Annotated in this window: 58 protein-coding genes and 1 pseudogene (1 of these 59 only partly in view); 42 read left to right on the plus strand and 17 right to left on the minus strand. The window is 66.6% G+C overall.

Annotated features, from left to right (window positions below):
* From E3O32_RS03180 to E3O32_RS03200, 5 genes are all read right to left on the minus strand, one after another.
* Positions 1 to 355, minus strand: a 355-nt coding sequence (locus E3O32_RS03180; RefSeq protein WP_134506958.1) for a DUF222 domain-containing protein, incomplete at its 3' end; no start/stop codon positions are given.
* 110 nt (positions 356 to 465) lie between these two features.
* The gene (locus E3O32_RS03185) at positions 466 to 1,605 is read right to left on the minus strand and encodes a glutamate--cysteine ligase (RefSeq protein ID WP_134506960.1); all 1,140 of its coding nucleotides are present in this window, start codon (positions 1,603 to 1,605) and stop codon (positions 466 to 468) included.
* A 203-nt stretch (positions 1,606 to 1,808) separates the two neighbouring features.
* Positions 1,809 to 2,225 carry a WD40 repeat domain-containing protein gene (locus E3O32_RS03190; protein WP_134506962.1) on the minus strand — a complete coding sequence of 139 codons (417 nt, stop codon included), beginning with the start codon at positions 2,223 to 2,225 and terminating at the stop codon, positions 1,809 to 1,811.
* Between the two features lie 148 nt (positions 2,226 to 2,373).
* On the minus strand, positions 2,374 to 2,634 hold the full coding sequence (locus tag E3O32_RS03195) for a Txe/YoeB family addiction module toxin (protein WP_134506963.1): 261 nt from the start codon (positions 2,632 to 2,634) through the stop codon (positions 2,374 to 2,376).
* Positions 2,631 to 2,882, minus strand: a complete 252-nt coding sequence (locus E3O32_RS03200; protein WP_134506965.1) for a type II toxin-antitoxin system Phd/YefM family antitoxin — start codon at positions 2,880 to 2,882, stop codon at positions 2,631 to 2,633. The genes E3O32_RS03195 and E3O32_RS03200 overlap by 4 nt, the downstream gene beginning before the upstream one ends.
* 272 nt (positions 2,883 to 3,154) lie before the next feature.
* Between E3O32_RS03200 and rpsP the strand changes: the two genes are divergently transcribed.
* The 11 genes from rpsP to E3O32_RS03255 all read left to right on the plus strand — a co-directional run bounded on the left by rpsP (position 3,155) and on the right by E3O32_RS03255 (position 10,709).
* Complete coding sequence (gene rpsP / locus E3O32_RS03205) at positions 3,155 to 3,580, plus strand: 30S ribosomal protein S16 (RefSeq protein WP_134506967.1); 426 nt, start codon at positions 3,155 to 3,157, stop codon at positions 3,578 to 3,580.
* A gap of 2 nt (positions 3,581 to 3,582) precedes the next feature.
* The gene (locus E3O32_RS03210) at positions 3,583 to 3,819 is read left to right on the plus strand and encodes an RNA-binding protein (RefSeq protein ID WP_134506969.1); all 237 of its coding nucleotides are present in this window, start codon (positions 3,583 to 3,585) and stop codon (positions 3,817 to 3,819) included.
* A 25-nt stretch (positions 3,820 to 3,844) separates the two neighbouring features.
* A complete protein-coding gene (gene rimM, locus E3O32_RS03215; protein ID WP_174774799.1) occupies positions 3,845 to 4,510 on the plus strand; it encodes a ribosome maturation factor RimM in 666 nt (221 codons plus the stop codon).
* Between the two features lie 93 nt (positions 4,511 to 4,603).
* Entirely contained in the window at positions 4,604 to 5,443 is an 840-nt protein-coding gene (locus E3O32_RS03220; RefSeq protein ID WP_134506970.1) for a formate/nitrite transporter family protein, read from the plus strand.
* Positions 5,444 to 5,452: 9 nt separating this feature from the next.
* Positions 5,453 to 6,190 (plus strand): tRNA (guanosine(37)-N1)-methyltransferase TrmD, encoded by a 738-nt coding sequence (trmD, locus tag E3O32_RS03225; RefSeq protein WP_134506972.1) that lies wholly within the window; start codon positions 5,453 to 5,455, stop codon positions 6,188 to 6,190.
* Between the two features lie 28 nt (positions 6,191 to 6,218).
* Entirely contained in the window at positions 6,219 to 6,758 is a 540-nt protein-coding gene (locus tag E3O32_RS03230; protein ID WP_134506974.1) for an MFS transporter, read from the plus strand.
* 194 nt (positions 6,759 to 6,952) lie between these two features.
* Positions 6,953 to 7,297, plus strand: coding sequence for a 50S ribosomal protein L19 (rplS, locus tag E3O32_RS03235; RefSeq protein ID WP_134368536.1), 345 nt, complete (start codon positions 6,953 to 6,955; stop codon positions 7,295 to 7,297).
* Between the two features lie 77 nt (positions 7,298 to 7,374).
* On the plus strand, positions 7,375 to 8,121 hold the full coding sequence (gene lepB, locus E3O32_RS03240; RefSeq protein ID WP_134506976.1) for a signal peptidase I: 747 nt from the start codon (positions 7,375 to 7,377) through the stop codon (positions 8,119 to 8,121).
* Entirely contained in the window at positions 8,122 to 8,766 is a 645-nt protein-coding gene (locus tag E3O32_RS03245) for a ribonuclease HII (RefSeq protein ID WP_134506978.1), read from the plus strand.
* Between the two features lie 12 nt (positions 8,767 to 8,778).
* Positions 8,779 to 9,102 carry a DUF2469 family protein gene (locus tag E3O32_RS03250; protein ID WP_130176401.1) on the plus strand — a complete coding sequence of 108 codons (324 nt, stop codon included), beginning with the start codon at positions 8,779 to 8,781 and terminating at the stop codon, positions 9,100 to 9,102.
* 122 nt (positions 9,103 to 9,224) lie between these two features.
* The gene (locus E3O32_RS03255) at positions 9,225 to 10,709 is read left to right on the plus strand and encodes a glyceraldehyde-3-phosphate dehydrogenase (RefSeq protein WP_174776477.1); all 1,485 of its coding nucleotides are present in this window, start codon (positions 9,225 to 9,227) and stop codon (positions 10,707 to 10,709) included.
* 25 nt (positions 10,710 to 10,734) lie between these two features.
* On the opposite strand, the gene E3O32_RS03260 is transcribed toward E3O32_RS03255, so the two are convergent.
* Entirely contained in the window at positions 10,735 to 11,178 is a 444-nt protein-coding gene (locus tag E3O32_RS03260; protein ID WP_134506980.1) for a nitroreductase family deazaflavin-dependent oxidoreductase, read from the minus strand.
* A 48-nt stretch (positions 11,179 to 11,226) separates the two neighbouring features.
* On the opposite strand from E3O32_RS03260, the gene E3O32_RS03265 reads away from it, so the two are divergent.
* The 13 genes and pseudogenes from E3O32_RS03265 (at position 11,227) to E3O32_RS03325 (ending at position 23,070) form a co-directional block, all read left to right on the plus strand.
* Complete coding sequence (locus E3O32_RS03265) at positions 11,227 to 12,327, plus strand: dipeptidase (RefSeq protein ID WP_134506982.1); 1,101 nt, start codon at positions 11,227 to 11,229, stop codon at positions 12,325 to 12,327.
* A gap of 73 nt (positions 12,328 to 12,400) precedes the next feature.
* Positions 12,401 to 13,126, plus strand: coding sequence for an SGNH/GDSL hydrolase family protein (locus tag E3O32_RS03270; protein ID WP_241974523.1), 726 nt, complete (start codon positions 12,401 to 12,403; stop codon positions 13,124 to 13,126).
* Positions 13,127 to 13,286: 160 nt separating this feature from the next.
* Positions 13,287 to 13,643 carry a YraN family protein gene (locus E3O32_RS03275; protein ID WP_134506986.1) on the plus strand — a complete coding sequence of 119 codons (357 nt, stop codon included), beginning with the start codon at positions 13,287 to 13,289 and terminating at the stop codon, positions 13,641 to 13,643.
* Positions 13,643 to 14,569, plus strand: a pseudogene (locus tag E3O32_RS03280) (ATP-binding protein); the annotation flags it as partial. The gene E3O32_RS03275 and the pseudogene E3O32_RS03280, both read left to right, overlap by 1 nt.
* Positions 14,570 to 14,760: 191 nt before the next feature.
* Positions 14,761 to 15,882 carry a hypothetical protein gene (locus E3O32_RS03285; RefSeq protein ID WP_134506990.1) on the plus strand — a complete coding sequence of 374 codons (1,122 nt, stop codon included), beginning with the start codon at positions 14,761 to 14,763 and terminating at the stop codon, positions 15,880 to 15,882.
* A gap of 129 nt (positions 15,883 to 16,011) precedes the next feature.
* A complete protein-coding gene (locus E3O32_RS03290; RefSeq protein ID WP_134506992.1) occupies positions 16,012 to 16,440 on the plus strand; it encodes a hypothetical protein in 429 nt (142 codons plus the stop codon).
* A 4-nt stretch (positions 16,441 to 16,444) separates the two neighbouring features.
* Positions 16,445 to 17,137, plus strand: a complete 693-nt coding sequence (locus tag E3O32_RS03295; RefSeq protein ID WP_134506994.1) for a hypothetical protein — start codon at positions 16,445 to 16,447, stop codon at positions 17,135 to 17,137.
* Positions 17,138 to 17,885: 748 nt separating this feature from the next.
* Positions 17,886 to 18,077 (plus strand): hypothetical protein, encoded by a 192-nt coding sequence (locus E3O32_RS03300; RefSeq protein ID WP_134506996.1) that lies wholly within the window; start codon positions 17,886 to 17,888, stop codon positions 18,075 to 18,077.
* 96 nt (positions 18,078 to 18,173) lie between these two features.
* On the plus strand, positions 18,174 to 20,189 hold the full coding sequence (locus E3O32_RS03305; protein WP_134506998.1) for a bifunctional DNA primase/polymerase: 2,016 nt from the start codon (positions 18,174 to 18,176) through the stop codon (positions 20,187 to 20,189).
* 593 nt (positions 20,190 to 20,782) lie between these two features.
* Complete coding sequence (locus E3O32_RS03310) at positions 20,783 to 21,103, plus strand: hypothetical protein (protein ID WP_134507000.1); 321 nt, start codon at positions 20,783 to 20,785, stop codon at positions 21,101 to 21,103.
* On the plus strand, positions 21,096 to 21,389 hold the full coding sequence (locus tag E3O32_RS03315) for a hypothetical protein (RefSeq protein ID WP_134507002.1): 294 nt from the start codon (positions 21,096 to 21,098) through the stop codon (positions 21,387 to 21,389). Before E3O32_RS03310 ends, E3O32_RS03315 begins: the two co-directional genes overlap by 8 nt.
* The gene (locus tag E3O32_RS03320; RefSeq protein WP_134507004.1) at positions 21,386 to 22,012 is read left to right on the plus strand and encodes a recombinase family protein; all 627 of its coding nucleotides are present in this window, start codon (positions 21,386 to 21,388) and stop codon (positions 22,010 to 22,012) included. Before E3O32_RS03315 ends, E3O32_RS03320 begins: the two co-directional genes overlap by 4 nt.
* A 227-nt stretch (positions 22,013 to 22,239) precedes the next feature.
* Positions 22,240 to 23,070 (plus strand): hypothetical protein, encoded by an 831-nt coding sequence (locus E3O32_RS03325; protein ID WP_134507006.1) that lies wholly within the window; start codon positions 22,240 to 22,242, stop codon positions 23,068 to 23,070.
* A gap of 98 nt (positions 23,071 to 23,168) precedes the next feature.
* Here E3O32_RS03325 and E3O32_RS03330 read toward each other — a convergent pair whose 3' ends face one another.
* From E3O32_RS03330 to E3O32_RS03345, 4 genes are all read right to left on the minus strand, one after another.
* Positions 23,169 to 23,822, minus strand: a complete 654-nt coding sequence (locus tag E3O32_RS03330) for an HNH endonuclease (protein WP_166790755.1) — start codon at positions 23,820 to 23,822, stop codon at positions 23,169 to 23,171.
* A 518-nt stretch (positions 23,823 to 24,340) separates the two neighbouring features.
* The gene (locus E3O32_RS03335) at positions 24,341 to 25,186 is read right to left on the minus strand and encodes a hypothetical protein (RefSeq protein ID WP_134507010.1); all 846 of its coding nucleotides are present in this window, start codon (positions 25,184 to 25,186) and stop codon (positions 24,341 to 24,343) included.
* Positions 25,187 to 25,312: 126 nt separating this feature from the next.
* Positions 25,313 to 25,531, minus strand: a complete 219-nt coding sequence (locus E3O32_RS03340; protein WP_134507012.1) for a hypothetical protein — start codon at positions 25,529 to 25,531, stop codon at positions 25,313 to 25,315.
* Positions 25,532 to 25,679: 148 nt separating this feature from the next.
* On the minus strand, positions 25,680 to 27,284 hold the full coding sequence (locus tag E3O32_RS03345; protein WP_166790756.1) for a recombinase family protein: 1,605 nt from the start codon (positions 27,282 to 27,284) through the stop codon (positions 25,680 to 25,682).
* A gap of 12 nt (positions 27,285 to 27,296) precedes the next feature.
* Here E3O32_RS03345 and E3O32_RS03350 point away from each other — a divergent pair, with 12 nt between their 5' ends.
* From E3O32_RS03350 to E3O32_RS03370, 5 genes are all read left to right on the plus strand, one after another.
* Entirely contained in the window at positions 27,297 to 27,929 is a 633-nt protein-coding gene (locus E3O32_RS03350) for an ATP-binding protein (RefSeq protein WP_255455478.1), read from the plus strand.
* Positions 27,926 to 29,200 carry a DNA-processing protein DprA gene (gene dprA / locus E3O32_RS03355; protein WP_134507018.1) on the plus strand — a complete coding sequence of 425 codons (1,275 nt, stop codon included), beginning with the start codon at positions 27,926 to 27,928 and terminating at the stop codon, positions 29,198 to 29,200. Before E3O32_RS03350 ends, dprA begins: the two co-directional genes overlap by 4 nt.
* Before the next feature lie 37 nt (positions 29,201 to 29,237).
* Positions 29,238 to 30,356, plus strand: coding sequence for an alcohol dehydrogenase catalytic domain-containing protein (locus tag E3O32_RS03360; protein ID WP_134507199.1), 1,119 nt, complete (start codon positions 29,238 to 29,240; stop codon positions 30,354 to 30,356).
* Positions 30,357 to 30,434: 78 nt separating this feature from the next.
* Positions 30,435 to 31,406: a phosphodiesterase gene (locus E3O32_RS03365; protein ID WP_174776478.1), complete on the plus strand. Its 972-nt coding sequence runs from the start codon at positions 30,435 to 30,437 to the stop codon at positions 31,404 to 31,406.
* Between the two features lie 26 nt (positions 31,407 to 31,432).
* A complete protein-coding gene (locus E3O32_RS03370; protein ID WP_420898088.1) occupies positions 31,433 to 32,407 on the plus strand; it encodes a tyrosine recombinase XerC in 975 nt (324 codons plus the stop codon).
* Here E3O32_RS03370 and E3O32_RS03375 read toward each other — a convergent pair.
* A complete protein-coding gene (locus E3O32_RS03375) occupies positions 32,385 to 32,897 on the minus strand; it encodes a M23 family metallopeptidase (protein ID WP_134507020.1) in 513 nt (170 codons plus the stop codon). The genes E3O32_RS03370 and E3O32_RS03375 overlap by 23 nt on opposite strands.
* Before the next feature lie 320 nt (positions 32,898 to 33,217).
* Between E3O32_RS03375 and rpsB the strand changes: the two genes are divergently transcribed.
* The 9 genes from rpsB to E3O32_RS03420 all read left to right on the plus strand — a co-directional run bounded on the left by rpsB (position 33,218) and on the right by E3O32_RS03420 (position 39,893).
* Positions 33,218 to 34,150 (plus strand): 30S ribosomal protein S2, encoded by a 933-nt coding sequence (gene rpsB, locus E3O32_RS03380; RefSeq protein ID WP_134507022.1) that lies wholly within the window; start codon positions 33,218 to 33,220, stop codon positions 34,148 to 34,150.
* Positions 34,151 to 34,160: 10 nt separating this feature from the next.
* Complete coding sequence (gene tsf, locus E3O32_RS03385; RefSeq protein WP_134507024.1) at positions 34,161 to 34,988, plus strand: translation elongation factor Ts; 828 nt, start codon at positions 34,161 to 34,163, stop codon at positions 34,986 to 34,988.
* Between the two features lie 119 nt (positions 34,989 to 35,107).
* The gene (pyrH, locus tag E3O32_RS03390) at positions 35,108 to 35,836 is read left to right on the plus strand and encodes a UMP kinase (RefSeq protein WP_134507026.1); all 729 of its coding nucleotides are present in this window, start codon (positions 35,108 to 35,110) and stop codon (positions 35,834 to 35,836) included.
* A 31-nt stretch (positions 35,837 to 35,867) separates the two neighbouring features.
* On the plus strand, positions 35,868 to 36,422 hold the full coding sequence (gene frr / locus E3O32_RS03395) for a ribosome recycling factor (protein ID WP_134507028.1): 555 nt from the start codon (positions 35,868 to 35,870) through the stop codon (positions 36,420 to 36,422).
* Positions 36,423 to 36,437: 15 nt separating this feature from the next.
* Positions 36,438 to 37,451 (plus strand): phosphatidate cytidylyltransferase, encoded by a 1,014-nt coding sequence (locus E3O32_RS03400; protein ID WP_370249938.1) that lies wholly within the window; start codon positions 36,438 to 36,440, stop codon positions 37,449 to 37,451.
* Between the two features lie 46 nt (positions 37,452 to 37,497).
* Complete coding sequence (locus E3O32_RS03405) at positions 37,498 to 38,046, plus strand: DivIVA domain-containing protein (RefSeq protein ID WP_241974526.1); 549 nt, start codon at positions 37,498 to 37,500, stop codon at positions 38,044 to 38,046.
* A gap of 54 nt (positions 38,047 to 38,100) precedes the next feature.
* Positions 38,101 to 38,772: an aggregation-promoting factor C-terminal-like domain-containing protein gene (locus tag E3O32_RS03410; protein ID WP_241974528.1), complete on the plus strand. Its 672-nt coding sequence runs from the start codon at positions 38,101 to 38,103 to the stop codon at positions 38,770 to 38,772.
* Between the two features lie 51 nt (positions 38,773 to 38,823).
* Positions 38,824 to 39,120 carry a hypothetical protein gene (locus E3O32_RS03415; RefSeq protein WP_134507030.1) on the plus strand — a complete coding sequence of 99 codons (297 nt, stop codon included), beginning with the start codon at positions 38,824 to 38,826 and terminating at the stop codon, positions 39,118 to 39,120.
* Positions 39,121 to 39,152: 32 nt separating this feature from the next.
* The gene (locus E3O32_RS03420; protein WP_241974530.1) at positions 39,153 to 39,893 is read left to right on the plus strand and encodes an alpha/beta hydrolase; all 741 of its coding nucleotides are present in this window, start codon (positions 39,153 to 39,155) and stop codon (positions 39,891 to 39,893) included.
* Here the strand turns inward: E3O32_RS03420 and E3O32_RS03425 are convergent.
* Positions 39,890 to 40,939 carry an AI-2E family transporter gene (locus E3O32_RS03425; RefSeq protein WP_134507034.1) on the minus strand — a complete coding sequence of 350 codons (1,050 nt, stop codon included), beginning with the start codon at positions 40,937 to 40,939 and terminating at the stop codon, positions 39,890 to 39,892. The genes E3O32_RS03420 and E3O32_RS03425 overlap by 4 nt on opposite strands.
* Before the next feature lie 23 nt (positions 40,940 to 40,962).
* A complete protein-coding gene (locus tag E3O32_RS03430; RefSeq protein WP_134507036.1) occupies positions 40,963 to 42,576 on the minus strand; it encodes a DivIVA domain-containing protein in 1,614 nt (537 codons plus the stop codon).
* Positions 42,577 to 42,830: 254 nt separating this feature from the next.
* Between E3O32_RS03430 and E3O32_RS03435 the strand changes: the two genes are divergently transcribed.
* Together E3O32_RS03435 and E3O32_RS03440 are read left to right on the plus strand one after the other, a co-directional pair.
* Positions 42,831 to 44,627 (plus strand): DUF8094 domain-containing protein, encoded by a 1,797-nt coding sequence (locus tag E3O32_RS03435; protein ID WP_241974531.1) that lies wholly within the window; start codon positions 42,831 to 42,833, stop codon positions 44,625 to 44,627.
* A complete protein-coding gene (locus E3O32_RS03440) occupies positions 44,624 to 45,598 on the plus strand; it encodes a tetratricopeptide repeat protein (protein WP_134507040.1) in 975 nt (324 codons plus the stop codon). Before E3O32_RS03435 ends, E3O32_RS03440 begins: the two co-directional genes overlap by 4 nt.
* Positions 45,599 to 45,694: 96 nt before the next feature.
* Here E3O32_RS03440 and glgB read toward each other — a convergent pair whose 3' ends face one another.
* Together glgB and E3O32_RS03450 are read right to left on the minus strand one after the other, a co-directional pair.
* Positions 45,695 to 48,088 carry a 1,4-alpha-glucan branching protein GlgB gene (gene glgB, locus E3O32_RS03445; RefSeq protein ID WP_134507042.1) on the minus strand — a complete coding sequence of 798 codons (2,394 nt, stop codon included), beginning with the start codon at positions 48,086 to 48,088 and terminating at the stop codon, positions 45,695 to 45,697.
* On the minus strand, positions 48,085 to 50,055 hold the full coding sequence (locus tag E3O32_RS03450) for a maltotransferase domain-containing protein (RefSeq protein ID WP_420898089.1): 1,971 nt from the start codon (positions 50,053 to 50,055) through the stop codon (positions 48,085 to 48,087). Before E3O32_RS03450 ends, glgB begins: the two co-directional genes overlap by 4 nt.
* A gap of 243 nt (positions 50,056 to 50,298) precedes the next feature.
* Between E3O32_RS03450 and glgP the strand changes: the two genes are divergently transcribed.
* Positions 50,299 to 52,884 carry an alpha-glucan family phosphorylase gene (gene glgP, locus E3O32_RS03455; protein WP_134507044.1) on the plus strand — a complete coding sequence of 862 codons (2,586 nt, stop codon included), beginning with the start codon at positions 50,299 to 50,301 and terminating at the stop codon, positions 52,882 to 52,884.
* Between the two features lie 15 nt (positions 52,885 to 52,899).
* Here glgP and ybaK read toward each other — a convergent pair whose 3' ends face one another.
* Entirely contained in the window at positions 52,900 to 53,394 is a 495-nt protein-coding gene (ybaK, locus tag E3O32_RS03460) for a Cys-tRNA(Pro) deacylase (protein ID WP_134507046.1), read from the minus strand.
* Positions 53,395 to 53,417: 23 nt separating this feature from the next.
* Positions 53,418 to 55,460, minus strand: coding sequence for a glycogen debranching protein GlgX (glgX, locus tag E3O32_RS03465; RefSeq protein WP_134507048.1), 2,043 nt, complete (start codon positions 55,458 to 55,460; stop codon positions 53,418 to 53,420).
* An 82-nt stretch (positions 55,461 to 55,542) separates the two neighbouring features.
* Here glgX and E3O32_RS03470 point away from each other — a divergent pair, with 82 nt between their 5' ends.
* Positions 55,543 to 56,511, plus strand: partial view of a cysteine desulfurase family protein gene (locus E3O32_RS03470; RefSeq protein ID WP_134507050.1) — the 5' portion only. Its footprint extends 219 nt past the window's final position; only the first 969 of its 1,188 coding nucleotides appear in the window; the start codon lies at positions 55,543 to 55,545; its stop codon lies off the right edge, out of view.

The raw sequence follows: 56,511 nt of genomic DNA on the forward strand, positions 1-56,511 counted from the left end.
CTATCGCCTGCGCATGCCGGTAACTGATCACCCCGTCATGCAGGGCCGCCCGGGTTGCGGGGAGGTCCTGGACCAGGGCCTTACTCTCCGCGAGCAGGGACTCCGCGCTGCGCTCCGGGATCCGCAGCGTCACGGCCAGCTCACTGGAGAGCTCCCGGTGCGCGATCTCCTCCCGGCTCCACAACGCTTGCGGTCCCCGCGGGATCTCCGCCGCGTGCGCCTCGCTGAACCGGCGGGTCTGATCGATCAGCTCCGCCCGGAACGCGAAGCACTGCGCGATCACCCGGTCCGCGACCGCGACCGCGTCAAAGAGCAGTCCGAGCTGCTGCTGGGTGGTGCTCACCAGGGTGACCATACCCGCACACTACGACCAGCCACCGACATCCCCCGGCCCCCAACCGACCCTCGCCCCAGGGTGTGGATAACCTGATCAAACCTATATTGTGGTGGGGAACCGCAACGCGTTCAGCGCGCGATGAGTCCCGTGCGCAGCTCGTCGGCGAGTGCGCGAACAACCGCCGGCAGGCTCCCGTCGGCGGCGTCCGCCACCCGCAATTGGCGCTGGTAGCTGGCCCCGGCGTCGAGGATCAGGTTCAGCTGGAGCAGTTCCGCCAGGCAGCCGAGGCGCTCGGCCACGGGGGAGAGCACTTCGATCAGGCGCCGCACGTCGTCGACGACGTGGCATTCGGCCCCGGCGGCGTCGAGGATGATCTCCGCGTCGAGCCCGTACCGCGAGGCGCGCCACTTGTTCTCGCGCACGAACCAGGGCTGCAGTTGCGGCACGGTCTCGCCCGCGTCCAGCCGCGTCGACATCCACTCGACCAGGCACTGGATGAACGCGGCGATCGCCGCCAGTTCCTCGGCCGTCGACACCCCGTCGCAGGCGCGGATCTCGATCGTGCCCCAACGTGGCGACGGGCGGATGTCCCAGCGCACCTCGGTGACATCGTCGACGATCCCGGTGACGGTCATGTCCTCGACGTAGCGTTCCCACGCGGCCCAGTCGTCCAGGATCCACGGCAGGCCCGCCGTCGGGAGCTGCTGGAACATCTGGGCGCGATTCGAGGCGTAACCGGTGTTCACGCCCGCCCAGAACGGGCTCGACGCGGACAGCGCCTGCAGGTGCGGCAGATAGGTGAGCAGCCCGTTCAGGAGGGGGATCACCTTGGCGCGGTCCTCGATGCCCACGTGCACGTGGATGCCCCAGATCATCATGTTGCGCCCCCACCACTGGGTGCGGTCGATCAGGCGGTGGTACCTGGCCTTGTCCGTGACCTCCTGGTCGAACCACTGGCCGAACGGATGCGACCCGCTGCAGATTAGATCGACGCCCCGCGGATCGGTGATCGCCCGCACCTCGTCGACCTGGCCGACAACATCCGCGACCGCCCCGGCCACCGTGTGATGGACCCCCGAAACCAGCTCGACCGTGTTGAGCAGCAGTTCGCCGGTGATCTTCGGATGCGGCGAGCCGCCTGGCCCGCAGAGCCCCGCCAGCACCTCGTCGGCGATGCACACGAGGTCGCCGGTCTGGCGGTCGACCAGGGCGAGTTCCCACTCAATGCCGATGGTCGACCGCTCAGAGCGGGCGAATTCGATTCCCATGGGTGGCCTTTCGAGGATCGCCTCACCCGAGTGGGTGTTGTCCGCCACAATCCTGACACCGATCGGGCCGCACTGCGTGTCAGGGTGAGTTCTCCGACCCGACCCGACCCGACCCGTGACTCGTCGACTATCGAAGCGATCTTCGCCGCAGGTCCGCGGAAATGCGGGCACTCGTGCTCAGCGTGCGCAAGCTGCGGCCGCGGTCAACCACGGCATGCCGGAGCGTACGGCCGAGCACCCAAAAGCTTCCCCCACTCCTCCTCGGTCAGTGCTCGTCCGGCAACCTGGCACGCGCGCTCGGTCCACGCCGCCGGGTCGGCGACGATCACCTGCGTCATCCCGTAGGAGTGTTCGAGCCCGACGGTGCGCTCATCGAGCTCCACGGACGCAGTCTGCCGAGCGAACATGCAGGTGCGGAAACCCGCCGACCAGTCGCCGAGGTCCCACGTGATGATCGCGCCGTCCGCGTCGGCGGTCGCGATCCGACGGCCATCCGGACTGACCGCCAGAATCCCGTTTCCGGGGATCCGAGGCAGCTCATCGCCGGATGCCGTGTCGATCACGATGGTCGGGCCGAACCCGCTGGCGTAGAGTCGCGAGCCGTCCGGCGAGAACTTCACCGCACCGAACTCCGCGCCGGGCTGCACAGCCGGTGAAAGCGAGACTCAATTTCTTCTGCGGCGCCCGTGAGAGGTCGTCAACCCACAGGGCACGAGTATTGCCGTCCCGGCGTTCATCAATGGCCTCCTGCTGGTGGCCGGCGGATCCCTAGTTTCCGTAGTGGTACCGGCACCCCGCGATGCGAACCTCGTCGCCGTCAACCTTGTAGATGAGGCGGTGCTCATCCGTGATGCGACGCGACCAGTAGCCGTGGAAGCCGTGCTTCAGCGGCTCGGGCTTTCCAATGCCCTCGTTTCCGTTTCGTGCCACATCACGGAGAAGCTTATTGATCCGCTTGAGGACTTTGCGGTCCTGGGCCTGCCACCATTCGTAGTCCATCCAGGCATCCTCATCCCAGACGAATTTCACTCCGTCAGGTCATTCACGGTGCCGAGCCCGGACTCGAGCCGTTCGATTGATCTGAGAAGGCGCCGCGCATTGGCCGGATTGCGGAGCAGATAGGCGGTTTCCTTGAGCGACTCGTACTCATCGAGCGAGACGATCACGACGGGCTCGTGCCCGGCGCGGGTGACGATGACTTCCTCGCGGTCATTGACGACCGCCGACAGGGTTTCGGCGTAGTGTGCGCGTGATTCTGAGTAGGTCATGGTTCTCATCGGAAGCCTCCTTGTACGGATTATTGTACGCGAGGGGAGCGAGGAGGGCAAGAGTGACTCGCCGCCTGCACGGTGCGCCGCCTGACACTGCTCACACGGGCGACCGTCGATTATCCGAAACGGGGCATCGTCTGGCAGAATGATTAGTCGAGTTCTCTTGCGTTCGACCCTCTACTCAGACGCAGGAAAAAACCACCTTATTGAGCTTGTGCCGAGTGTGCCCCCACGCTCACGGCCGTCAGTTCGCCAAAAATCAAATACACAGGAGAATTGTGGCTGTCAAAATTCGTTTGAAGCGCATGGGTAAGATCCGTGCACCGTACTACCGCATCGTTGTCGCCGACTCGCGCACCAAGCGCGACGGCCGTGTCATCGAAGAGATCGGCATCTACCACCCCACGCAGGAGCCCTCCGTCATCGAGGTCAAGTCCGAGCGCGCGCAGTACTGGCTCGGCGTCGGCGCACAGCCGACCGAGCAGGTTGCCGCTCTCCTCAAGCTGACCGGCGACTGGGGCATCTTCAAGGGTGACAAGAACGCCGTCAGCACCGTGAGGGTCAAGGAAGCCAAGGTTGCTTTCGTCGCCGACGAGAAGAAGAAGCCCGTTCTCAAGCCGAAGGCCGACAAGCCCGTGGCGAAGGAAGAGGCCCCCAAGGAGGCCGTGGCTGACGCCGCTGCTCCCGAAGAGGACAAGGCGTAGTCTTGCTCGCTCCCGCGCTTGAGCACCTCGTCAAGGGGATCGTCGATCACCCGGATGACGTGCACGTTTCGACACAGAACTCCCCACGTGGCGAGGTCCTCGAGGTTCGCGTGAACCCTGAAGACCTCGGCCGCGTGATCGGTCGTTCCGGTCGTACCGCCAAGGCCTTGCGCACCCTCGTGGCCGCGCTGGCCGACGGCAGGCGCGTGCGGGTCGACGTCGTCGACACCGATTTCTGAAGAAACTGTTAGCGAGTAGTTGGTAATGAGTTTGGTGAACGACAGCACGCCGCCCCGAAGTCAACTCCGGGTGGGGCGTCTGACGAAGGCGCACGGTCTCAAAGGCGCCATCAAGCTCGAACTGTTCACGGATGACCCGGGACGTCGTTTCGTCCCGGGCGCCGTGTTCACCCTCCAGGTCCCCACGGGGTCACCTTGGCACGGCAAGACCCTCGAACTCGTCGAGCTGCGCTGGTACAACCAGCACGCCGTCGGGTTCTTCAAGGATGTGCCCGACCGCGAAGCGGCCGAGGCCCTCGCCAAGGCGATCCTCTGGATCGACCAGGACGACGAGGAACAGCCCGACGAGGAAGACGCCTGGTACGACCACCAGCTCGTCGGACTCGCCGTCGTACGCGACGGCGAGAAGATCGGCACCATCACCCGGCTCGAGCACCTCCCGGCCCAGGACCTGCTCATCGTGAAGACCCCGGCCGGTGAGGTGATGATCCCCTTCGTGAAGGCGATCGTGCCCTCGGTGGACATCACGACCGGCATCGTCACCATCACCCCTCCACCCGGGCTGCTCGAAGAGCTGCCGGAGGAACCCGATGACGACCTGCCGGAGGATCCGGACACCGAGCCGGAACCAGACTCCGAACCCGAGACGCAGGCGTCTCCGGTGGAGACCCCCGACAGCGAAGGCGCATAGACGCGACCCGAAACACCCGGGGAGTGGCGCGCCGCGCCCGTCCGACTTCCCAGCTCGTCATGACGCGGCACACCCTCCAAGGAGAACCGCAGCATGTCGTACGTCAAACCGGATCAACTCATCGATGACATCATCCACTCCGGTGTCCTTAAATCGAACCTGACCATTAAGCAGATGTTCGTGCGCGGCACCCTCGCCGGCGCCATTCTCGGCGCGGCGACCACCGTCGCGCTGACGGCCGCAGCCCAGACGGGGCTCCCGATCGTGGGCGCTGTGCTGTTCCCGGTCGGCTTCGCGATGATCCTCCTGCTCGGCCTGGAGCTCGTCACCGGCAGCTTCGCCCTTATCCCGCTCGCCATCATGGAGGGCCGCACAACCCTCCAGAAGGGGCTCACCAACTTCGCCGTCGTCATCTGCGCGCACCTCTTCGGCGCCGTGCTCTACGCGGCACTGTACGTCGCATCGATCACCTACCTCGGCACCGAGACGAGCGACCCGATGATCCAGGCGATCATCCACATGGCCGAGCACAAGGTGCTGCCCTACGAGGCGGTCGGTGCCGGCGGCATCCTGGTCGCCATCATCAAGGCGATGCTCTGCAACTGGATGGTCGCGATCGGCACGATCATGTTCTACACCTCGAAGTCCACGGCCGGGAAGATCCTCGCCATGTGGCTGCCGGTGACCACCTTCTTCAGCCTCGGACTCGAACACGCCATCGTGAACATGTTCGTCATCCCGGCCGGGATGATGCTCGGCGCGAACATCAGCTTCGGCGAATGGTGGGTCTGGAACCAGGGCCCGGTCCTGATCGGCAACCTCCTCGGCGCCGTGCTCTTCACCGCCCTGCCGATCTACTTCTCCCACCGCACCCGGGTGAACCGGGCCGCCGCACTCGAGGGTGCGAACGAGCCGGTGCTGATCCGCTCCTAGACTTCTCTGGTGCGCATCGACATCCTCACCATCTTTCCGGAGTTCTTCTCCGTCCTCGACGTCTCGCTCGTCGGCAAGGCACGCCAGTCGGGGCTGATCGACCTGCGCGTGCACAACCTGCGCGATCACACCCACGACCGGCACAACACCGTCGACGACACTCCCTATGGCGGCGGCGCCGGCATGGTGATGAAGCCGGAGCCGTGGGGTGAAGCGCTCGATGAGATCATCGGCGAGGTGGCCGGCGGCGCAGCCGGGGATCAGGCCGGGACGGATGCCGGACCTGTCCTGATCTTCCCGTCCCCGGCCGGCGAACTGTTCACCCAGAAAATGGCCAGGTCCCTCGCGGAGGAACCGAACCTGGTCTTCGGCTGCGGCCGTTACGAGGGCATCGACCAGCGCGTCTTCGACCACTACGCCGCCACCGGCCGGGTGCGCCTGATCAGCCTCGGCGACTACGTGCTCAACGGGGGAGAGGTCGCCGTGATGGCCATGATCGAGGCCATCGGGCGGCTGATCCCCGGCGTCGTCGGCAACCCGGAGAGCCTCGTCGAGGAATCGCACGAGGACGGTCTGCTGGAATACCCGAGCTACACCAAGCCGTCCAGCTGGCGCGGGCACGACGTGCCGCCCGTGCTGCTCAGCGGAAACCACGGGGCCATCGCCGCCTGGCGCCGCGAGCAGCAGCTCGCGCGCACCAGGCAGGTGCGGCCCGACCTTCTGCCCCCAGCGAACTCCGAGGAGTAAGTCAGAATCACGCGAGTAGTCTGATCTCGTGTTCGTACGCAGACTCTTCTACTACTGGCAGTTCATCGCCGTCGTCGTGCTGCCCGCCTGGCTGCTGGTCGGCGCGTCGGTCTTCGGTGTGAGCGGCTGGATGGTGCTCGGCAGCTTCTTCGGCGGCGTCCTCCTCGGCATCGGCCTGCTCATGGTCGCCCTGCTGATCTACGCCCGCAAGGACGTGCGCGCCGCCCGGGCGGTGTCCTGGGCGGATGTCGGCGTGCTCACCCTCTGGCACGCCCTGATCGTCGCCCTCGGCTTCACAGCCTCGTCCTCCGGGCTTCCCGTGCTCGTGGTGGTCGTCGGTCTGGCCGCGTTCTGGTTCGTCATCTGGGAGTTCTACAGCGCTGCCCGGGCGAGGATGCGCGAGATGCTCGTCGTGATCGAGGAGACCGCGCGGTTCGGCACGGTGCCGGCCGGCGGCGTCCAGGGTTCACCCCAGGGTTCCGCCCCGGGTGCACCCAAGCCGCCCCGCTTCGACAGCACCGCCGATCCCGCCGTGATCGTGATCCACGAGAAGTCCGCCGAGCAGTAACGGGGGGTCTCTTTTGCGGCACCGACCGCTTTCATGACATAATCAGCGTTTGTGCCGTAGCAAGCCTCTGCCACAGGGGAGCTGCAACGTATCGGCATGAACATACTCAGTCGGTTGCCGACGCGGGTCGCTGACAGCGGGTCGCGCGGCACAAATCGTAGTCGTCCTGTGGCGGATACAGAGAGCGAAACACTATGCATATTCTCGACCAGGTGGATGCACCATCACTCCGGAAGGACATCCCGGCCTTCCGCGCCGGCGATACCGTCAAGGTCCACGTCAACATCGTTGAGGGCGCCCGCTCTCGTGTCCAGGTCTTCCAGGGAGTCGTCATCGGCCGCTCCGGCGAAGGCGTGCGCGAGACGTTCTGCGTTCGCAAGGTCAGCTTCCAGGTCGGCGTCGAGCGTACCTTCCCGGTGCACTCCCCGGTGATCGACCACATCGAGGTCATCACCCGCGGTGACGTGCGTCGCGCGAAGCTGTACTACCTGCGCAACCTGCGAGGCAAGAAGGCCAAGATCAAAGAGAAGCGCGACTAACAGTCGACTCCCAGCATCCGCTGGATTTCTCCCTGAGCTCCTCACCCTTACACTGGGTCAGGAGCTCAGGCGGTTTAATGACAGACAATTCTCTGCCCACGCGATCAGATCGCCTGGAATCAGAAACGAAGCGCAAGAAGCGCGGCGTTGCACTCTTCCTTCGCGACCTCCTGGTCATTTTCGTGGTGGCCCTGCTCATCTCGTTCCTGATCAAGACGTTCCTGATCCGCTCGTTCTACATCCCCTCCGGGTCGATGGAGACGACGCTGCTGGTCAACGACCGGATCATCGTGAACCAACTCGAACCCGGGCTCATTCCGATCACCCGGGGCGACGTCGTCGTCTTCCGCGATCCGGGCGGCTGGCTCCTGCCGCAGGCTCCGGTGCAGCAGAACCCGATCGTGGCCGGCGTCGACTGGGTGCTCTCCGTGGTCGGCCTCTCCGCCCCGGACAGCAACGACCACCTGATCAAACGGGTCATCGGGCTGCCGGGAGACCACGTCGTCTGCTGCAACGCGCTCGGCCAGATGAGCGTCAACGACATCCCGCTCTCCGAACCGTACGTGAACCTCCCGACCGGCCAAACGCAGGTCTCCAAGGATGCCTTCGACGTGGACGTGCCCGCGAAATCACTGTGGGTGATGGGCGACAACCGCTACAACTCGAAGGACTCCCGGTACAACGGCGACACGCCGGGCAAGGGCTTCGTGCCGATCGAGAACGTCGTCGGCCGTGCCCTGGTGATCAGCTGGCCGCTGGCCCGCTGGAGCTGGCTGGACGACTACCCGGAGGTCTTCCGCGGGGTCTCCGCGGAGACCGACTAGGTGGGCGTCGTCGACCCGACCCTCGACGTCGAGCAGGCGATGATCGCCGCCGGCGCGACCTGCGTGATCGGCTGCGACGAGGTCGGGCGCGGTGCGCTGGCCGGACCCGTCGGCGTCGGCGTGGCCGTTGTCGGCCCCGCCGCTGCGGCCATCCCCGACGGACTGCGTGATTCCAAGATGCTCAGCGAGCCCCGCCGAGAGGCCCTGGCGCCCCTCGCGGCCGCCTGGGCGCTGCACTCGGCCGTCGGGCTCGCCTCGGCCGCCGAGGTCGACGAGCTGGGCATCATCGCCTGCCTCGGGCTCGCCGGCAAACGTGCTCTGGCCCAGTTGCACGCCGCCGGGGTCGACATCGCCGGGAGCGTGGTGCTGCTCGACGGCAACGACGACTGGCTGAACAAGGCCCTGCACACTCCGCTGAACGTGGTCACCCGGGTGCGGGCCGACCAGGACTGCGGTTCGGTGGCCGCGGCATCCGTGATCGCCAAGGTGCACCGCGACCGGCTCATGATCGAAGCGGATGCCCGGCACCCCGGCTACGGCTGGGCGGGGAACAAAGGCTACGGGAGTGCGGCCCATCTGGACGCGATCGCCCTGCTCGGCCCCACCGGGCTGCACCGCAAATCGTGGCTCAAGATCACAGCGTAGGATTGAAACACCATGGAAGAAGAAGAATTCGAGGACTACGACCGCGAGGTCGAGTTGGCCCTGTACCGCGAGTACCGAGACGTTGTCGGGCAATTCCAGTACGTCGTAGAGACCGAGCGACGCTTCTACCTCGCCAACGAAGTGGAGTTGGTGCGCCGGGACACTGAGCACGACTTCTACTTCGAACTGACCATGAAGGACGTCTGGGTCTGGGACGTCTACCGCTCCGACCGGTTCGTGAAGTCGGTTCGCGTGCTGACGTTCAAGGACGTCAACGTGGAGGAACTCGCCTCCAAGGAGTTCGAGCTGCCCAAGGAACTCGCGCTCGACGAGTAGCTCGACCCGCGGCCGCCCCGGCGGCCGCGCCCCCCGATTCCGGGCCGACCACCGCCGGTCTGCCCGGCCCAGGCTGCCAGCCTGCACAACCCGGCGCAACGATGCGGCCGGGAGAGAAAGGTATGTCCTTGCTTCAGGATGCTGATCGCTGCCGAGACACGTGGATCAACCGGGAAGCACTGGCGGAGGCGATGATCCCGCTGATCGGCCGGCTGTACCGGGACAACAACGTCGTCACCAGCGTGCACGGGCGCAGCCTGATCAACCAGTCGGTGGTGGGGCTGCTCAAGGCGCACCGCTTCGCCCGGCAGATCGACGACGTCGAACTTCCCCTCGAGGAGACCCTGCCGATGCTGCAGGCGCTCGCCCGGCTGCGGCTCGGCGCCGCGTCGATCGACCTGGCCCGGCTGAACCTGGCCTACCGCGGTGACGAAGCCGGCCGGAGCCTCGACGACTTCCTGAGCGAGGAACTGGCCGACGTCATCGGTCTGCAGGGCGCCGACCCGCGCACGAGCACCGATGTCGTGCTCTACGGGTTCGGCCGGATCGGACGTCTCCTCGCCCGCATCCTGATCGAGCACGCCGGCGGCGGCCAGGGCCTGCGACTGCGCGCCATCGTCGTGCGCCGCGGGTCCGCCAACGACATCGTCAAGCGGGCCAGCCTGTTGCGACGGGACTCCGTGCACGGGCCGTTCGAGGGCACCATCACCGTCGACGAGGAGAACGACACGATCCTGGCCAACGGCACGCTGATCCAGGTCATCTACTCCTCCGACCCGGCCGGCGTCGACTACACCCGGTACGGCATCCACGACGCGGTCGTGGTCGACAACACCGGCCGCTGGCGCGACGCCGAGGGGCTCTCCCAGCACCTCGCCTGCCCCGGGGTCGCCCGGGTGCTGCTCACCGCGCCCGGCAAGGGCGACCTGAAGAACATCGTGCACGGCATCAACCACAGCGAGATCACCGCCGACGACACCATCGTGACGGCGGCCTCGTGCACCACCAACGCGATCACCCCCGTGCTCAAGGCCGTCAACGACCGTTTCGGCATCGTCGACGGGCACGTCGAGACGGTCCATTCGTTCACGAACGACCAGAACCTGATCGACAACTTCCACTCCGGTGACCGCCGGGGCCGCTCGGCCGCCCTCAACATGGTGCTCACCGAGACGGGCGCGGCGAAGGCGGTGGCGAAGGCCCTGCCGGAGCTGGCCGGGAAACTGACCGGCAACGCCATCCGCGTTCCGACGCCTGATGTGTCGATGGCGATCCTCAACCTGAATCTCGAACGGGAGACCGGCAAGGACGAGCTCAACGCCTACCTCCGGTCGATGAGCCTGAACTCCGAGCTGCACAAGCAGATTGACTACATCGACTCGCCCGAGGTCGTGTCGAGCGATTTCCTCGGCTCACGCCGGGCCGGGATCGTCGACGGGCTGGCCACCATCACCACCGGCCGCAAGGCCGTGCTCTACGTCTGGTATGACAACGAATACGGCTACAGCTGCCAGGTCATCCGGGTGCTCGAGGAGATGGCCGGGGCGCATCCGCCGGTCTTCCCGAAGGCGGAGGCAGACCTGCCGGACGCGGTGCTGCAGGCCTGAGCGCGAGCGGGGCGGGTGTGAGCGTTTACTGGCGGGGTTCGCAGATGACCACAGGGATGTCCCGGCTCGTCTTCTGCTGGTAGCCGTCGTAGCCCTTGTAGGCGGCAACGATCTGGGGCCACAGCTCGGCCTTCTCCTCCGGGCTCGCCGTGCGGGCGTGCATCGGCATGGTGGTTCCGTACACGGTGAGCTCGACGTCGGGATTCGCGACCAGGTTGAGGTACCACTGCGGGTTGCGGTCGTCGCCGCCCTTCGACGCGATCAGCACGTAACGATGCCGGTCGTGCACGGGCGCGGTCAGCATCGTCGCCCGCCGTTTGCCGCTCGACCGGCCGATCGTGTGCAGCTCGACCGCGGGCATCGAGCCGAAGTTGGCGAGGACGCGCCCGCCGGAGAGCGTGAACACGGCCCGGTGCAGCACGTTCATCGTCTTCATCTGCAGGTCGACCAGTTCGTTGCGCAATCCCATGGATCCAGACTACGAGAGGAGCCTGCCGTCGAGCGCTAGCGTGGAGGCATGAATCCCGCCGCTGCTTCCCCTGCCCCCGCTGCCGCGGCCGTCGTCGCCCAGGCGCTGCGGATCGCGCCGCTCATCGACGGCCACAACGACTGGGCCTGGGTCTGCCGCGAGGAACACGACTATTCGGTGGAGGGCCTCGAGCAGGGGCTCGCGACCGACACGGACATCGCCCGGCTCCGGGCCGGCCAGGTCGGCGGCCAGTTCTGGTCGGTCTACGTCAGCGACGACCACGCCGGCGCCGACGCCGTGCAGGGCACACTCGAACAGATCGACTGGGTCTACCGGCTCGCCGCCCGGTATCCGGGGGAGTTCGTCATCGCGCGGAGCGCCGCCGACGTCGAGGCAGCCAGGGCCGACGGGCGGGTGGCATCCCTCCTCGGCGCGGAGGGGGCGCACAGCCTCAATGACTCGCCGGCCGTGCTGCGGATGTTCGCCCGGCTGGGCGTGCGCTATCTCACCCTGACCCACGTGCACAACACCAGCTGGGCCGATTCGGGCACCGACGATCCCGCCCACGGGGGCCTCACCGCCCGCGGGGCCGAGTACATCCGGGAGCTGAACCGGCTGGGGATGCTGGTCGACCTGTCGCACGTGTCGCCCGCCACGGCGCACGCGGCCCTCGACCTGACCGATTCGCCGGTGATTTTCAGCCACAGTTGCGTCTCCGCGGTCGCCGACCATCCCCGGAACGTGCCCGACGACCTGCTCGGCCGGCTCGCCGCGAACAACGGCGTGATCATGCTCACCTTCGTGCCGCAATTCCTCACCCCCGAGTACTCGGCCTGGTTCGACGGGGCGAGGGACACCCCGGCGCCCGCCGTGACGATCGCGCAGGTCGCGGATCACATCGAGCATGCCCGCCAGGTGGCCGGCATCCGTCACATCGGCCTGGGCGGTGACTTCGACGGCACGGACGAGTTCCCCTCCGGCCTCGAGGGCGTCGACGGCTACCCGGCGCTGCTGGCCGAGCTCGCGGGGCGGGACTGGTCGGCGGAGGATCTCGCCGCCCTGGCCGGCGGCAACATCCTGCGCGTGCTGCGCGCCACGGATGCGGCCTTCGCCGCGGCCGGCGGCGGGATACCCCTGCTCGTGCGCTGAGCCGTGGCCCCGGGGGTAGCCTCGAGCGAGGGCGCGACCAATCCGGACGGGCCGCCGCTGCCGAATGAGAGTCATGACCCTGCGCCGACGTATCGCCCTCCTGACCGTGATCGGCGTGCTGTGCGCGGGGACCATCGCCGTTGTCGCCGGGGTGCTCGGCGGGGCGACCGGAACGGGCAGCGCGGGCGTCGCCGACTCGACGGCGGGATCGGCGGCCACGGGATCGCCGGCCGACGGCTCGGCCGTCGTCGCGTTCTACGGCGACTCCTACACGCGCGGCACCGGCGCATCAAGCCGGGCCGCCCGCTGGTCGACCATCGTGTGCGCCGAGCGCGGCTGGACCGAGGTCAACCCGAGCACCAACGGGCTCGGCTTCGTGAACAACCGGGCGAACCTGCCGGGGCCCGACCTCGTCGACCAGGTGATCAAGGCCCAACCCGACATCGTGATCAGCACCATGGGCTTGAACGACAACTTCGTGATGCCCGGCCGCGCCGACGACGTTCGGGCCGCGATCGACACGGACTTCACCGAGCTCAAGAAGGCACTGCCCCACACCCGCTTCATCATCGTCGAACCGTTCTGGTACACCGACGAGCGGCCCGAATCCGTGGAACGCATCATCGGCTGGGTGCGGGACGCGGCCGTGGCCATCGATGCCGACTACATCCCGGGGGCCTCGCACTGGATGGACGGGCATCCGGAGTGGAAGGCCGCAGACAACCTCCACCCCAATGACGTCGGCTACCGCGAGATCGCGGTGCGGATGGACGCCGAGCTGGCGAAACTGGGCCTCTGACCGGTTCCGGCGAATTCCCCGCCTCACCCTCGAGCCGCCGCGGAACCCGGCCGGCTGCCGGCTCACCCTCCACAGGGCGGGGACGGCCCCGGGCCACACCGATCCGGGGCCGTGCCGGGGACACGGCCGGCCTCCGGGCACGCTGGACCCGGAGGCACTCGTGGCAGACAAAGACGACCTGGGCAGGCGCGGCGAAGAGTGCGCGGCCGGGTTCCTGGCCGCGGCCGGCTACCGGGTCATCGCCCGCAACTGGCGGTGCGACCAGGGCGAGATCGACCTCATCGTCGAGCAGGGCGGCGAAGTCGCCTTCGTCGAGGTGAAGACGCGGTCGGGTACGGGCTTCGGGCATCCGTTCGAGGCGATCACGGTGCACAAACTCGCCCGCCTGCGCCGGCTCGCCGCGGCCTGGTGCGACCAGTCGGAGCCCCGGCCCGCGCGCATCCGGATCGACGCGGTCGCGGTCATCCTCCGGCCGGGGGCCGACCCGGTGATCGAGCACCTGGTGGGGGTGTTCTGATGGCGCTCGCGCGAACGCACGCCGTGGCGCTGCTCGGCCTCACCGGGGCGCTGGTCGAGGTGGAGGCCGACATCTCGGGCCAGCTGCCCGGCATCGTGCTGATCGGCCTGCCGGATGCCGCCCTGTCGGAGGCGACCGAACGGGTGCGGGCCGCCGCGAAGAACTCGGGGTGCCCGCTCACCCGCAACAAGCTGACCATCAACCTGTCACCGGCGGCCCTGCCCAAGCACGGATCCGGCTTCGACCTGGCGATCGCGCTGGCCTGCCTCGCCGCCGACGAGGCCGTCTCCGCGCAGTCGGTGGGTGCGGTGGTGCACATCGGCGAACTGGCCCTGGACGGGCGCCTGCGCCCGACGTCCGGAATGCTCCCTGCGGTGATCGCCGCATCCAGGCTCGGCCACAGCACCGTCATGGTCCCGGCCGGCAATGCCGCGGAGGCTGCCCTCGTGCCGGGGATGCGGGTCATCGGCGTCGCCTCCCTCCGGGACGCCGCCATCTGGCATGGTTCCCGGCTCGAACCTGTCCAGGTCGACGTGATCGCGGCGCCCGGCGAGGGCAGCGTCGAGCCTGTCGAACCGGAGCTGGCCGACGTGATCGGCAATGAGGACGCGGTCCTGGCGCTGCAGATCGCGGCGGCCGGCGGCCACCATCTGTTCATGGTCGGTCCGCCGGGGGCGGGCAAGACCATGCTGGCGGCCCGGCTGCCCGGCCTCCTGCCCGACCTCGACCCGGAGGCGTCCCTCGAGGTCAGCTCGATGCGTTCTCTCAGCGGCCGCGGGGTCGGCCCCGCCCTGGCGACCCGGCCACCGCTCGAGGCGCCGCACCACACCGCCACCGCGGCGGCGATGGTGGGTGGGGGCAGTGGCCGGATCCGCCCCGGCGCGGCGGCCCGCGCCTCCCATGGCGTCCTGTTCCTCGACGAGGCGCAACACATCAAAATTTGACATATACATCGAGTGGTGTAATATTGCTTGTAACGGCAATATCAGTGATGTTCCGCAGTTTGTTGAGTGGCAGTGATTGAGCGTTCTAGCTCTCCTCCGCAAGTCAGGCAGCATCTAGCGTCGACCAGCGGTCACGTGCCATCCTATTTTTTCACTGACCGTAAGGAGCTGCCATGGACATTCAGTTCCGTGACATTCGAGGAGCCGATCGAGGCTTCAACGTCGGGAGCGACATCCTCTCGACAACGGCTGACGGCGTTTCGCTTCAGTCGATCTGGGACGAATTCCAGGCTGCCATGTCCGCGTGGAACGCGGGCCGCAGTGCATTCACCGCACTGTTCACTTTCAACACGACCGACTCCTCCGACCTTGTGCCGCTCGACGGTGGCCGCATAGACCTTGAGCTGGCATCGGAGTTCGGCGTGCCGGTCTCGAGTCGTGTTGCCCCTAACTACGGTCGCGTCGGTTACTACCTGGAGTGGTACGACACAGCGGGCCGGTTCACCTACAAGTTCCTTCGCGATGCCAGTGCCTCGCAGGTAACAGCCGTTCAGGTCGCCGCACAGGAGGCTGACAACCGCCTCATCTTTAAGTCGATCATGTCGGCAATCACGACGCCGACTGGTGGCTCGTTCGGTTCTCGTGCAGAGAATGAGTCAGGCCAAACGATTTACTCGCTCTATGCCGGTGCCGCTGACGACAAGCCGCCGATGGCACCTGATGGAACAACCTTCTCTGCCAATCACACGCACTTCCTTGTGTCAGGTGCAGCCTCCGTCGATTCAGGGGACCTAGATGAGCTGAGAGCGAAGTTGACCGAGCACGGTCGGGGTCTGAAATCTGCGGGCGAGCGAATCGTGATCCTTGTCAACAAGCAGGAGGGCGCAGTCATTCGCACCTTCCGTGCTGCGACTGGTTCCAGCTTCGACTTCATCGCGACGGCCGACGAGCCTGCGTACCTCACCGCCCTCACGCTGGTTGGTTCGCGCCCGCCGTCGACTTTCAACGGTCTAGACGTCCTCGGCTCCTACGGAGACTCGCTGATCGTCCAGGACTCGCTTGCGAAAGCGGGCTACATGATCGCCGTCGCAGTTGGTGGGGCCAACGTACTTGGCTTCCGTGAGCACCCGGTTGCTGTCAACCGTGGTTTTCGCCTCGTGCAGGACAAGAACATGCGCTACCCACTGATCGACTCCGTATACATGCGCGGCTTCGGTCTCGGCGTCCGCAACCGCGAAGCTGCGGCCGTCACCCAAATCAAGGCCAGCGGAACCTACACGGCACCGATCTGGTAACAAGCCGGGCGCTGAAGGGTTTTTTCACCCCTTTCACCTTTCAGCGCCCAACAGCGGGGGCGTCGTCGCCTGGCCCTGGCGGCGACGCCTCTTCAACCTTCACCGAGGGCCGATTGGAAGGGCCACACCATGCATGACAGCACCGACACTTTGGCAAACGCGATGACAGACCAACTTGAGGCCGAGATCGCCGAAGCGCGGCGACTCGCTCCGCACAACCGCTTTATGCGAGCGCATCCGGTCATCGGGCCGATGATCATTGACGCGGTGACGCACCTCGACGGTGGGCGAGTGGCCAATGGCGACAACCCTGTGCCGATCATCCGGGCACGGGATGCCCTCAGCGCACATACGAGTGAACTGACCCGCACAGGCACCGTCCCCATCGCATCCAGAGCGTGCGTCCGATACTGCGATGTCTGCAACAACGCTCAGGCGATTCTGGTGCCGTTCTGGGTTGCCTTCGGACAGTACATTGTGCAAATCGAGCTGTGCGGCGAATGCGCGGACTCCCACATCTGCGATTACGGTGCGTCCCCACAGGCCGCGTCGGAGTGAAATCATGGCGGCGAAGCGACAATGCAAAGGCACAGTCGGCGGGGCAAAGAATCCCAACAAGGGAAAGCCATGCCGCAAGTGGGCGATTTCGGGCAGCGACTTCTGTGCCGTGCACGGAGGGTCAATCAAGATTGCTACTGCGACGGCGGCTGATCTTCAGAACCGCTGCAAGGCTCACTCGTCTCGTACCGGCGAGCAGTGCAAGAAGTCGGCCATTCGCGGCGGCACAGTTTGCAAGACGCATGGCGGCTCGTCTGGGCATGTCGCAAACAAGGCGCGCCAGCGGCTGTTAGAACTTGCAGAGCCTGCTGTCGTGCAGCTGAATAGCATTCTGACTGCGCAGGGCACTTCGGACAGCGACCGACTGCGTGCCATCCAGATGGTGCTCGACCGCACAGGCTCAGGCCCAGGGGTGAACGTGGAAGTCGAAGTGAAGCCGTGGGAGGTCACCATGCAGCACGTCTTCTCCCAAGGCGTACAGATCAACCGTGCCGTGCCCGAGGCGCTTCTCGCGCAGATGGGTGAACTTCCTGCCTACGCCACGACAGATGCTGCCTTCCTGAACGTCGAGGATGCTGAGGTTATCGAAGACGAAAATAACATTCCTCGCATCATTCCGGGGAAGCTTCTTGGCGAGAGGGCACACGTTCGAGGCTCAGCAGAACCTCCCCGACGCAGGCAGAAAGATACACCGTGAACGAACCGCGCTCACCCGCTGGCCGACAGACAGGCGAATTCTCGCCAGAGCCGACCCCAAAGCCAGTGCCAAATCCCAAAGACCTTGTGCCGCCAAACGAATCCAGACGTGGCATGTCAGGCCACTGGCCGGATGTCAAAGAATGAGCGATGACGCCTCTAACCTCAGTACATGGCGGCATCGAACGATTGAGTCGCGGCACGTCGCCACTGCACCTGGCTGTCCGAACAGTCCACACGGAATGGCACGCTGCGAATGCCGAACGTTTCCGTTGCATCGAGACTGCATTCGTTTCCTCGAAGAACAACAGGGCGAAGACTCGTAGTGCGCTCGGAGCGATCCCAGGATGCCCGCTGAGGCTCTAGCTTCGCGAGGTCGATAAACACCATTCACTGCGCTTGTCAGCGCCTCAGATGTCAATTCCGTGAGTGGGTCGCATAAAGATCGTGCGGGTATTATTATCGAAATATATCGAGGCCCGTTGGCACCACATCCCGCTCGATCAGCGTTGCAAGGACCGCGTCCGGAGGGAAAGCGCACCGGAAGTCCGAAGCGAATGTGGACCCTGGCCGACTGATCCGCTGAAGCGCTCGCACTGTCGCAGACAAATCCGGCATTCACCTAGCCGGAAGTCCTCTGCGAGTGCGGATCGGTCACCATCGTGGCGCTCCCTCATCGGCGACAGCAGTTCGCCAAGTTCATTAACTTCCATGACCTCACTTACGCCGATGTAGCCAATGCTCTCGGTATGACCCGCAACGAGGTCTCGAATCTTGCCAAAGGCGCTCGTTACCCCAACCCTCGCGAGATCGACGGCATTGTCAAACTGTTTGGCGGCCTCCCAATCGAGGCCATGTTCGAGGCGGAGATGCTCAAGTACCGCGATGCCGAGTCGTGGCCTCCGAAGGGTGCCGGTTTTCGTCCTCCGAGGGCGTGGTGAGCGTGGGCGGCGTCACCGAGGACTGGGATATCGAGCCTGTGCCGGACGACATCGTGGACTGGTTCGCCGCCTTCTTGCGCGGAGCGGAGGCCGACGATGCCCGTTGACGCCGTTGACGCCGTTGTCACTCTTGACAACCTCGAGGCGTGGGTGGCAGCCGGGTGGTCGATCTTCCCATGTCACAGCATCCGAGACGGTGCGTGTTCCTGCGGTAAAAGTGACTGTGGCAGTCCTGGAAAGCACCCGCGGACATTCAACGGCGTGAAGGGCGCCAGCAAAGATATCGAGGTAGTCCTCGGATGGACGCGAAAGTTCCCTGCCTGCAACTGGGGCATGGCAACGGGCGAACCGTCCGGCGTCGTTGTGTTCGACATCGATGTGAAGAAAACCAATGGCTTCGAGTCCTTCGACGCGCTGCTTGTTGAGGCAGGCATCACAGCGCCGGAAAGCTTCACTGTTGCCACTGGTGGTGGAGGAAGGCACATATTCTTCAAGGCTCCAGATCGCCATATAAGAAACCGGGTGAACTTCCGCCCCGGGATCGATGTGCGCGGCGACGGAGGGTATGTCCTCTTGCCGGGATCAAACCACATCAGCGGAAGGACATACGTTCTCGAACAATCGACTGTTCTAGCCAATCTTCCGGACAAGCTTCTGTCGCTACTCGACTCGGGGACGAGCACATCAAATGCCAGCACTATTGCTGATTTGACGGTGGATCAGTTCATCGAAGGCGTCGAGGAAGGTGAGCGTGATGACAAACTGTTCAAGATGGCATGCAAGTTGCGTCGTCAAATGGGCGATCAGCGTGCCGCAATCACCTTGCTGGTGTTGACCGCTGCGGCCAACTCGAATCCGCCGTTTCTGGAGAAGGATGCCCTCAGGAAAATTGACCAGGCGTTCGCTCAGGATCACAGCGACTTGATCGACCTGGACAACATGCCGTTCGCGGCAATCAACGGTGAGTTGCCCGACTTCCTTGAAGATGCTGACCCGGCGTTTATCCGAGACGTGGCGAAAGGTGTTCGTGCTGCCGAGGTTCGCGATTCCGTGGCCCGAGTCCGCCGGGAAAAGCGCATAGCGAAGTATGGTGACGCCGCCGCCGTGGACGGCTTTGAGTTCATGTTCGGTGAGATTGCTGAGGATGTTCCAGTGTGGGGCGACGGCGACGACCTTCTATGGACCGAGGGCGGTGGTCTGATGATTCCGTCAGACCAGGGTCTTGGTAAGTCATTCACAGCCCAGCAGATCACCCTTGGTCGGCTCGGCCTTGGGCCTGGAAATCTACTGGGTCTCACGCTGCACCGCCTCGCCGAAGACAAGATCATCGTCTATCTGGCGCTGGACCGTCCGCGACAGATCGCGCGAAGTATGGCGCGGCTGTTCAAGACCGAGGCGGAACGGGCGATCGCCCGCCAGAGGCTGAGAATCTGGACGAAACCAGTCCCTGTGGATGTCCTCGGTGACACGCACGCCTTCGCGGACTGGCTGCAAGACACCTTTGGCTCGAACATCGGGGACGTCATTGTGGACAGCGTGAAGGACCTCACACCCGCCAATCTCTCGAACGGTGAGGTCGGTCAGGCGCTGGACATGGCGTGGAAGGAGTGCCGTGCCCGCGGCATGAGCACCTTGCTCCTCCACCACGAGCGCAAGACCGGAAACGATGACTCCCGGGCTAATCGCCTACCGTCGCTTGACAACATCTACGGATCGGTGTGGCTGACCTCCGGCATGGATTCAGTGCTGCACATCCAAGGCAAGCAAGGTGCCAATATCGTGACCTACACGCACCTCAAGCCGATCATTGAGCTGGTCGACCCAATCGACGCCATGCATGACCAGGACAAAGGCCGCACGCATGTGATCGAGCTGACCAAGAAGCAGGGCGGTCCATCAGCCGACAAGGTTGAACAAGTGTTCGCGTTCGTGGCGAACCGCAGTGCCGGGGGAGAGGTTGTGACGGCTGCGGATGTCGAAGCGGCTACAGGACACGCGCCGGCATCAGTGCGTAGGTACATCAATACGCTGCTTGTGAAGGAACGGATCGAGGAAGCGTCGCCCTACGTGAAGGCAACGGCGACACCCGCCACCTACCGTGCAAAGCCGTAGGGTTCGAGAATCATGACCCGAGAATCACGGTTGTTTCACCACTTCGAGAATCATTCGGAGGATGGCCGTGATTCTCGGGTTCGCTCCTGTCTCGGAATGGCCCTCGATGCGCGACGTATCAACCAATTTCGAGAATCACAACCCGAGAATCATTCGAGAATCATCGGCTGAATCTCGAGAATCATCGCTGCGATTTACTTGTAAATCGCGCGTGATGATTCTCGGGTTGATTCTCGCCCTGAGTGGAGGCGCGTAGCTAACCGATGGATGGTCAAAGCCATGGTCGGCTGATTCGGGTGCATTTCGACAATCTCGCCCATTTCTAAGCACCTCGCGCGATGTCCATTCCGCACCAGCGCCGCTTTGGCTTGCTGTAGGCCACACGATGCCTACCGAGGCGACGTTGGTGCGAGGTCGAGGAAATATATCACCCTGCCTGTCGGTGCCTCAGATGCGCCCACGTCGCATGAAGTAAAACCCCAGATCAAACCCTATGTACAACAAACCGAGGGGTTAGTTGACACGAGGTCCCAGGTTGATATTGTCAACTTTGTAATCGAACACATCTTCGAGACTCAAAGGATGAAAAGACAATGATCGTTCAAGACCTCATCGAGGCGCTTCAGGGCCTCAACCCCAGTGCCGAAGTACGCATCGCGTATCAGCCGAACTACCCACTGTGGTCACTTGCCCGAGGAGTTGCCGAAGGCGACGAAGACGGCACGGCTGTTCACGCCTCGCCCGAGTGCAGTGAGTGCGGCGAAGACTCCGAGCACCTTGCCGGCTGTCCTGCCGAAGGCGAGCCCATCTCCGAGGCGGTGCCGGAAGGCGAAGCCGGGTTCGTCTACCTCACAGCGAGCGACGCTCGCAACGGCTACGCTTCGCCGTCGCTGTGGGAGGCCGCGAATGTCTAACCTCGATGCCTACTGGCACGCATACGCCGACACGCTCGCTCGCATCCGTACCGAGAAGCCCGATACCTTTTCCGCGCTGAAAGGCATACTCGATGCCTTCGAGCCGCCAAGTAGCGGTGACGCCTTCTTTCCAGACGCTGCCGACGACACGCTTGCCGATGCCCTCGAAGCCGCAGGCTGGCGCATCGAATTCCGCGAGGCGTCCTATGTCTACTACGCAAAGCACTCCAAGACCGGTGCCCGTCTGTCCTACTACGAGGGCGATCTGTTCGAGGGCATCCGATGAGGGTGATCGGATATCTCCGAGTCAGCACCATCACTCAGGAGCATGGCCTCGACGCACAGCGGGCAAGCATCACCGCTGAGGCGAAGCGGCGAGGTTGGCAGGTGGAGTGGATCGAGGACGCTGGCAAGTCGGGCAAGGACATCGACCGTCCCGGCATCACGGCTGCGCTCGCCATGCTGAAAGCGCGTGAGGCCGATGCCCTGGTCGTCGCGAAGCTGGATCGGCTGTCGCGTTCGCTGGCCGACTTCGCTCGATTGCTGGAGTCCGCAGCGAAGCAAGGCTGGAGCGTAGTGGCGCTTGACCTCGGCATCGACACGACAACGCCGACAGGCAAGCTGGTGGCGAATGTCATGGCGGCCGTTGCTCAGTGGGAACGCGAGACTATCGGCCTTCGCACCAAGGAAGCGCTCGCAGCCGCGAAAGCCAAAGGCGTGCATGTCGGCCGGCCTCAAGGTCAAGACCCTGCCGTTGTTCGGCGCATTCGCCGCTGGCGCAAGGCCGGCATGACCTACCGCACGATCGCGGATCGCCTCAACGCTGATGCCGTGGTGCTGCCAGGCGGGGGAGCGAAGTGGCATCCGAACAGCGTTCGCACGATATGTGCACGGATGGCTCGAATTTGATAGAATAGGTGGACCGGACGGGAGTTGAACCCGCGGAGGACACTGTCTAAGGGAGTCCCGCATACCAATGCCCGGCCCGAGCTTGAGAAAAGTCCCTAGGTTGCCCTAGGGGCTTTTCTTTTGCTACCTCCAATGTAGCACAAAAATGTCGGCCATGTGTCGCAATGTTCCCATTGCAACACTTGACAATGTAGTCACATGGCATATGCTCTTACTTGGAGGTCAACATGAGTGAACTAAAACCCACTGCGGCTGGCAAGCGTTCGAGGGGTAGAAGTCCGGCATACCCGGCTATCGGACTCGAAAAGGCGGTCCAGCGCGTTCGCCTGTTGTGGCTCAAAGACAAGCAGTACTCCGTGCCGGTATCCACAGTCGCCCCAATATGGGGCTATGCCAGTCTGAATGGCCCCGCCGCGCTGACTGTTTCGGCCTTGGTTAAGTTCGGCCTCGTGGATTCGGAAGGGTCGAAAGACGATCGCACGATCGCCGTTACGGACCTCGCGGTGCAGATCCTCAATCACCCAAGTTCCGACGCGCGACGCGAGTACTTGAAGGAAGCTGCGCTTCTTCCACCTATCCACGTAGAAATGTGGGACTTGTATGGCGTGCACTTGCCGTCGGACGCCAACCTCTTGTGGAAACTGGTTCGCGAGCGCGGTTTCACTGACACTGGTGCTAAGGAGTTCATCCGCGAGTACAGGGAGACCATCGCGTTCGCTGAGCTCGGTGTCGATGATGCCTCCGAGGCCGACCTGGAAGAGCCGCTGGACGACGTCGTCGAGATGGTAGACGTCGCAGTCCCCGAGGCTTTGCTTTCCCCGACGCGGCCTGGGTTGGGCGTCATTGCCGGATTCACCACTCCGGTGACCCTGGTAGACCCGAACTCTGCCACGCCGCTGATCCAGAACTATCCCATTCCGATCGCTCTTCAAGGGAGACCTCCAGTCATAGTGAGCGGGGCATTCCCATTGTCCGATGCTGAGTGGGCGCAGTTCACGGCGGTACTGGAGGCCATGCGCCCGGTTCTGGTTCAGACCGCCGGGAACCGTTCTGCGTAGTAGCGGCAGGCGAGGAATAGTCTGGCACGGGCGTGGAGACCCGTTGGGCAAGCCTTGATCTACTACCGACTCGATGCTGAGCACCGTGGCTGGCAGGATCAGTTAGCAGACTTCTTGAGGTTGCAGTAGAGGTGCGCTAGGGCCGAGTTCTCGCGTGTGTGGTTGCCTCCGCGCGACAGCGGCACGATATGGTCTAGCGTGGCGCTCCACGAGTCAGGATAGAGTACCTCGCGATTGACTTCGGCCCCGCAGATTTGGCACATCCATTCGTCCCGTTCGTAGACCTCTAGTGGGTCGAATCGGTCGATCTTTGCTTCCGCGCGTGCTCTCCTCTCATGTCTAGAAGTGTTGCTAGACACTCGCTTGCGCCGGTCCATTTCAGTGCGGTAGCGCGGAGACTGCATCGGTTCGCGGTACTTCGGCGCATCGACCGGTACGGCTGCGTAGCATTCCCAGAAGAAATAGTCGATCGCATCTGGCTGCAGGTCAGTTATGCGTTCCCGACGCCACTCGCAGAGCACGCTTTGGACCATGAACTTGTGTCCTAAAAAGTCTTCATGGCGTTGACCGGCTGGACTATGCGCGCCAATGACCAGCGAAGAACACCAGCCCTCTTCGGTCGCGCCCGCGATGAATGCCTCGCCGGTCTCCACAAAGGAAACGATTATGCGAGAGGTGTAGTACTCGGAGGGCATTTCGGTCACTTGGAACATGGTCACAACGCCGTACCGCTCAACAATATCGCCGGGCATCGGGCCGTAACCTTCCCATTCAATTGGGAGAGGCTCGTCGGGTGCAGTCCGGAACACCCTCGGCCCGCTTGTTCGAGGGTTTGGTCGTGGACCGACCGTATCAAGCGCTGCCTCGATGCGGGCGGAGCTGATGGTTGCGCTTCCTCGCCCATAGCGCCGACGCAGGAGGCTATTGCAATGCGACGAACAGACATGTCGATCGCGCTGTGCCCAATGCGCCTGGGGTGAGACTGGATTGCTGCATACGACGCAGGGTTCGCCTCCCTTGGCGCGCCCGTCCGGATGTTTCAGTGCCTCGTCCATGATGCGAAAATGTGCATCCTGATCTGCCATCGCAATACCCCCTGACAGCACACTACTCACCGGGTCGGACGGTTTCCTTGCAGGACTCGCACCACCATGCCCCGACGACAGGTTCCATCGGTTCCAAGCACTTCGGGCAGTTGGGTGTGCTTAGGCCGTCGTCTTCCATTGTCCCATGCTATTCGCGATGTCGCCAAGCGGCATCGTTCACATAGTTAGAACGGTGTCTCGTCGGAATTCCATTGGCTCGGCGCAGGCGGCGGCGCAGGTTCCCAGCCGGGCACGAAGATCGTTTGAGCCCGATGAGTACCGTTCTCGTCGTACCAGCTGACCTCAAAAGGGGCACCACTCCAGCGTGCATGCTCATCGAACCTTGCCAGAAATTCACCGTATTCGTTGCCCGACAGATCCTCGAAGGTGGCAGCGTCCAGGATGGTGACCTCTGAGTAACCGTTTCTGTCGGTTTCGCCCTCAACCCTGACCTCTTTGGCAAAGCTGCGTGGGACATGGTTGGTCAGGAGGAAATTCTCCACACCCCTGTCAAAGTCGTTGTGAATGATAGTCCAGCGAGGATCAGGGAGGGGAATTACCGGGCCACCGGTCGCAATGGAGGACCCCGCCACACGGTTGATCACCACATTGGGACGGTTAGTCGCTTCCACGTACAACTTTTTCGCCTCTTCGAGGTCCTGTTTCTGCTGGTCGTATTGGTGAGCCGCCTCTAGGGCGACATTCGCCATATCTGTCCGTAGTACCCCAATCACGTGTAGGAGTCCTCGGTTGCTGACAGGCCTCCATGACCACAAACATTTGAAACTGCGACCGAGGCTTCCCCAGATAGTCCTCCGCCATGGCGTGACAATGAAGGTCATAACAAAGAGCACCAAGGCGACGCCAATGACCGTGCCGATCATGTAGACCCACGTGGGCCACTTGTTGTCAGCGGCCAATCCGTCTAGCGCCTTCGTAATCGGCCAGCCGAGGACAGCACCGATCACCGAGCCAATCAGTAACTCCACCGGCGTGCCCAGCCGGCCCTTGGTCGTAGTCTCTTCACTCACCCCTGAAGATTACCGAACGGTCTGGACAGAATGCGCTTGCATAGGCCCCGACGCGCTCGCTCAGGCATTGAGAGCACCGGTTCGATAGTTGATATCCCCGGTGCCCTCGATGCGTCTGCCGGTCTTCTACGAATCTGACCGCTTGAACTCGATTGGTCCCTCGAACGCGTCGTGGATCGCCTCGCGGACGAGATCGGCCATGTCAGTGGCAACGCACGCGATTTCGGACAAGTCCGAGACTCCGTCGTAGTACTCCTCGCCAGGCTTCGAGATCGAGCCTGTGAAGCTGCCGTCGTCGTTTCGCGTGACGCCGATGGTGAGGATGATTTCCTTGTTGGTGGACATGATGGTTCCTCCTGATGGAATGCACGACATAGCGTGCTGCTTCACCGGAGGCTCTGTCCGCTATCAACTACTGCGAAGGTATGAACCTCGCCCGCCTACCTTACGAAGTTGCGGACGCGAATGCTTCAGTCCGATAAGCATATACCAATCAGGCTGTCCACTTCCAGACGATCTGAACACGCTGCTTCACGATGTCGAGCATGTGTTCGCGCTGCCGTTCCTGAAGTGACTCGTCAGACTCGCCGCGCGTGCGCGGGAGCGCCGGCGAGACGCCCTTAGGCCGGTCGTTGATGATTACTCTGTCGATGAAGCCTCGTAGCGCTGCACGCCGTCTACCGGGTGCCCATGTCGGCCACGTCGCTGCCAGTCCACCGATGTTCTTGAATGCCTCATCCATTACCGGCCGAACCACGAGCCGGTCTATCTCGCGCTCGATGCCGTCGAGTTCATCATCGATGCGGTCCATCTCCCGCTTGGCTTCAGCTTCACTCTCAATAATGCCCGCGACGAAGGCTCGCTTCACTCGCCCGCGCTGATCCCGCAACGCCGACCGTTCGGTTTCGAAAGCGTCGATGCGATCGTTGACGCGAGGGTCTTTTTCGGACATGCGCTGATCCCACCGCGGCGTCGCCTCGAGGCGTGCAATGACCTCGCGCCACACATACTGTTCGAGCGCACGGTGGTCGATCGCCACACGCCCGGTGTCCTGCCAGACTTTCACCTTCTCGCCATTGCGAGTGACCTCGCGAAGTTTCTGGACGTGGTGTTTGGGGTCAGCACCGTGCACGCGGTTGAGGCAGCCGATACTGATCTGCACATAATCCTTTGAGCGTCGTTTCTGTGACGACACCAACGGTTTGCCGCAGTGCCCGCACACAGTCAGTCCACCGGTCATCGCATATTTGCCACCCTTGACACCAGGGGAGTGGGTCACCTTTCGCGAGGGATCGGTGAGCAGCGTTTGCAAGCGGTCGAATGTGCGCTGATCGAGGATGGCATCCCAACCCTTCACACCTGCCTTTGTCTCACCGAGCATCGCCCGGTTCATGAGGATAGATCGGAGATTGGGCTGTCGCCAATGGTTGCCCTTTCGTGATCGGTGCTTCGGCTCCGGGCCTCCTGGCACTGTCGAGCTATTCCAGTCCTTGACGATCGAGGCCATTGCCTCTCGATCGTCGAGCAAACGTCGCGCGGCTTCTTTGATGAGTTGGACCTCGCCCGGCTCGGCCACCAGAGTGCCTCCCTCGGCGTGGTAGCCATACGGGGCAGGCCCACCGTGCCATTGCCCTGATTCGCGACGTGCTTGCTTGCTCCGCTTCTGGCGCGCGCTTGCACGCTCGGTCTCGCCTTTAGCAACAGCTACTTTGACCCGAGCGTACAAACGCCCTCCATCTGTCCCGAGGTCGGCTTCACCGTTGGCTGTGACGACAATGACGGACTTGGATTCCGCAGCATCGATCCAGTCCTCGAGCTGGCGAGGCTGGCGGGTGAGGCGGTCGAGATCCCAGCAAATTACAGATGCGTATTTGCCCGCCGCGAAGTCGCGCACCAACCGTTCATACTGAGGCCGATGAACGAGCTTGTCCCCAGCCGTTAGATTCCGATCGATGTACTCATCGACGACGATCCAATCGCGCTCCTTTGCAAGCTTGCGCGAGTCCTCTAACTGAGTGTCGATGCCAACTTTCTTACCGTCGCGGTCCACCGACAGACGCGCGTAAATTGCCGCGAGGGGCTTGCGAATGTTTTCCATGATATAGGTATTATATTCTGCACTATCGCTGAGGCCCCGGAGTTCGCCTCGGCCGTGCTCGACGCGCTCCGCCAGCCGCTGGAGTCGGGTGTGATCAGCATCCATCGAGCGAACGCCGTGGCCCGGTTCCCGGCCAGGTTTCAGCTCGTGATGGCCGCCAACCCGTGTCCCTGCGGCCAGTACGGGGCCGCCGACCTCGACTGCAGCTGCCCGCCGAGCGCCCGGAGACGATACCTCGCCCGGCTCTCCGGCCCCCTGCTCGACCGGATCGACATCCAGCTGCGGGTGCAGCGCGTCACGGCCGCGCAGTTGCGCCTGGCCGCCGACGGTCCACGCCTGACCAGTGCGACGGCGAGAGCGCACGTTGAGCAGGCCAGGGCCGCGGCGGCGGAACGGCTGGCAGACACGCCATGGTCGCTCAATTCGGAGGTGCCGGGGCCGTGGCTGCGGGGCGCACACGCCAGGCTCCCCGGCGAGGCGACCGCGATCCTCGACCGGGCGCTGGAACGCGGCGGGATCACCATGCGCGGCTATGACCGGGTGCTCCGGGTGGCCTGGTCAATCGCCGACCTCGGCGGCGTTGCACGCCCCGGCGCCGAACAGGTCGGGCAAGCGCTCTACCTGCGGAAGGGAATGACATCATGACGCTTTTCGGACTGGACGAGGCCGCGGTGGCCGGGCTTGCGGAAGGCGTGCGCCCGTCGCACGCCCCCCGGGCCGGGATGGAACCCGGCCTCGCGGGCGAGGTGTTCGCCCGGGCGGCCTGGACCTGCATCGCCGAGCCAGGGGACGGCACCGCCGGAGTGCTGGTCGACCGGCTCGGTGCCGGGCCGGCCCTGGCCGCCGTGCTCGAGCCGGGCTCGCCAGGCAGGCTCGCCGCGCGGGTCGGGGCCACCGGCGTGCCGGAGGGCTTCGCGGAGGAACTGGGGCAGGCCCTGCAGCGGTGGCGTCCGCGCCTGTCTGCGGGGGAAGTCACCCGTTGCCTCCAGCAGGCGGCCCGGGTGGGCGCCCGGCTGGCCCTGCCTGGTGACGAGGTGTGGCCCGCCGGGGTCGACGACCTCGGCCGGAATGCCCCGCTCGCCCTGTGGTGGCGAGGCACCGCCCCGGCCCTGGCCTCGCTGGCGAACTCGATCGCCCTGGTCGGGGCGAGGGCGGCCACCGGGTACGGCGAACACGTCGCCATGGAATCCTCGGCCGGGCTGGTCGACCGCGGGTTCACGATCGTCTCCGGGGCTGCCTACGGCATCGACGGGATGGCCCACCGGGCGGCCCTCGCCAGCTCAGGGCTCACCGTCGCCTTTCTCGCCGGGGGAGTCGACCGGTTCTACCCGAGCGGCCACGACGCGCTGCTGGGGCGCATCGTGGCCGCCGGCGCGGTGGTCTCCGAACTGCCGTGCGGGGCTGCCCCGACGAAGTGGCGATTCCTGCAACGCAACAGGTTGATCGCGGCGTCCAGTGCGGCCACGATCGTGTTGGAGGCAGGCTGGCGGTCGGGTTCGCTCAACACGGCCGGGCATGCCGCCGCCCTTGGTCGCCCGTTGGGGGCCGTGCCGGGCCCGGTCACCTCTCCGACGTCGGCCGGCTGCCACCGGCTGATCCGCGAATACGACGCCGTGTGCGTGACCACGGCAGCGGAGATGGCCGAACTCGTCGGCGACCGGGTGGTCCAGGTGCCGCTCGACTTCCCCGGTGACAGTGAGACGGGCGCCCGGGGCGGCGCACCGGGCCGGGGTGAACGCACCAGCGACCAGATCCGGGTGTTCGACGCGTTGAGCGCCCGGTCCCCGCGCACCGTGCATGACGTGGCCCGCCGGGCGGGCCTGTCCGTCGCGGCCGTCCAGGGTGCCCTCGGCGGCCTCGACCTCGAGGGCGCCGCCCGGGAACGTGAAACCGGCTGGGTGCGCGCCTCCACCTGACCCGCGGGTTAGGTTGGACAGCATGACGCAGGCAACGATGCTCAGCTCAATCCTCTACGACACCGGGTTGCCGCGCCCCTACGCCGACAGCCGGCCGCTGCGCCACGAGACGGTGGCGGTGCCGGCGCCACGTCCGGGCGAGGTGCTGGTGAAGATCGAACGGGCCAGCCTGTGCCACTCCGACCTCTCCGTGGTCAACGGGTCCCGGCCCCGTCCGCTGCCGATGGCGCTCGGGCACGAGGCTGCCGGGACGATCGCCGAGGTCGGCGCCGGCGTGACGGATGTCCAGGTCGGCGACCGGGTTGTGCTCGTCTTCGTGCCGAGCTGCGGCGACTGCCGCGCCTGCGACGCCGGCCGCCCGGCCCTCTGCCACCGCGGTGCGGAAGCCAACGGCAGCGGAGACCTCCTGCACGGACCGGCCGCCCTCAGGACGGCGTCGGGAGTGAGGCTCAACCACCACCTCGGGGTCTCCGCCTTCTCCGGGTTCGCGGTCGTCGCCCGCGAGTCCGTGGTCGTCATCGACGAGGATGTCCCGTTCGACATCGCGGCCCTGTTCGGCTGTGCGGCGCTGACCGGGATCGGCGCCGTGCGGAACACCGCCCGGCTGGCCCCCGGCCAGTCCGTGGTCGTCTTCGGTCTGGGCGCGGTGGGCCTGATGGCGGTCATGGCGGCCGCCCGCATTCCCGGAACCTGCGTGATCGCCGTCGATCCGCTCCCCGAGAAGCAGCGCCTCGCCCTCCGGGCCGGCGCCGATCATGCCGGTTCCCCCGACCAGGCCGCAGCGCTCGTCGCGGAGTACGCCGGGGACGGCGTCGACGTCGCCATCGAGGCCGTCGGCAGCGCCCGGGTGATGGAGGCCTGCCTCGGGCTCCTCACCCGAGGCGGCGCCCTGGTCTCGGTCGGGCTGCCGCATCCCGACCAGATCCTCAGCGTGCCGGCGCTGCAGTTCGCGGGAACCGGCGTGCGTTTGCTCGGCTCCTACCTCGGCGATTCCCTGCCGGCGCGGGACATCCCGCTCTATCTCCAGATGTGGCGTGACGGCACCCTCCCCGTCGAGCTGCTGCACACCGACACGAAGCCGATAGCCGAGCTCAACGAGGGGCTCGATGCGCTCGCCGACGGGGCCGTGGTGCGGCGGCTCTTCGCCTTCGCCTGACCCGGACGTGCGGCGCACCCCGCGAGCGTCGGGGGCGAGCCGTAGTGTGAGCGACATCGATGAAAGGCAAGGCAAGGCATGGCAGTCGTCCCGAACCAGCAGGTCCAGCAGACCCACCAGGTCCAGCAGGTCCAGCAGATCCAGATGGGCCAGCACGGGCCGGCCAGCCACCTGATCGCCCACATCAGCGACACGCACTTCCTCGGCGGCTCTCGGGCGCTCTACGGAACAGTCGACACCGACACGCCCGTGCGCCAGGCGCTGGCCCAACTCGAACGCTCCGGGCTGCGCCCCGACGCTCTCGTTTTCACCGGCGACATCGCCGACACCGGGGAAGCGGATGCCTATCGCCGGGTGCGCGCCCTCGTCGAGGCGTCGGCCGATCGACTCGGCGCCCAGGTCGTCTGGGTGATGGGCAACCACGACAAGCGAGCCGCATTCCGCACCGACCTCCTCGGCCAGGCCGGGTCCGACGCTCCGGTCGACGCGGTGTTCGACCTCGGGGGAGTCCGCCTGATCGCGCTCGACAGCAGCGTTCCCGGTTATCACCACGGCGAGCTCACCCAGTCCCAGCTCGACTGGCTGGCCGACCTGCTCAGCGAACCGGCACCCCACGGCACGGTGCTGGCCCTGCACCACCCGCCCATCCCCACCATGATTCCGCTGATGAGCATCCTGGAACTCCGCGGCCAGGCCCGGCTTGCCGAGGTGATCGCCGGCAGCGACGTCCGGACCATCCTCGGCGGTCACCTCCACTACGCCACGACCGGACTGTTCGCGGGCGTCCCGGTCTCCGTCGCCGCCGCCACCTGCTACACCCTCGATGCGAGCGCCCCGCAGGGGGAACTGGTCGGGCAGAGCGGTGGGCAGTCGATCAACCTCGTGCACGTCTATGACGACCAGATCGTGCACTCGACCGTGCCGCTGGGCGAATTCGACGTCGCGACCAGGTTCGACCCGGCATTCCTGGCCCGGATGCAGTCGCTCAGCCCTGAGGAACGCACCGAGGCCTTCTCCCGCCAGGTCGACTCGACTGGAAGCGTGGCGTGACAGGCCAATCCGTGACAGGCCAATCCGTGACAGGGCAGACCGTGGCGGGGCAGACGATATCCCTGGCCGCGGCCGTGGAGGACTTCGCCGTCTACCTGGCCGCGGAGCGCGGATTCTCCCCACATACCATCCGCGCCTACCGGAGCGACCTGGCCGGGCTGCTCGCGTTCGCCGAGGAGCGCGGCGTGGCCGGCTCGTCCGCACTGACCCTGGACCTCCTCCGGGACTGGCTCTGGGTCGGCAGCCAGGCCGGGCTGGCGCGGGCGACCATCGCCCGCCGGTCCGCCTCGGCGCGCGGCTTCACCGCGTGGCTGGCGCGCACCGGAGCGAGCCCGGCCGACCCGGCGATCCGGCTGCGCTCGCCGAAGCCGGGCCGCACCCTGCCCCGGGTGATCAACCACGCCCAGATGCAGGACCTGCTCGGTCAGCTCGAGCAGCGCGCGGCCGGCGGCGAGCCGCACGCCCTGCGCGACCTCGCGATCGTCGAACTGCTCTACGCGTCGGGGCTGCGCGTCTCCGAACTCGTCGGACTCGATACCGGCGACGTCGACCTGCACCGGCTCACCGTGCGGGTGACCGGAAAGGGATCGAAGGAGCGGGTCGTGCCGTTCGGAGTCCCGGCCCAGTCCGCCATCCTCGGGTACCTCGACCGGGGGCGGCCGGTGCTGGCCGCCGCGAAACTCCCGCCCGAGACCCCTGTGCACAATCCCCCTGTGCCCGCGGCCGCTGCCTTGTTCCTCGGCACCGCCCGGCGGCGGCTGGGCGTGCGAGCCGTGTACCGCCTCGTCGCCACCCTCCTCGCCGATGTTCCGGGCAACGGCCCGGCCGGCCCGCACGCGCTGCGCCACACGGCGGCCACCCATCTGCTCGACGGCGGAGCCGACCTCCGGGCGGTCCAGGAGCTGCTCGGTCACGCGAGCCTCGGCACCACCCAGATCTATACCCACGTGTCGGCGGAACGCCTCAAGCAGAGTTACCTCACCGCGCACCCCAGGGCGTAGCCGGCCCTTCCCCGGCGAGCGGCAGCAGTACGGCCCGGCGGATGCCGCCGAGGTACTGGCGGGGAGAGACGTACCGCCCGTGCAGGCGCGCCCCCAGGTGCACGCACCGGCCGGAGCAGTGACCGCCCGCCCCGACATGCCCGACCAGCTGGCCGCGGGCGACCGTCTCACCCGCCGAGACGACCGCGGCCACGGGCTCCAGGCTTGAGGTCAGGTCGCCGGCATGCCGGATCGACAGCACCGGTCGGTCGACCACGATTCCCGCGAAAGCCACCACGCCGTCCGACACGGCGAAGACCGGTTCCCGCTCGCCCGCGGCCAGGTCGAGACCGCGATGTCCCGCGGAGTAGTCGGTGGCAGGCGCTGCGAACTCGGCCAGCATCCGGTGCGTCGTGAGCGGCCAGACCCAGGGCTGAGGTGGGGGCACTGCGGCGGGAATTAGGGCGGCGGCAGCCACTGCCGCTGCGGCGAAGAGGCGGGGGAGCTGCATGCCTCCACCGTGCCGCTGTCCGGGCGCGCCCGGCCCGCCGGTCGGGCATCCGTGGAGGGGGCCGTCCGGCCTCTCACTGTGGTGGGAACCCCGGCCCCTGCCGGTGCACGGCAGCCCTCCCGTCGGGTGCTAAACTCGTCCAAGCAGCGCTTCGTGCGCTGACTACGCGTGCCCAATCGGCCTCCGTATCCACTCGGTCCTCGCTTCCCCGGAAGCAGGCGGATGCGTGCCGGGCACCAGGAGTAGTGGTCATCCGATCACGACACAAACCGATTGGCGTTGCTCTGCCCTGCAGGCGCGCCGGACAAGGAGTACGGCTCATGGCCGTCGTAACCATTCGCCAGCTGCTCGACAGCGGCGTGCACTTCGGGCACCAGACCCGCCGTTGGAACCCGAAGATGAAGCGATTCATCTTCACCGAGCGGTCCGGCATCTACATCATCGACCTGCAGCAGTCGCTCGGGTTCGTCGACAAGGCCTATGACTTCGTCAAGGAGACCGTCGCCCACGGCGGCACCGTCCTCTTCGTCGGAACCAAGAAGCAGGCGCAGGAATCGATTCAGGAGCAGGCGACCCGTGTCGGCCAGCCCTACGTCAACCAGCGCTGGCTCGGTGGCCTCCTCACCAACTTCCAGACCGTCTCCAAGCGTCTGGCCCGCATGAAGGAGCTCGAAGAGCTCGACTTCGAGGACACCGCCAAGAGCGGCTTCACGAAGAAGGAAATGCTCATCAAGAAGCGCGAGCTCATCAAGCTTCACAAGAGCCTCGGCGGTATCCGCAACCTCACGAAGACGCCGTCCGCGCTGTGGGTTGTCGACACCAACAAGGAGCACCTTGCCATCGACGAGGCACGCAAGCTCGGCATCCCCGTCATCGCGATCCTCGACACCAACTGCGACCCCGACGACGTTCAGTACCCGATCCCGGGCAACGACGACGCCATCCGTTCGGTCGGCCTGCTGACCCGCATCATCGCGGACGCAGCGGCCGAGGGGCTCATCCAGCGCCACGCCAAGCCGGAGGCCGAAGTCGAGCCTCTCGCCGCCTGGGAAGCCGAACTGCTGCAGACCGGTGAAGCCGCTGCAACCGACGCGACCCCCGAGCAGTCGTCCGCCGAGACCGCTGAGGTTGCCGATGTAGCCGTCGCCGCCGAGCAGGTCGCTGCCGAGGCCGTCGTCGAAGAGGTCCCCGTTGTGGAAGAGGAAGCCGCAGCCGTTGCTGCCGCCGACGCTCCCACCGAAGAAGCCAAGTAAGGAATCGAGTATGGCAAGCATCAGCCTCGCAGACGTGAAGGCGCTGCGCGAGCGTCTTGGAACCGGCATGGTCGACACCAAGAACGCCCTCGTTGAAGCCGAAGGCGACATGGAAAAGGCCGTCGAGCTCCTCCGGATGAAGGGTGCCAAGGGCAACGCCAAGCGCGCTGACCGTTCCACCTCGGAGGGCCTCGTCGCCGCCAAGGAAATCGGCGACACCGCCACCCTGATCGAGCTCGCCTGCGAGACCGACTTCGTCGCCAAGGGCGACAAGTTCGTCGCGCTGGCCGACAAGGTCCTGGACGCGGTTGCCGCGGCCGGCGCCACCACGGTGGAGGAAGGCCTGGCCGCCCCGGCCGGCAGCCAGACCGTCGGCGAACTGATCGACGGCGAAGCCGCGATCATCGGTGAGAAGTTCGAACTGCGCCGCGTCGCATCCGTCAAGGGTGAGAAGTTCGCGATCTACCTGCACAAGACCAGCAAGGACCTGCCCCCGCAGGTCGGCGTTGTTCTCGGCTACTCAGGTGACGACGCTGAGACCGCGCGCAGCGTGGCCCAGCACATCTCGTTCGCGAACCCGGAGTACCTGGCCAAGGAAGACGTCCCCACGGATGCCGTCGAGGCCGAGCGCCGGATCGTCACCGAGATCTCGAAGAACGAAGGCAAGCCGGAAGCGGCGCTGCCCAAGATCGTCGAGGGTCGCATCCACGCGTTCTTCAAGCAGGTTGCCCTGCTGGAGCAGGACTACGCCAAGGACAACAAGGTGTCCGTCAGCAAGGTCCTGGCCGATGCCGGACTGACCGTGTCGGGCTTCGCCCGATTCAAGGTCGGCGCGTAACAGGATTCACAATGAGGGAGACCGGGTTGCAGTCGCAATCCGGTCTCTTTCTCTGTGTGGGCCCCCAGCAGCGCACACAGTAGTTTTAGAACACGCACAACGGAAGGACGCTCACGGGCATGTCAGACACGCGAACGAAGCCGAGCAAGAAGCGCAGGGTCCTCCTCAAATTGTCGGGTGAAGCATTCGGGGCAGGCAGCCTCGGCGTCAACCCCGACGTGATCAGCGCCCTCGCGCGCGAAATCGCCGAAGCAGCCAGGACCGTGGAAATCGCCATCGTCGTCGGCGGCGGCAACTTCTTCCGAGGCGCGGAACTGTCCCAGCGCGGCATGGACCGAGGTCGTGCCGATTACATGGGCATGCTCGGAACCGTGATGAACGCCCTGGCCCTGCAGGACTTCCTTGAGCAGGCGGGCGCGGAGACCCGCGTGCAGTCCGCCATCGCCATGACCCAGGTCGCGGAGCCGTACATCCCGCGCCGCGCGGAGCGCCACCTGGAGAAGGGCCGTGTCGTCATCTTCGGCGCCGGCGCCGGACTCCCGTACTTCTCGACCGACACGGTCGCCGCGCAGCGCGCCCTGGAGATCGACGCGGACATCGTGCTCGTCGCCAAAAACGGCGTGGACGGGGTCTACTCCGCCGACCCGCGCACCGACCCGGACGCGCGCAAGATCGACCACATCACCTACCAGGACGCCCTCCAGCGCGGCCTCAAGGTCGTCGACTCGACCGCGTTCAGCCTCTGCATGGACAACGGGATGCCGATGCAGGTCTTCGGCATGGCACCGCACGGCAACGTGACCGCCGCCATTCTCGGCGCCGATCTGGGAACCCTCGTCTCCAACTAGGATTGTTGAAGCCACCGAAGAAGGAGTCACCGTGATCACGGATGTTCTGTCCGATGCCACCGCACGCATGCACAAGGCACTCGAAGCCGCCAAGGACGATTTCGCGACCGTACGAACCGGACGCGCGAACCCGCAGATGTTCGCGAAGATCCTCGTCAACTACTACGGCACCGCGACGCCGCTCGAGCAACTCGCCTCCCTGCAGAACCAGGAGGCGCGCACGCTGCTGATCGGCCCGTACGACAAGGGCGCCCTGCGCGACATCGAGCAGGCCATCCGCGACACCCCCAACCTCGGCGCCAACCTCGGCAACGACGGCAACGTCATCCGGGCCACGCTGCCGGAGCTCACGGCCGACCGTCGCAAGGAATACGTCAAGATCGTTCGCACCAAGGCCGAAGACGCCAAGGTGTCGGTGCGCAACCTGCGTCGCAAGGCGAAGGACGAGCTCGATGCGCTGAAGAGCGAAGTCGGCGACGACGACGTGGCCAGGGCCGAGAAGGAACTCGAGCAGATCACGAAGACCCACGTCGACGCCATCGACGATGCGCTCAAACGCAAAGAAGCCGAACTCCTCGAGATCTAGGGCGGAGTCAGCGTCATGTCGGACGATCCGAACAAGGAACTGCCGCCCAAGCGCGCGCACGGGGTCAGCCGCGCAGAGTTCCGGGCCCAGGTGCACGCGGCCAGGAGCGACATCGAGCGGCAGATGCAGTCGACCCGCGCCGACTTCGAGCGACAGGTGCAGGCGACCCGGGCGCAGCTCGACGCGACCAACGAACGGATCGAGGCGCGCACCGGCCGCAACCTGATCCTGGCGATCCTGATCGGGCTCGCCCTCGGCCTGTTCATGCTCTTCAGTCTCATCTTCATCAAAGAGCTGTTCATGGTCTGCGCGGCGGCGTTCGTCGGCCTCACCGCCTTCGAACTGGCCCAGGCGCTCCGGCACGCGGGCCGGAATGTCCCACGCATCCCCGTGGTGCTCGCGGCAGTGTCGGTCGTCCCCGCCGCCTTCTACCTCGGGGCGGCCGGCCAGTGGCTGGCCATGCTGGGCGGCATCCTTCTGATCGCTCTCTGGCGAGTGGCGCTGCTCATCCTGCCGGCTCACCGGGCGCCCGCCCGCGACGTGGTCGGTGACATCGGCTCCGGGTTCTTCATTCAGTCGTACGTGGTGTTCCTGGGCAGCTTCTCCGTGCTGTTGGCCGCCCAGCCCGACGGGCAGTGGTGGACGCTCGCCTTCCTGCTCCTCGTCATCTCCGCCGACACGGCCGCCTACGCGACCGGCCTCAGCTTCGGCAAGCACAAGATGGTTCCCACGATCAGCCCCAAGAAGACCTGGGAGGGATTCGCCGGGGCCGGCGCGGTCTGCCTGATCGCCGGAGTCGTCCTCGCCGTCTTCATGATGCATCAGCCCTGGTGGTTCGGGCTCATCTTCGGTGTGGTAATCCTGCTCAGCGCCACCTTCGGCGACCTGGCCGAGTCGCTGATCAAGCGCGACCTGGGCATCAAGGACATGAGTTCCTGGCTGCCGGGCCACGGGGGCTTCCTCGACCGGCTGGACTCGATCCTGCCGTCGGCTGCCGCCGCGTACGCGCTGTACCTGATCTTCGCCTGAGTTGCCCGCTTTCGACACCATGGGCAGGGTGGGGCAGAATGAAGCAGTGACCACCACCTTCCCCCGCACGCCCAAGAAGACGCTCGGCTACAGCGCAGCCCAGGTCGATGAGTTCCTCGAGGCTGCCCGGCGGGCGTATGACGGTTCAGACGACAGCGCGACGCTCACTGCCGAGACGATCCGGCACACCGCATTCGCCATGAAGAGGGGCGGCTACTCGCCCGTGCACGTCGACGCGGCCCTGGAACGGCTCGAAGACGCCTTCGCCTCCCGCGACCGTGACCTTGCCTCCCGCACCGGCGGCCAGCAGGCCTGGCTCGAGGACGCCCGCGCGAAAGCGCAGGTGCTCGTCAACCGGCTCAGCCGACGCTCCGGCCACCGCTTCTCCCGCACCAGCTTCCTCAGCGTCGGCTACAGCCGAGCGGATGTCGACCGATTCGCGAACAAGCTCGTGAAGTACTTCGAGGCGGGATTCCCGATCACGGTCGACGGTGTGCGCGGGGTCGTCTTCAAGCCGGAACGGGGCGGCTACCGCGAGGCCCAGGTCGACGCAGTCCTCGACGCCGTCGTCGACGTGATGTTGGCGGTGCGCTGAATGCGGCTCCGTTATCTGGCTGTTATCCCGAATCTGGGCTAGGCTCGACGAATCGTGGGTAGACATCTGAACATCATCGCGTCCGAGCCGGCCGGCAGGCCCGTCAGACCCCGGATGCGACGACCTCGGTCCCGCGGGCAGGCCTCCCTGTTCACCTTCGCGTTCACCGCTGCGGCCGCCTTCGTGCTCGTCAGCGTCGTCGACCCGTACTCCGGCGCCACGGCATCCCCCTACTTCCAGATCGCCGGCGATCGCTTCGGCGGCCAGGCCGTGCAGGAGATCCAGGTCGCCGGGGCATACACGAACACCATCACCCGCGACAACTTCACCGTCACCGAGAAGCCGAAGCCCGTTCCGGTTCCGGTTGCCGCCAAGTCCGCCTCCAGCTCGAGCGGCCGCGCCCCGTCGGCAGCCGTGCCCGACCCGGGCTCCGCCCAGGCGATCGCCCATGACAAGGTCGTCGCCCGCGGCTGGGGCGAGGACCAGTTCAACTGCCTCGTCTCGCTCTGGAACAAGGAGTCCGGCTGGCGCGTCAACGCCGCCAACTCGTCCAGCGGTGCCTACGGCATCCCGCAGGCGCTGCCAGGTTCCAAGATGGCGTCTGCCGGCGCCGACTGGGAGACCAACGCCGGGACACAGATCGAATGGGGCCTCGGCTACGTGTCGGGCCGCTACGGCACGCCCTGCGGCGCCTGGGCGCACTCTGTCGACAACGGCTGGTACTGACCCGCAGCGACACCGTCTTCCGGCCCAGCGCCATCGACGTAGACTGGCCGAATGCCACGCAGTAACCGACCCAGGGGCCACCGACCCGGGCCGGAGGAGAACGGCGACGGCCTCGACCGGCTGCGGGCCGGTTGGCGTCGCACGGAGACCCGCAGAGACGGCCTGTGGACAGTGCAACCGGTCGCTGCCGCGCGGGCGGGGAAGAGTTACGTCTGCCCGGGTTGCAACCTCGAGATCGAACCGGGCCGGGCCCACCTCGTCGCCTGGCGCGGTGACGGCCTGATGGGCGAGGCCGCCGACCTCGCCGCCCGCCGCCACTGGCACGCACACTGCTGGAAGATCAAATGACGCCGTCCGGTGCCGGCCGAGAAGGAGCATCCGTGAGTCCGAACGCCGTAGAAATCAGGGGCGGGATCGAACTGCCGGCCGTGCGCGAGCACATCGAACTGCACACCACGGACGGCCTCACCCTGGTCGGGGAACTCGCGACTCCGGCGGATCGCCCCCCGGTGGCGACCCTCGTCACCCTGCACCCTCTGCCGACGCACGGCGGATTCATGGATTCCCACATCCTGCGAAAGGCCGCCGGGCGACTGCCGGCCCTGGCCGGACTGGCCGTGCTGCGGTTCAACACCCGCGGGACCACGTCGCCCCGGGGCACCAGTGACGGGGAGTTCGGCCACGGCGACGCCGAACGCGCCGACGTGGCAGCGGCCATGGCCTTCGTCGCCGAACGGCACCTACCGAATCCGTGGCTGGTCGGCTGGTCGTTCGGCACCGAGCTCGCCGTCAAGTACGGCCTCGAGCATCCGATCCGCGGCGCCATCCTGCTCTCCCCGCCGCTGCACCGGGCGACGGATGCCGAACTGGCCGCCTGGGCAGGCAACGAACGCCAGCTCGTGGCCATCATTCCCGAACACGATGACTATCTGCGCCCCGACGAGGCGAGGAAACGGTTCGCGAGTGTGCCGGGCACCCGGTTCATCGCCGTCGACGGCGGAAAGCACCTGTGGGTGGGGGAGAGCCAGACCCGTCGGATCCTGGACGAGATCGTCGCCGTCGTGAATCCCTCGGCCGCACCGCTGCCGACCGTCTGGGCCGGCCAGGCGGTACCGGGTTAGAGCTCGTTCTGCCTGGGGATGACGACCTGCTTGATGATCATGATCACCGAGGCGGCGACGGGGATCGCGATCAGCGCGCCCAGGATGCCGAGCAGCTGTCCACCGGCCAGGGCGGCGACGACGACGACGGCGCCCGGAACGGACACCGCCCGGTTCATGATGTTGGGGCTGAGCAGGTAGGCCTCAACCTGCATGTAGACGAGGTAGTAGATCGCCGCGACGAGGGCGGTCAGCGGCGAGCTCCCGATCCCGGGCACGAGGCAGGTCAGCACGATGATGACCGAACCGCTGATCGTGCCGACCAGCGGAATGAGCGAGAGCAGGAACGCGATCAGTGCAAGCAAAGCCGGGAACGGCGCCCCGATGATCGAGAGGAAGATGAAGCTCAGTACTCCGTTGCACAGCGCGAGCGCCGCCTGACCGATCACGAAGCGTCCGACGGCCGTCGTGATCTGTTCGGTCAGATCGGCGAACCGCTCGCGCTTCGTCGCCGGCACCAGCTGGTACATCGCCCGCTTGATGCTGTGCAGTGACGCGGTGAAGTAGAGCGACAGGATGAGGATGATCAGCCCGCCGAACAGGCCGCTCACCACGGCGAGCCCGGACTGGATCAACGTCGTCGTGATCGTGGTCAGGTTGCCGCCGAGGTAGTCCGTGATCGAGGCGACGATTTCGTTCACCTTGAGGCCGGGGAACTGGCGCTGGATGTCCGCCAGGAAGGTGGACGTGTTCACCGACTTGACAAGGTCGGGGATGGCCTTGGAGAGCTTGGCAACCTGGTCGACGATGATCGGCACAATTGCGAAGACCACGCCCGTCAGCACACCGACCACAGCGACCAGCACGGTGAGGATCGCGGCCCAGCGCGGAAACTTCTTCTTCTCCAGCCAGGACACTGCCGGGTCGAGGCCCAGGGAGATGAAGAGAGCAGCACCGACGTAGGTGATGATCGTCTGCAGGGTGACGACGGAGCTGATGATCAGCAGTCCGAGGCCGACACCCAGGGTGCCGATCAGTCCGACTCGGAACGCGTTCTGGATCTTCACTCTGAGTTTCCCCCTGCTTCGGTCTAGTCGTCTGTGGCCGTGACCCTCTCCGCCTGGGTGAGGAGGCCGCGCAGGCTTTCGAAGTAGCCGGCAACCGCGTCGCGCTCAATCCTAATCTGCGAGAGGCGCTCTTCGGCGTCGGTGACGAGGGCGCGTGTGCGCGCCTCCGCCTCGGACACCAGGGCGGCAGCCCTGGCCTCGGCCTCTCGCACGATCTGCTCCGCGCCGGCTTCGGCCGCCTTCTTCGCGATCCTGGCGTCGTTCCGGGCGCCGCTGTCGAGCTGGTCGTTCAGCGCGCGCAGCTCGGCCGTGCGCTTGTTCGTGTCGGCGAGCTGGCGGGCCGCCTCATCGAGGAACTTCTGGGTCTGCGCGACGGCCTCCTGGTGGCGGACCAGGTGCCCCTGCTCGGCCTCGTCACGGCGAGCCTTGAGCTCGATGTCGAGGTCGGCCCTGGTCTGGTCGATCTCGCGCCGCAGCCTGGCCGCCTCGTGCTCCCCGCGCTTCCGTGCGGCGGTGAGCTGGTTGTCCAGGTCGATCCGCAGTTGTTCGCTGTCGGCCGTGAAGTCCGCGCGGGACTGCTCGTTGTCGCGCGCCTGGTCGGCGTGGGACTGCTCGAGTTCCGCGGCGAGATCGGCCCTGGCCTTCTCGATCTCCCGGGCGAGGGAGACTCGCTGGCGCTCGAGGTCCCGGGTGAGGTCGGTCTGGGCCTGTTCCCGCTCGATGACGAGGTCGGCCCGGGCCAGCTCGATCTCGCGTTCGAGGTCGATCTTCGCCTGCTCGATTTCGATTGCCAGTTCGGCGCGGGCCAGCTCGCTCTCGTGTGCCAGATCGATCCTGGCCTGCTCGGTCTCCCTGGCCAGGTCCAGGCGGTCCTGTTCGGTCTCCGCGGCGAGGTCGATCCTGGCCTGCTCGGTCTCCCTGGCCAGGTCGGCGCGCTGCTGGTCCAGTTCGTGCGCGACCTCGGCCCGGGTGAGTTCGGTTTCGCGGGTGAGGCCGGCCGCGATCTCGCGGGCCTCCGTGGCCTCCCGCTGGGCCACGACCCGCACCTCGGCAGCCTCGCGTTCGGCCTCCGAGCGGATGGCCGCCACCTCACGTTTGACCGTGGCGCGCAGCTCCGCGGCCTCGGTGGCGACCGCGCCGCGAATGGCGGCGGCCTCCTGGACGCCGTCCTGAGTGAGGGTGGTGTAGTCGTCGTGGGCGCGGGCAAGCAGATCGTCGGCTTCCGCGGAGGCGTCTTCGAGGATGCGCTCGGCCTTCACCGCGGCATCCGACAGGACGCGCTCGGCGTGGTCGGCCGCTTCGCGGCGGAGCGTGTCGACCTCGGCGGCAGCGGACGCGCGCAGACGCTCGGCGTCGATGTCGGCCTGGGCGATGACACGGGTGGACTGCTCCTCGGCCACCCGAAGTGTGTTCTCGAGCTTGGTGCCGAGCCCGGAGAAGGTGGGGCTGCCCACTTCCTCGATTTCGGCGTTCAGGTCGTCGATGTGCGCGGCCAGGCGCTTGATCTCCCGGGCGGCCTCGGTGGCCTGGCTGTTCGCCTGGATCAGGTCCCGGCGCAAACCCTGCAACGCCTTGTCGACCTCTTCCTTGTCATAACCACGGAAAACCTGGGTGAAATCAGCTTCGTCGGTCGGCACGCTATCTCCTCATAATGGGACTCTGACCCCGCATTCGGGTTCTCTCAGGGCAGGGCCGTGATAATTTTAGTCTGTCCGGGAGACCGGGTCGCGTCCCGAGTTCAAGGGGCTATTAGGCGCCTCTCAGCGGCACCCAGTATCGTGAGACGTCCTGTCTGCTGCAACCCGGGCTCGAATCCGGGCGGTGCGTGCGAGTGCGTGCGTCCGGCGGCCGGCGACACAGGAGGGTTTACGTGCGTTTTGTTCTTGCCATTGTGGCATTCGTCCTCGCGGCCGCGATGATCGTTCTCGGCATCGCCCAGCGGACGGTCTTTCTTGAACCGGCTTCCACGAGCGTCAGCACCACGGTCGCCGACGATGTCCGGTTCGCGGTCATCGAGCCCAGTGCCCTCACCGCCTTCCCCGGCAGCCAGACGCTCACCATCACCGGGTCAGACACCGTTTTCGCCGCTTACGGACGGTCGGGCGACGTCAAGGCGTGGCTCGCCGACGAGCCCTACGACGACATCCGTCAGGTCAAGAACACCGCCAGGCTGAGCAGCAAGCTCACCGAGGCCCCGGCGGCGGCCGGTGAGGCGTCGACGGATGCTCCCGCCGGCGCCCCCGTGGCGCGGCAGAGCACCGACCCGGTCGGCTCCGACCTGTGGCTGCAGGAGTTCAGCGGCAAGGGCTCGCTGACCACCACCATCAATGTTCCGGACGGCATCGCGGTCATCGTCGCCTCGGACGGCACGAAGCCCGCGCCGACGAAGATCACCATCACCTGGCCCACCGACAACTCGACCCCGATGGCCGGCCCCCTGATCGCCGGAGGTGGAGCGCTCGCGGTCATCGGGCTGATCCTCTACCTGTGGGCGCTCATCCACCTGCGCCGCTCCCACGGTCCCCGCCGAAACCTGCCGCGCGGGCCGCGGATGCCCCGGCTGCCCCGGGTGCCGCGGCCCAAGTCGATCAAGGCGAGCGAGATCACCGGTCCGCGCCGTTCCATCACCCGCAAATTCATCGCCACCGTGCCGGTCCTCCTGGTGACCGGCCTCGTGCTGAGCGGTTGCTCCGCTGATTTCTGGCCGAGTTCCCCGGCGACTCCCGATGCGGCGGCCAGCGCGACCGCCGCCGCGACCGACGTGCCCAAGGCCGTCAAGGACGTGCCGCCGCCCGCGGTGACGGTGCCCCAGCTCGAACGCATCGTGCGACGGATCGCCGTTCTCACCACCGACGCGGACGCCAAGCTCAACGGCGACGCCCTCGCGGCCCGGTTCACCGGCCCGGCGCTGGAACAGCGCCTGGCCAACTACAAGATCCGGGCGGCCATCGCTGACTACCCGGCGTTGCCCGCGTTGCCGGCGTCCCCGCTGACACTGACGCTTCCCCAGCAATCCTCGACCTGGCCACGGGTCGTGATGACGGTCATCCAGAGCGCGGACGATGCCGCTGTCGCACCGACGGCCATCGTGCTGAGGCAGGAGACTCCCCGGTCGGCCTACCTGATCGAGTACGCGGTGCAGCTCGAGGCCGCGGCGAAGGTGCCGGATGTCGCCCCGGCGACCATCGGCGCGCCGATCATCGCCCCCGACTCGAAACTGCTGCTCCTGCCGCCGGGCGAGGTGGCGGCGGCCTATGCCGACATCCTGCTCCAGGGGGACAAGAGCCCGTCCTACGGCCTGTTCCAGGTGAAGGGCGACACCTTCCGCACCCAGGTGGGGCTCGACAAGAAGAACGAGAAACGGGCCGCCCTCCCGACGACCGCGTCGATCGATTTCGCGGCCGCCGTCGGCGCTGGTTCACCGGTCGCCCTGGCGACGAACGACTCCGGGAGCATCGTCGCCGTCAGCATCACCGAGACCGAGACCGTGAAACCGGTCGACGCGGGCGCGACGGTCAGCCCGGAGGGCGCCAGCAAGGCGCTGTCGGGCGTGTCGGCGACCGCAAAGGGAATCCAGAGCACTTACGGCGACCAGCTCCTGTTCCACGTGCCGGCCGCCGGTTCATCCGACAAAATCGTCCTCCTTGGCTTCGCCCAGGGTCTGATCTCATCCACGGAGCTTCCATGAGTCTTGTGCCACCGTCCGGCGTCAATATGCGCGGAGCCGTCGATCTCTCGTCCCTGGTGAACCGGCCACCGGCTTCCGTCCCGGGGTCACCTGCTGCGGCAGCCGGGGCAGTGCCGGCCGCCGTGCCGGTGCCGAGCCTCACCCTGGAGGGCACCGACGCGAACTTCGGCGAGGTGCTCGAACTGTCCATGACGGTGCCCGTGATCGTCGACCTGTGGGCCGAGTGGTGCGAGCCGTGCAAGCAGCTCACGCCCCTCCTTGAAAAGCTCGTCGCCGAGTACGAGGGCCGGTTCGTGCTGGCCAAGGTCGACGTCGACTCCAACCCGCAGCTGACCCAGGCGTTCCAGGCCCAGTCGATCCCGACCGTCGCCGCGGTCATCGGCGGCCAACCGGTGCAGCTCTTCAACGGGGCGATCCCCGAAGGCCAGGTCCGTGAGGTCCTCCAGCGCGTGCTGCAGCTCGCGGCCGAGCACGGAGTCACCGGCACCGCCGTCGCACCGGAGCCCACGGGGGAGGCCGACGACGCGGCTGAGGCGCCGGCGCCGGTCGAACCCGAGTTGCCGCCGCTGCACCGTGAGGCGTACGAAGCCATCGAACGTGGCGACTACGCCGCCGCGACCGCGCTCTACAAGACCGCGGTCGCCCAGGACCCGCGCGACCAGATGGCCATCGCCGGCCTCGCCCAGGTCGGCCTGCTGGCCCGGTTGCACGGCCGGACCATGGCCGAGATCCGCGCGGAGGCCGCTGCGGCGCCCGGGGATCTCGACGCCCAGCTGCTCGTCGCCGACCTGGACCTGTCCGGCGGCCATGTCGAGGACGCCTTCGACCGCCTGCTGGCTCTCTTCCCGACCCAGGACCCCGCCGGCAGGAACAGGATCCGCGAGCGCATCCTCGACCTGTTCGAGGTCATCGGCCAGGACGACCCGCGCGTTGCTCCGACCCGGTCCCGCCTGACGGCCCTGCTCTACTGACCCTCCCGCCTCCTTCCGCTCCGCGAGAGTGCGGAATCGGCCCCTTCCGAAGAACTGAAGGGGCCGATTCTGCGCTCTCACGCGGTGGGCGGCAGGTCAGCGACGCAGGCGCAACCAGAGGCCGGCGAGCGGCGGCAGGGTGAGGGTCGCGGATGCCGGCCGGCCGGCCCAGGGCTCGGCGACCGCGTCCACGGCACCGAGGTTGCCCACGCCGGAGCCGCCGAAGATCCCCGCGTCCGTGTTGACGATCTCGTCCCATACCCCGGCGAACGGCAGGCCGACCCGGTAGCCGGTGTGCGGCTGCCCGGAGAAGTTGAACAGGCAGGCGACGGGATTGCCGTCGTTGTCCCAGCGCAGGAACGAGATCACGTTCTGGGCGGCGGCTCCGCCGTCGAGCAGCTCGAAGCCGCCCGGGTCGTTGTCGCGCGCCCACAGGCTCGCAGTGTCCCGGTAGGTGCGGTTGAGGGCACCGACAAGGGTGAACAGCCCGCGGTGCGCGGGCTGGTCCAGCATCCACCAGTCGAGGCCGCGCGACTCGCTCCACTCCGACCGCTGTCCGAATTCCTGGCCCATGAAGAGCAGCTGTTTGCCCGGGTGGGCCCACATGAACGACAGGTAGGCGCGCACATTCGCGAGCTGCTGCCACGAGTCGCCCGGCATCTTCGCGACCAGGGAGCCCTTGCCGTGCACGACCTCGTCGTGGCTGATCGGCAGCAGGAAGTTCTCGCTGAAGGCGTAGACGAAGGAGAAGGTCATCTCATTGTGGTGGTAGGCCCGGTACATCGGGTCGACCTGCATGTACTCCAGTGAGTCGTGCATCCAGCCCATGTTCCACTTGAAGCCGAAGCCGAGCCCGCCGCCGGAGGTCGGTGCGGTCACCCCGCCCCAGTTCGTGGACTCCTCGGCGATCATCACCGTTCCGGGGTTGCGCTTGTAGGCCGTGGCGGTGATCTCCTGGAGCAGGCTGATCGCCTCGAGGTTCTCGTTTCCGCCGTAGATGTTCGGCTCCCACTGGCCGTCCTCCCGGGAATAGTCCAGGTAGAGCATGGAGGCGACGGCGTCGACGCGCAGGCCGTCGATGTGGAACTCCTCGAGCCAGTAGAGCGCGTTCGCGACGAGGAAGTTGCGCACCTGCTTCTGCCCGAAGTCGAACACGAAGGTGCCCCAGTCCATCTGCTCGCCGCGGCGCGGGTCGGGGTGTTCGTAGAGAGCCTGGCCGTCGAATCGGGCCAGGGCGAAGTCGTCCTTCGGGAAGTGCCCGGGAACCCAGTCCATGATCACGCCGATCCCGGCCTGGTGCAGCCGGTCGATCAGGTAGCGCAGGTCGTCGGGGTGACCGAACCGGCTGGTCGGCGCGTAGTAGCCGGTGACCTGGTAGCCCCAGGACCCGCCGAAGGGGTGCTCGCACAGCGGCATGAACTCGACGTGCGTGTAGGCGAGTTCCTCGAGGTAGGAGATGAGTTCGTCCGCGAGGTCGCGGTAGCCGAGCCCGGGACGCCACGACCCGACGTGCATCTCGTAGATGCTCATCGGTCGGTCGTGCTGGTCGGTGGCGCTGCGCGCGGTGAGCCAGGCGGCATCCCCCCACTCGTACGACGTCTCGCCGATGACGGACGCCGTCTTCGGCGGCACCTCGGTGTACCGGGCCATCGGATCGGCCTTGCGGACCCAGTCACCGGACTGCGTGAGGAGCTCGAACTTGTAGTTGGAACCGGCGGGGAGGCCGGGCACGAACAGCTCCCAGACGCCCGTGCTGCCCATGTTGCGCATGGAGTGCAGCACACCGCTCCAGCCGTTGAAGTCACCGATCACGCGCACCGATCTGGCGTGCGGGGCCCAGACCGAGAACGAGGTCCCGGTGGTCTCGCCCATGGCTCCGGCGTGCGAGCGGTAGTGCGCGCCGAGCACGTCCCAGAGGCGTTCGTGGCGGCCCTCGCCGATCAGGTGCAGGTCGAGCTCGCCGAGGGTGGGCAGGAACCGGTACGGGTCGTCGACGATCCAGGTCGGAGCGTCACTGTAGCGCGCCTCCAGCGTGTAATCCTGCAGGCCGAGGGTGCTGACGCCCTGCCAGATCCCGCGGCTCAGGTGCGCCAGCTCGACGTGCGCACCGGTCGACAGGATGGCGAAGACCTCGGTGGCCAGCGGGCGCAGGGCGCGGATGACCGTGAGCGGGTCGGTGACGGCGCCGTCGCCGGCTCCGGACGGCTGCAGCAGGTGCTGGCCGAGGACCTCATGCGGGTTGTAGTACCGGCCCTCGGCGACGGCCTCGAGCACCGATTCCGGGAGCGTCGGGAGCGACCCGGCGGGGGACGAGGAGGACGAGGTCGGCGTGGGCGTCGCTACGGCGGGGCTCGCGGCCGGGGCGGTCGCTCTGGGCGGGACGGTTGCCGTCGGCGGGACGATCGCCGCGGGCGGGACGGTTGCCGTCGGCGGGACGGTTGCCGTCGGCGGGACCGTCACGGCGGCCGGGTCCTCGTGGGCGTGCTTCATGAGACTGGTCCCTTCACGTGCAGGATGTGCACCGGTTCGGTGAATGCGTCGAGGCGCACGAAGTTGTCGGCGGCCCAGGTCCAGGTGGCCCCGGTGATCAGGTCCTCCACCTCGAACGACCCGCCCTCCGGGATGCCGAACCGGGTGACGTCCAGGTGCACCACCGTCTGCCGCACCGAGTGCGGGTCGACGTTCGCGACGACGAGGAGGGCGTCCGGAGCCCCCGTGCCGGTGAACGGCGCGTCGAGGAACTTGCTGTAGACGAGGATCGCCTCGTCCTCGCTGGAGTGGATGTCCAGGTTGCGCAGCTGGCTGAGCGCCGGGTGTTCGGCCCGGATCCGGTTCAGCACCGTGAGATACGGCGCGAGCGAGGCGCCGTGCGCCTCCGCCGCGGCGAAGTCGCGCGGACGGTACTCGTACTTCTCGTTGTCGATGTTCTCTTCGGCGCCGGGGCGCGCCACGGACTCGTAGAGCTCGAATCCGCTGTACAGGCCCCAGGTCGGCGCGGCGGTGGCGGCGAGGGCCGCACGGATCTTGAACGCGGCCGGGCCGCCGAACTGCAGGTACTCGGAGAGGATGTCCGGAGTGTTCACGAACAGGTTCGGGCGCACGAAATCGGCCGTCTCATGGGCGAGACCGTCGAAGAACTCCTCGAGTTCCTCCTTCGTGTTGCGCCAGGTGAAGTACGTGTACGACTGCTGGAAACCGACCTTGCCCAGTCCCTGCAGAAGCGCCGGACGGGTGAACGCCTCGGCCAGGAAGAACACGTCCGGCGCCTCGTCGGCGATCGTGGATATCAGCCATTCCCAGAAGTCCAGCGGTTTGGTGTGCGGGTTGTCGACCCGGAAGATCTTCACCCCGACGTTGATCCAGTGCCGCACGATCCGCAACACCTCGGCGCGGATGCCGGCCGGGTCGTTGTCGAAGTTGATCGGGTAGATGTCCTGGTATTTCTTCGGCGGGTTCTCCGCGTAGGCGATCGACCCGTCCGGGAGGGTGGTGAACCACTCCGGATGCTCGGTCACCCACGGGTGGTCAGCGGAGGCCTGGAGCGCGAGATCGATCGCGATCTCCACCCCGCTGTCCTTCGCTGCGTCCAGGAAGAAGGCGAAGTCGGCCAGGGTGCCCAGGTCGGGGTGGATGGCGTCATGGCCGCCCTCGGCCGAGCCGATCGCCCAGGGCGATCCCGGGTCGTCCGGGCCGGCGCCCAGCGTATTGTTCGGCCCCTTTCGGAAGGCGCGGCCGATCGGGTGGATCGGCGGCAGGTAGACCACGTCGAAACCCATGGCGGCCACGGCCGGCAGGCGCTTCGCCGCGGTGCGGAACGTGCCGCTCTGCCAGGAGCCGTCCTCGCGGCGCACGGCGCCTTCGGACCGGGGGAAGAACTCGTACCAGGAGCCGACCCCGGCGCGGAGGCGCTCGACCAGGATCGTGCGCGGCTCCGAGACCGACTCGAGGCCGGTGATCGGCCGCACGGCGACGGCGGCCAGCAACTTGGGATCGGACAAGACGGTGAAGCGCGCGTCGACGGATGCGGTGACGTCGCCGAGCGTCTTCGCCGCGGCGGTGAACAGGCGCCGTTCGGCCACGGGCCGGCCCTTGTCCGTGCCGGCGGCCGTGAGCAGTTCGGCACCGATCAGGAACATGAGTTCGACATCGATTCCCGCCGGGATCTTCACCGAAGCGTTGTGGTGCCAGGTGGCCCATTCATCCGCATAGGCGCGGACACGGTACTCCCACCGCCCCTGGCTGCCCAGGAGGACCTCGGTTTCCCACCGGTCGGTCCCCGGCGCGCCGGGGCTCATCGGGTGACGGGTGAGCGTGCCGTCGGGGCTGGTCAGCAGCAGCATGGCGCCGATCAGGTCGTGGCCCTCCCGGAACGCCGTCGCGCCGAACGGCACGACCTCGCCGGTGAACGCCTTGACCGGCCAGAGATTGTCGGGCAGTTGCGGGGACAGGTCCAGGATCGGGATGCGCCCGATCCGGGTCGTCCGGTGAGTCGGCGTCGCTGGGGCCGCTGCCGCTGGGGCCGCTGCCGTCTGCCGTGCCGCCGTGGTGGTCTTCGGGAGGGGCCGGGTCGTACCGGAGGATTCAGGAGCCGCGCCTGCGCGTTTTACTGTCTTAGCCACATACTGACCGTAGCGCGAAATGTCGGCCCGGTGCGGTGCGCATTAACGCAATGGACACATCCCGGCCCTAGGCTTGGGTCCGTGAAGGCGATCCGCAAATTTACCGTCCGTACCGTCCTGCCCGAGTCGCTTGCAGCGCTCGATGAGTTGGCGGGCAACCTGCGCTGGTCCTGGCATGAGCCGACCCGCCAGCTGTTCGAGCACATAGCCCCCGAGCTGTGGCGTGAGATCGGCGCCGACCCGGTGGCGCTGCTCGGGTCCGTCGACCCGGCCAGGCTCGAAGCGCTCTCCCGCGACCACGACTACGTGTCCTGGGTGAACTCCGTCCGCGCCGACCTCAGGGACTACCTCGAGCAGCCGCGCTGGTACCAGGGACTCGAGGGTGAGAAGCCCGAGTCGATCGCGTATTTCTCCCCGGAGTTCGGCATCGCGGCCGCGCTGCCCCAGTATTCGGGCGGGCTGGGCATCCTCGCCGGAGACCACCTGAAGAGCGCCTCCGACCTCGGCGTGCCGCTGGTCGGGGTCGGACTGTTCTACCGGGCCGGCTACTTCAGCCAGGCGATCTCGCCTGACGGGTGGCAGGTGGAAAGCTACCCGCTGCTCGACCCCGACGGGCTGCCGCTGTCGGTGCTGCGCCGGGCCGACGGCTCGGCCGTGCAGGTGTCCCTCGCCTTGCCGGACAACCGCACGCTGCACGCCCGGGTCTGGCAGGCCATGGTCGGCCGGATCCGCCTGCTCATGCTCGACACCGACATCCCGGAGAACGCTGACGACCTGCGCCTGGTCACGGACCGCCTCTACGGCGGCGGCGGCGAGCACCGCCTGCTGCAGGAACTGCTCCTCGGCATCGGCGGCGCGCGCGCCGTGAAGCTCTGGAGCAACCTCAACGGCCGCCCGGACCCCGAGGTGTTCCACACCAACGAGGGCCACGCCGGTTTCCTCGGCCTGGAACGCATCTCCAGCCTGATCGGCGACGGACTCAGCTTCTCCGAGGCCCTGCAGGTCGCGCGGGCCGGGACCGTCTTCACCACCCACACGCCCGTCGCGGCCGGAATCGACCGGTTCGAGCGCAGCCTGGTGCGCCGCTACTTCGAGACCGACCTGCTTCCGGGTGTGGCGGTCGACGACCTCCTCGCACTCGGCGCCGAGAACTACCAGGACGGATCGCCCGACGTCTTCAACATGGCGCTGATGGGCCTCCGCCTCGGGCAGCGCGCCAACGGCGTCTCCAAGCTGCACGGCGAGGTCAGCCGGCGGATGTTCAAGGGACTCTGGCCGGGCTTCGACGCGGAGGACGTGCCGATCGCCTCGATCACCAACGGGGTGCACGCGCCGACGTGGACCGACCCGGCGCTCCTCGCGCTCGCCCAGAACCGTCTCGGCACCAGCGACACCTCCGAGGCCGACTGGGCGTCCGACGCTGTCTCCGACGACGACCTCTGGCAGGTGAGGGGCCAGATGCGCCTCCAGTTCGTCGAGGACGCACGCCGGCGGATCGCGACGGCCTGGCTTGTGCAGAACCCGGGCGGCATCGTGCCGTCCTGGATCGGCAAGGTCTTCGACCCCAGCGTGCTCACCATCGGCTTCGCCCGCCGGGTTCCGACCTACAAGCGGCTCACCCTGATGCTGCACGACCCCGAACGCCTCCGAGCCCTCCTGCTGCACCCTGAGCACCCGATCCAGATCGTGATCGCCGGCAAGTCCCACCCCGCCGATGAAGAAGGCAAACGCCTGATCCAGAAGGTCGTGCAGTTCGCGGCCGATCCTGAACTGCGCACGAGAATCGCCTTCCTTCCGGACTACAACATCGGCATGGCCCAGTTGATGTACCCGGGCACCGACGTCTGGCTCAACAACCCGCTCCGGCCGCTCGAGGCCTGCGGCACGTCCGGGATGAAGGCGGCCTTGAACGGTGCGCTCAACCTGTCGATCCTCGACGGCTGGTGGCCTGAGTACTACGACGGAAAGAACGGCTGGGCGATCCCGTCGGCGGATGCCGCCGGGGACTCCGCCGAGCGAGACCGGATCGAGGCCGACGCGCTCTACGAGCTGATCGAGCACCACGTCGCCCCTCGGTTCTACGACCGCAACGCGGACGGCGTGCCCGAACGGTGGGTGTCATCGATCCGGCACACCCTCGCCGGGCTGTCCCCGGAACTGAACGCCGGCCGGATGGTGCGGGAATACGTGCAGAAGCTCTACCGCCCGGCCGGCCAGGCCGAGGCCCGGCTCTCCGCCAACAACTACCGGGCTGCCCGCGAGCTGGCCGTCTGGAAGGGCCGGATCGTCGCGGCCTGGCCCGGCGTGGCCGTGGCCCACGTCGAATCGGGTGGCGTCGCTACCGTGCCGCAGGTCGGCGACGCGCTGCACCTCCGCGCGCACGTGCACCTGAACGGCCTGGAGCCGGGAGACGTGACCGTTGAGGTCGTCTACGGGAAGAGCCTGGGCAACGACGAGCTCAGCGACGTCAGCACGCTGGCCCTTTCTGCTGCGACCGATCCGGACCAGGAATCCACCGGCAGCCCGGCCCCCGGCAACGCGACCCTGTTCACCGGCACGGTCCAGCTCGACCGCGGCGGCGCGTTCGGCTACACCGTTCGCGTCGTGCCCCGCAACGACCTGCTGATCAGCCCGGCGGAGATGGGGCTCATCGCCGTCGCCGGCTGAGCCTGCTCGGCCGGCCTACCCTCGGGAGATCGCCGCGAACACCGCGCCGGATGCCCGGGCCAGGTCGGCGGGGGCGAGTTCGATATCGAACCCCCGCCGGCCGCCTGAGACGAAGACGGTGTCGAAGAGCTGGGCATCCTCGTCGATGACCGTCGTCAACGAGGTCTTCTGCCCGATCGGGCTGATCCCGCCGACGACGTAGCCGGTCTTGCGTTCCGCGGTCTTCGGATCGGCCATGACGGCCTTCTTCGCGCCGACGGCCGCGGCCAGCGCCTTGAGATCGAGCTGGCCGGTGACCGGCACGATGCCGACGACGAGGGTGCCGTCCGCCTCGGCGAGGAGAGTCTTGAACACCCGGGCCGGGTCGAGGCCGAGCTTCTGGGCGGCCTCGAGTCCGAAGTTGGTCGCGTGGGCGTCGTGATCGTACAGATGGGGGGTGAAGGCGATGCCGGCCCTCTCGAGGGCGAGCGTGGCGGGGGTTCCCGCACCGTGATCCGCCCGCCTGCCCATGCCGTGTCGTCCCCGGGTGACGGCTAGTGGGCCCGGAAGAGCTGCATCGACGCGCCGGGGACGAGCAGCCGGGCTCCGGGGGCGTGTTCGATCACGGCATCGCTGATGTCGTCGTGGCTCGAGTCCCAGAGCAGCGTGTACGAGCCGACCCCCGTGTGCACCGGCAGCGTCACCGTGACATCCGCTTCCCGGCCCTGCACGATCAGCAGGATCCGATTGAACTCCTCGCGCTCCGGGGTGCTGGCCGCGAGATACTGCAGCGTGCGCTCATCCGACGAGTGCCAGTCCTCCTCGGACATCGACTCGCCCAGGGCGTTGTACCAGTCCATTTCGCTGGCGCTGAGGGTCGTTTCGCCTGGGCGACCGAACCGCACCGGCCGGAGTGCCGGATTCTCCCGGCGCAGTTCGAGCAGGCGCCGGCTGACCCGGTGCAGGTCGACCTGCCAGTCGTCCAGGTCCCAGTTCAGCCAGGTCAGTTCGCTGTCATGGCAGTAGGCGTTGTTGTTGCCGCGCTGGCTGCGCCCGAATTCGTCGCCGGCGGTGATCATCGGAACGCCGGCCGAGAGCAGGAGGGTGGCCAGCAGGTTGCGCATGGCCTTCCGCCGGGTCGTGAGGATGGTGGTGTTGCGGGTGGGGCCCTCGACGCCGTGGTTGAACGAGTTGTTGCTGTCGGTGCCGTCCCGGTTCGACTCGCCGTTGCCGACATTGTGCTTGACGTTGTAGGCGGTGAGGTCGGCCATCGTGAAGCCGTCATGGGCCGTGATGAAGTTCAGCGAGGCAAGCGGCCCGCGCTCCTGCGAAAACGTGTTGGACGACCCGGCGAGACGGGTCGCGAAACGGCCGATGCCGCTGCCCGCATGACCGTCGCGCGCCGCGGCGAGGTCGGTCAGCCAGAACGAACGCATCCGGTCGCGGTAGCGGTCGTTCCATTCCGTCCAGCCGTCGGCGAAGTTGCCGGTCTGCCAGCCGCCCTGCCCGATGTCCCAGGGCTCGGCGATGAGCTTCACATCGGTGAGGTCAGGGTCGGTCCGGATCGCCGTCAGCAGAGGGTGGTCGCGCTGGTATTCGACGTTGCCGTCCCGGCCGAGCGTCACCGCCAGGTCGAACCGGAAGCCGTCGATCTGCACGTCGTTCGCCCAGTAGCGCAGCGAGTCGAGCACCAGGCGGTGCGGCACCTCGTGCGACACATTCAGGGTATTGCCGCAGCCGGTGACGTCGATATACGCGCCCGCGTCGTTCTGGCGGTAATAGGTGGCGTTGTCGATGCCACGCAGGCTGCTGACCGGGCCGTTCGGCCCCTCCTCGGCGGTGTGGTTGTAGACCACGTCGAGGATGACCTCGAGGCCGGCCTCGTGCAGCAGCTTGACCATGCCCTTGAACTCCCGGAGCACGGCCTCCGGGCCGGCGGACTGGGAGGCCATGGTGGCGTAGTCGGCGTGCGGGGAGAAGAAATTGAAGGTGTTGTAACCCCAGTAGTTGGTCAGGCCCTGCTTGATCAGGCGCTGTTCGGAGACGAAGGCGTGCACCGGGAGCAGTTCCACCGTGGTGACACCGAGGTTCTTCAGGTACCCGATCGTCGACTCGTGGGCGAGGCCGGCGTAGGTTCCGCGCAGGTCGGCCGGGACCGCCGGGTTGAGCTTGCTGAGGCCGCGAACGTGGGCTTCATAGACGACCGTGTGGTCGAGGGCGATCTTCGGTTTGACCGACCCGGCCCAGTCGAAGCCGCCGTCCACGACGGAGGACTGCCACTGGTCGGGGCCGACCCGCACGAGGCCCCGGGAATACGGTTCGATCAGTGTCTTCTCCGGGTGGAACGAGTTCCTCGCCGAGGCGGGACCGGAGACCCGGATGCCATAGCGACGGCCGGGGGAGAGGGTACGGGACCGCCCGAACCAGACGTCGTTGGTGTCCCTGGTCATGGGGACGGTCTTGACGATCCAGTTGGGATCGGTCTCGTCGAAAATGCACAGTTCCATGGAGTCGGCGTTCTTCGACCACACCCGCAGCTCGCCGCCGTTGGCCCCCAACCGGACGCCGAGGTTGCGCAGGGGATCACCGGAAGTCATGGGTTCTAGAGTAATGAGTACAGACGGTCGGTTTTGACCACAATCAGACCTGCCGACGCCCGAAAACCTGCAGAGGATCCCCATGTCGGTCTACCTGGACCACGCCGCGACAACACCGATGCTCCCCGGCGCCATCGCGGCGTTCACCGAAGCGATGACGGTCGTCGGCAACCCCGCGTCGATCCACAGTCAGGGCCAGCTCAAGAAACGGATGCTCGAGGAAGCCCGCGAAACCGTCGCGGCCAGTGTGGGCTGCGACCCGATCGAGGTCGTCTTCACGGCCGGCGGCACCGAGTCCGTCAACCTCGGCATCAAGGGGCTGTTCTGGGCCCGGGCGCCAAGGCGGCGCATCCTCGTTCCCGGCGGGGAACACCATGCCACCGTCGACACCGTCGAGTGGCTGGAACGGCACGAGGGCGCAATGATCGACTGGTTGCCGCTGGACGAGCACGGCCGGGTCGACCCGGCCGCCGTCGCCCGGGCGATCGCGGCCCACCCCGAGGAGATCGCCCTGGTCACCCTGCTGGCCGCCAACAACGAGGTCGGAACGATCCAGCCCGTGGCTGAGGTCGCCGCGCTCGCGGCGGCCCACGGCATCCCGGCGCACGTCGACGCGGTGGCCGCCTACGGGCACGTCCCGATCGACTTCCGCACGCTGCGCCGCGGGGGAGTGTCCGCGGTGAGCGTCTCGGCGCACAAGATCGGCGGCCCGGTCGGCATCGGCGCTCTGGTCCTGTCCCGCCGCGCGACGGTGGAACCGCTTGTGCACGGCGGCGGGCAACAGCGTCAGGTGCGCAGCGGTACCCAGGACGTCGCGGCAGCCGTGGCCTTCGCCGTGGCCGCCGCCGCGGCGGGGGTCGACCTGCCAGGCGAGAACGCGCGGGTGGCCCTGCTGCGGCAGGCCGTCGTGGACGGGGTGCTCAAGGCGGTGCCCACGTCGCAACTCAACGGCGACCCCGACCCGGCCCGCCACCTGCCCGGAACGGCCCACTTCAGCTTCCCCGGCTGCGAGGGCGATTCGCTCCTGTTCCTGCTCGACGCGGCCGGCGTC

Source organism: Cryobacterium mannosilyticum (assembly GCF_004402705.1).
In the GTDB taxonomy this organism is placed as follows: domain Bacteria; phylum Actinomycetota; class Actinomycetes; order Actinomycetales; family Microbacteriaceae; genus Cryobacterium; species Cryobacterium mannosilyticum.

Excerpts from the sequence above, each read along its gene's own strand:
- E3O32_RS03375 (WP_134507020.1), bottom strand. The coding sequence starts at position 32,897 with ATGCAGCTCCCCCGCCTCTTCGCCGCAGCGGCAGTGGCTGCCGCCGCC.
- E3O32_RS03220 (WP_134506970.1), top strand. The coding sequence starts at position 4,604 with ATGTCGTACGTCAAACCGGATCAACTCATCGATGACATCATCCACTCC.
- E3O32_RS03295 (WP_134506994.1), top strand. The coding sequence starts at position 16,445 with ATGGCGGCGAAGCGACAATGCAAAGGCACAGTCGGCGGGGCAAAGAAT.
- E3O32_RS03255 (WP_174776477.1), top strand. The coding sequence starts at position 9,225 with ATGTCCTTGCTTCAGGATGCTGATCGCTGCCGAGACACGTGGATCAAC.
- E3O32_RS03260 (WP_134506980.1), bottom strand. The coding sequence starts at position 11,178 with ATGGGATTGCGCAACGAACTGGTCGACCTGCAGATGAAGACGATGAAC.
- pyrH (WP_134507026.1), top strand. The coding sequence starts at position 35,108 with ATGTCAGACACGCGAACGAAGCCGAGCAAGAAGCGCAGGGTCCTCCTC.
- E3O32_RS03285 (WP_134506990.1), top strand. The coding sequence starts at position 14,761 with ATGGACATTCAGTTCCGTGACATTCGAGGAGCCGATCGAGGCTTCAAC.
- E3O32_RS03250 (WP_130176401.1), top strand. The coding sequence starts at position 8,779 with ATGGAAGAAGAAGAATTCGAGGACTACGACCGCGAGGTCGAGTTGGCC.
- E3O32_RS03320 (WP_134507004.1), top strand. The coding sequence starts at position 21,386 with ATGAGGGTGATCGGATATCTCCGAGTCAGCACCATCACTCAGGAGCAT.
- E3O32_RS03305 (WP_134506998.1), top strand. The coding sequence starts at position 18,174 with ATGCCCGTTGACGCCGTTGACGCCGTTGTCACTCTTGACAACCTCGAG.
- dprA (WP_134507018.1), top strand. The coding sequence starts at position 27,926 with ATGACGCTTTTCGGACTGGACGAGGCCGCGGTGGCCGGGCTTGCGGAA.
- E3O32_RS03185 (WP_134506960.1), bottom strand. The coding sequence starts at position 1,605 with ATGGGAATCGAATTCGCCCGCTCTGAGCGGTCGACCATCGGCATTGAG.
- ybaK (WP_134507046.1), bottom strand. The coding sequence starts at position 53,394 with ATGGGCAGGCGGGCGGATCACGGTGCGGGAACCCCCGCCACGCTCGCC.
- E3O32_RS03400 (WP_370249938.1), top strand. The coding sequence starts at position 36,438 with ATGTCGGACGATCCGAACAAGGAACTGCCGCCCAAGCGCGCGCACGGG.
- E3O32_RS03360 (WP_134507199.1), top strand. The coding sequence starts at position 29,238 with ATGCTCAGCTCAATCCTCTACGACACCGGGTTGCCGCGCCCCTACGCC.
- E3O32_RS03310 (WP_134507000.1), top strand. The coding sequence starts at position 20,783 with ATGATCGTTCAAGACCTCATCGAGGCGCTTCAGGGCCTCAACCCCAGT.
- E3O32_RS03315 (WP_134507002.1), top strand. The coding sequence starts at position 21,096 with ATGTCTAACCTCGATGCCTACTGGCACGCATACGCCGACACGCTCGCT.
- glgB (WP_134507042.1), bottom strand. The coding sequence starts at position 48,088 with ATGAAGCACGCCCACGAGGACCCGGCCGCCGTGACGGTCCCGCCGACG.
- E3O32_RS03345 (WP_166790756.1), bottom strand. The coding sequence starts at position 27,284 with ATGGAAAACATTCGCAAGCCCCTCGCGGCAATTTACGCGCGTCTGTCG.
- E3O32_RS03340 (WP_134507012.1), bottom strand. The coding sequence starts at position 25,531 with ATGTCCACCAACAAGGAAATCATCCTCACCATCGGCGTCACGCGAAAC.
- E3O32_RS03415 (WP_134507030.1), top strand. The coding sequence starts at position 38,824 with ATGCCACGCAGTAACCGACCCAGGGGCCACCGACCCGGGCCGGAGGAG.
- lepB (WP_134506976.1), top strand. The coding sequence starts at position 7,375 with ATGACAGACAATTCTCTGCCCACGCGATCAGATCGCCTGGAATCAGAA.
- E3O32_RS03300 (WP_134506996.1), top strand. The coding sequence starts at position 17,886 with ATGACCCGCAACGAGGTCTCGAATCTTGCCAAAGGCGCTCGTTACCCC.
- E3O32_RS03330 (WP_166790755.1), bottom strand. The coding sequence starts at position 23,822 with ATGCCCGGCGATATTGTTGAGCGGTACGGCGTTGTGACCATGTTCCAA.
- glgX (WP_134507048.1), bottom strand. The coding sequence starts at position 55,460 with ATGACTTCCGGTGATCCCCTGCGCAACCTCGGCGTCCGGTTGGGGGCC.
- E3O32_RS03440 (WP_134507040.1), top strand. The coding sequence starts at position 44,624 with ATGAGTCTTGTGCCACCGTCCGGCGTCAATATGCGCGGAGCCGTCGAT.
- E3O32_RS03290 (WP_134506992.1), top strand. The coding sequence starts at position 16,012 with ATGCATGACAGCACCGACACTTTGGCAAACGCGATGACAGACCAACTT.
- rplS (WP_134368536.1), top strand. The coding sequence starts at position 6,953 with ATGCATATTCTCGACCAGGTGGATGCACCATCACTCCGGAAGGACATC.
- tsf (WP_134507024.1), top strand. The coding sequence starts at position 34,161 with ATGGCAAGCATCAGCCTCGCAGACGTGAAGGCGCTGCGCGAGCGTCTT.
- E3O32_RS03265 (WP_134506982.1), top strand. The coding sequence starts at position 11,227 with ATGAATCCCGCCGCTGCTTCCCCTGCCCCCGCTGCCGCGGCCGTCGTC.
- E3O32_RS03325 (WP_134507006.1), top strand. The coding sequence starts at position 22,240 with ATGAGTGAACTAAAACCCACTGCGGCTGGCAAGCGTTCGAGGGGTAGA.
- rimM (WP_174774799.1), top strand. The coding sequence starts at position 3,845 with ATGAGTTTGGTGAACGACAGCACGCCGCCCCGAAGTCAACTCCGGGTG.
- rpsB (WP_134507022.1), top strand. The coding sequence starts at position 33,218 with ATGGCCGTCGTAACCATTCGCCAGCTGCTCGACAGCGGCGTGCACTTC.
- E3O32_RS03270 (WP_241974523.1), top strand. The coding sequence starts at position 12,401 with ATGACCCTGCGCCGACGTATCGCCCTCCTGACCGTGATCGGCGTGCTG.
- E3O32_RS03365 (WP_174776478.1), top strand. The coding sequence starts at position 30,435 with ATGGCAGTCGTCCCGAACCAGCAGGTCCAGCAGACCCACCAGGTCCAG.
- E3O32_RS03200 (WP_134506965.1), bottom strand. The coding sequence starts at position 2,882 with ATGAGAACCATGACCTACTCAGAATCACGCGCACACTACGCCGAAACC.